Annotated in this window: 48 protein-coding genes, 1 pseudogene and 1 riboswitch (1 of these 50 running past the window's edge); of the genes and pseudogenes, 28 read left to right on the plus strand and 21 right to left on the minus strand. The window is 70.7% G+C overall.

Translation table 11 applies throughout. The features are described from left to right. The 7 genes from G3I60_RS27760 to glgX all read right to left on the minus strand — a co-directional run. A partial coding sequence (locus G3I60_RS27760) for a DEAD/DEAH box helicase (RefSeq protein ID WP_343241968.1) occupies positions 1–1,469 on the minus strand: 1,469 nt, incomplete at its 3' end. Positions 1,470–1,555: 86 nt separating this feature from the next. Then, the gene (locus tag G3I60_RS27765; RefSeq protein ID WP_138354888.1) at positions 1,556–1,759 is read right to left on the minus strand and encodes a cold-shock protein; all 204 of its coding nucleotides are present in this window, start codon (positions 1,757–1,759) and stop codon (positions 1,556–1,558) included. Positions 1,760–2,068: 309 nt separating this feature from the next. Further along, positions 2,069–4,348 carry a M4 family metallopeptidase gene (locus G3I60_RS27770; protein WP_343241969.1) on the minus strand — a complete coding sequence of 760 codons (2,280 nt, stop codon included), beginning with the start codon at positions 4,346–4,348 and terminating at the stop codon, positions 2,069–2,071. A gap of 328 nt (positions 4,349–4,676) precedes the next feature. Beyond that, positions 4,677–6,557, minus strand: coding sequence for an ABC transporter ATP-binding protein (locus tag G3I60_RS27775; RefSeq protein WP_164296618.1), 1,881 nt, complete (start codon positions 6,555–6,557; stop codon positions 4,677–4,679). After that, on the minus strand, positions 6,554–8,347 hold the full coding sequence (locus G3I60_RS27780; RefSeq protein WP_164607846.1) for an ABC transporter ATP-binding protein: 1,794 nt from the start codon (positions 8,345–8,347) through the stop codon (positions 6,554–6,556). Before G3I60_RS27780 ends, G3I60_RS27775 begins: the two co-directional genes overlap by 4 nt. Positions 8,348–8,380: 33 nt before the next feature. Next, positions 8,381–9,544 carry an MFS transporter gene (locus G3I60_RS27785; RefSeq protein ID WP_164296675.1) on the minus strand — a complete coding sequence of 388 codons (1,164 nt, stop codon included), beginning with the start codon at positions 9,542–9,544 and terminating at the stop codon, positions 8,381–8,383. Positions 9,545–9,738: 194 nt separating this feature from the next. Next, positions 9,739–12,063 (minus strand): glycogen debranching protein GlgX, encoded by a 2,325-nt coding sequence (glgX, locus tag G3I60_RS27790; RefSeq protein ID WP_164607887.1) that lies wholly within the window; start codon positions 12,061–12,063, stop codon positions 9,739–9,741. Between the two features lie 295 nt (positions 12,064–12,358). On the opposite strand from glgX, the gene G3I60_RS27795 reads away from it, so the two are divergent. From G3I60_RS27795 to G3I60_RS27810, 4 genes are all read left to right on the plus strand, one after another. Further along, positions 12,359–13,627 carry an Ig-like domain-containing protein gene (locus G3I60_RS27795; protein WP_164607848.1) on the plus strand — a complete coding sequence of 423 codons (1,269 nt, stop codon included), beginning with the start codon at positions 12,359–12,361 and terminating at the stop codon, positions 13,625–13,627. A 423-nt stretch (positions 13,628–14,050) separates the two neighbouring features. After that, positions 14,051–15,220: an Ig-like domain-containing protein gene (locus G3I60_RS27800; RefSeq protein WP_164607889.1), complete on the plus strand. Its 1,170-nt coding sequence runs from the start codon at positions 14,051–14,053 to the stop codon at positions 15,218–15,220. 79 nt (positions 15,221–15,299) lie between these two features. Continuing rightward, positions 15,300–16,067: an enoyl-CoA hydratase/isomerase family protein gene (locus G3I60_RS27805; protein WP_164607850.1), complete on the plus strand. Its 768-nt coding sequence runs from the start codon at positions 15,300–15,302 to the stop codon at positions 16,065–16,067. A gap of 319 nt (positions 16,068–16,386) precedes the next feature. Continuing rightward, positions 16,387–16,881, plus strand: coding sequence for an ATP-binding protein (locus tag G3I60_RS27810; protein WP_138354894.1), 495 nt, complete (start codon positions 16,387–16,389; stop codon positions 16,879–16,881). 305 nt (positions 16,882–17,186) lie between these two features. Here the strand turns inward: G3I60_RS27810 and G3I60_RS27815 are convergent, their stop codons facing one another. Both G3I60_RS27815 and G3I60_RS27820 read right to left on the minus strand, forming a co-directional pair. Then, positions 17,187–17,666 (minus strand): thioesterase family protein, encoded by a 480-nt coding sequence (locus tag G3I60_RS27815; RefSeq protein ID WP_138354895.1) that lies wholly within the window; start codon positions 17,664–17,666, stop codon positions 17,187–17,189. Positions 17,667–17,669: 3 nt separating this feature from the next. Next, positions 17,670–18,314, minus strand: coding sequence for a TetR/AcrR family transcriptional regulator (locus tag G3I60_RS27820; RefSeq protein ID WP_164607853.1), 645 nt, complete (start codon positions 18,312–18,314; stop codon positions 17,670–17,672). A 106-nt stretch (positions 18,315–18,420) separates the two neighbouring features. Between G3I60_RS27820 and G3I60_RS27825 the strand changes: the two genes are divergently transcribed. Continuing rightward, entirely contained in the window at positions 18,421–18,633 is a 213-nt protein-coding gene (locus tag G3I60_RS27825) for an EF-hand domain-containing protein (protein ID WP_138354897.1), read from the plus strand. A gap of 74 nt (positions 18,634–18,707) precedes the next feature. Here the strand turns inward: G3I60_RS27825 and G3I60_RS27830 are convergent, their stop codons facing one another. From G3I60_RS27830 to aroF, 4 genes are read right to left on the minus strand one after another with little or no spacing between them, the layout of a single operon-like run. Next, positions 18,708–19,967 carry an ATP-grasp domain-containing protein gene (locus G3I60_RS27830; protein ID WP_164296628.1) on the minus strand — a complete coding sequence of 420 codons (1,260 nt, stop codon included), beginning with the start codon at positions 19,965–19,967 and terminating at the stop codon, positions 18,708–18,710. Positions 19,968–20,020: 53 nt separating this feature from the next. Then, complete coding sequence (locus G3I60_RS27835) at positions 20,021–21,520, minus strand: isochorismate synthase MenF (RefSeq protein ID WP_164607856.1); 1,500 nt, start codon at positions 21,518–21,520, stop codon at positions 20,021–20,023. A 2-nt stretch (positions 21,521–21,522) separates the two neighbouring features. Next, a complete protein-coding gene (locus tag G3I60_RS27840) occupies positions 21,523–22,620 on the minus strand; it encodes an AMP-binding protein (RefSeq protein WP_138354900.1) in 1,098 nt (365 codons plus the stop codon). A 25-nt stretch (positions 22,621–22,645) separates the two neighbouring features. After that, positions 22,646–23,701: a 3-deoxy-7-phosphoheptulonate synthase gene (aroF, locus tag G3I60_RS27845; RefSeq protein WP_164296632.1), complete on the minus strand. Its 1,056-nt coding sequence runs from the start codon at positions 23,699–23,701 to the stop codon at positions 22,646–22,648. A gap of 271 nt (positions 23,702–23,972) precedes the next feature. Between aroF and G3I60_RS27850 the strand changes: the two genes are divergently transcribed. The 5 genes from G3I60_RS27850 (at position 23,973) to G3I60_RS27870 (ending at position 28,942) form a co-directional block, all read left to right on the plus strand. Next, positions 23,973–24,638, plus strand: a complete 666-nt coding sequence (locus G3I60_RS27850; protein WP_275405982.1) for a cyclase family protein — start codon at positions 23,973–23,975, stop codon at positions 24,636–24,638. A gap of 35 nt (positions 24,639–24,673) precedes the next feature. Then, positions 24,674–25,141, plus strand: coding sequence for a hypothetical protein (locus G3I60_RS27855; RefSeq protein WP_164296634.1), 468 nt, complete (start codon positions 24,674–24,676; stop codon positions 25,139–25,141). Between the two features lies 1 nt (position 25,142). Beyond that, a complete protein-coding gene (locus G3I60_RS27860) occupies positions 25,143–26,489 on the plus strand; it encodes an aldehyde dehydrogenase family protein (protein ID WP_164607858.1) in 1,347 nt (448 codons plus the stop codon). A 60-nt stretch (positions 26,490–26,549) separates the two neighbouring features. Then, on the plus strand, positions 26,550–27,641 hold the full coding sequence (locus G3I60_RS27865; protein WP_138354904.1) for a hypothetical protein: 1,092 nt from the start codon (positions 26,550–26,552) through the stop codon (positions 27,639–27,641). A gap of 95 nt (positions 27,642–27,736) precedes the next feature. After that, positions 27,737–28,942: a multidrug effflux MFS transporter gene (locus G3I60_RS27870; RefSeq protein WP_343241970.1), complete on the plus strand. Its 1,206-nt coding sequence runs from the start codon at positions 27,737–27,739 to the stop codon at positions 28,940–28,942. A 35-nt stretch (positions 28,943–28,977) separates the two neighbouring features. On the opposite strand, the pseudogene G3I60_RS45735 reads toward G3I60_RS27870, so the two are convergent. The 5 genes and pseudogenes from G3I60_RS45735 to gcvT form a co-directional block, all read right to left on the minus strand. After that, positions 28,978–29,154 (minus strand): annotated as a pseudogene (locus tag G3I60_RS45735) (VapC toxin family PIN domain ribonuclease); the annotation flags it as partial. A 47-nt stretch (positions 29,155–29,201) separates the two neighbouring features. Further along, a complete protein-coding gene (locus G3I60_RS27880) occupies positions 29,202–30,569 on the minus strand; it encodes an L-serine ammonia-lyase (RefSeq protein ID WP_164296640.1) in 1,368 nt (455 codons plus the stop codon). Between the two features lie 137 nt (positions 30,570–30,706). Further along, positions 30,707–31,975 carry a serine hydroxymethyltransferase gene (gene glyA, locus G3I60_RS27885; protein WP_164296643.1) on the minus strand — a complete coding sequence of 423 codons (1,269 nt, stop codon included), beginning with the start codon at positions 31,973–31,975 and terminating at the stop codon, positions 30,707–30,709. A 68-nt stretch (positions 31,976–32,043) separates the two neighbouring features. Then, entirely contained in the window at positions 32,044–32,421 is a 378-nt protein-coding gene (gene gcvH / locus G3I60_RS27890; RefSeq protein WP_138354913.1) for a glycine cleavage system protein GcvH, read from the minus strand. A gap of 53 nt (positions 32,422–32,474) precedes the next feature. After that, positions 32,475–33,605, minus strand: coding sequence for a glycine cleavage system aminomethyltransferase GcvT (gene gcvT / locus G3I60_RS27895; RefSeq protein ID WP_164296646.1), 1,131 nt, complete (start codon positions 33,603–33,605; stop codon positions 32,475–32,477). A 187-nt stretch (positions 33,606–33,792) separates the two neighbouring features. Beyond that, positions 33,793–33,888: riboswitch (glycine riboswitch) on the minus strand. 170 nt (positions 33,889–34,058) lie between these two features. Here gcvT and G3I60_RS27900 point away from each other — a divergent pair. The 3 genes from G3I60_RS27900 to G3I60_RS27910 all read left to right on the plus strand — a co-directional run bounded on the left by G3I60_RS27900 (position 34,059) and on the right by G3I60_RS27910 (position 36,506). Beyond that, positions 34,059–34,721 (plus strand): AAA family ATPase, encoded by a 663-nt coding sequence (locus G3I60_RS27900; RefSeq protein WP_203674011.1) that lies wholly within the window; start codon positions 34,059–34,061, stop codon positions 34,719–34,721. A gap of 88 nt (positions 34,722–34,809) precedes the next feature. Next, a complete protein-coding gene (locus G3I60_RS27905; RefSeq protein WP_187145030.1) occupies positions 34,810–35,586 on the plus strand; it encodes an enhanced serine sensitivity protein SseB in 777 nt (258 codons plus the stop codon). A gap of 158 nt (positions 35,587–35,744) precedes the next feature. After that, entirely contained in the window at positions 35,745–36,506 is a 762-nt protein-coding gene (locus G3I60_RS27910; RefSeq protein ID WP_138354947.1) for an enhanced serine sensitivity protein SseB C-terminal domain-containing protein, read from the plus strand. A gap of 18 nt (positions 36,507–36,524) precedes the next feature. On the opposite strand, the gene G3I60_RS27915 is transcribed toward G3I60_RS27910, so the two are convergent. Further along, positions 36,525–38,054, minus strand: a complete 1,530-nt coding sequence (locus tag G3I60_RS27915; RefSeq protein ID WP_164296648.1) for a DUF885 family protein — start codon at positions 38,052–38,054, stop codon at positions 36,525–36,527. Between the two features lie 9 nt (positions 38,055–38,063). Next, the gene (locus G3I60_RS27920) at positions 38,064–38,279 is read right to left on the minus strand and encodes a hypothetical protein (protein WP_138354917.1); all 216 of its coding nucleotides are present in this window, start codon (positions 38,277–38,279) and stop codon (positions 38,064–38,066) included. 79 nt (positions 38,280–38,358) lie between these two features. Here G3I60_RS27920 and G3I60_RS27925 point away from each other — a divergent pair, with 79 nt between their 5' ends. The 7 genes from G3I60_RS27925 to G3I60_RS27955 all read left to right on the plus strand — a co-directional run bounded on the left by G3I60_RS27925 (position 38,359) and on the right by G3I60_RS27955 (position 46,725). Next, complete coding sequence (locus tag G3I60_RS27925) at positions 38,359–39,357, plus strand: ABC transporter permease (protein WP_138354918.1); 999 nt, start codon at positions 38,359–38,361, stop codon at positions 39,355–39,357. Positions 39,358–39,421: 64 nt separating this feature from the next. Further along, on the plus strand, positions 39,422–41,176 hold the full coding sequence (locus G3I60_RS27930) for an ABC transporter substrate-binding protein (RefSeq protein ID WP_138354919.1): 1,755 nt from the start codon (positions 39,422–39,424) through the stop codon (positions 41,174–41,176). A 76-nt stretch (positions 41,177–41,252) separates the two neighbouring features. Beyond that, the gene (locus G3I60_RS27935) at positions 41,253–42,263 is read left to right on the plus strand and encodes an ABC transporter permease (protein ID WP_138354920.1); all 1,011 of its coding nucleotides are present in this window, start codon (positions 41,253–41,255) and stop codon (positions 42,261–42,263) included. A gap of 101 nt (positions 42,264–42,364) precedes the next feature. Then, complete coding sequence (locus tag G3I60_RS27940) at positions 42,365–43,408, plus strand: ABC transporter ATP-binding protein (RefSeq protein WP_164296683.1); 1,044 nt, start codon at positions 42,365–42,367, stop codon at positions 43,406–43,408. Between the two features lie 11 nt (positions 43,409–43,419). Continuing rightward, the gene (locus G3I60_RS27945; RefSeq protein WP_343241677.1) at positions 43,420–44,523 is read left to right on the plus strand and encodes a dipeptide ABC transporter ATP-binding protein; all 1,104 of its coding nucleotides are present in this window, start codon (positions 43,420–43,422) and stop codon (positions 44,521–44,523) included. 92 nt (positions 44,524–44,615) lie between these two features. Then, positions 44,616–46,034 (plus strand): M1 family metallopeptidase, encoded by a 1,419-nt coding sequence (locus G3I60_RS27950; RefSeq protein WP_138354921.1) that lies wholly within the window; start codon positions 44,616–44,618, stop codon positions 46,032–46,034. Positions 46,035–46,047: 13 nt separating this feature from the next. After that, positions 46,048–46,725, plus strand: a complete 678-nt coding sequence (locus tag G3I60_RS27955; protein WP_138354922.1) for a trimeric intracellular cation channel family protein — start codon at positions 46,048–46,050, stop codon at positions 46,723–46,725. A gap of 21 nt (positions 46,726–46,746) precedes the next feature. On the opposite strand, the gene G3I60_RS27960 is transcribed toward G3I60_RS27955, so the two are convergent. Then, on the minus strand, positions 46,747–47,490 hold the full coding sequence (locus G3I60_RS27960; protein WP_164296650.1) for an SDR family NAD(P)-dependent oxidoreductase: 744 nt from the start codon (positions 47,488–47,490) through the stop codon (positions 46,747–46,749). Positions 47,491–47,638: 148 nt separating this feature from the next. Here G3I60_RS27960 and G3I60_RS27965 point away from each other — a divergent pair, with 148 nt between their 5' ends. The 8 genes from G3I60_RS27965 to G3I60_RS28000 all read left to right on the plus strand — a co-directional run. Next, positions 47,639–48,502, plus strand: coding sequence for a thioesterase family protein (locus G3I60_RS27965; protein ID WP_138354924.1), 864 nt, complete (start codon positions 47,639–47,641; stop codon positions 48,500–48,502). 56 nt (positions 48,503–48,558) lie between these two features. Then, positions 48,559–49,725, plus strand: a complete 1,167-nt coding sequence (locus G3I60_RS27970) for a cysteine desulfurase family protein (protein WP_138354925.1) — start codon at positions 48,559–48,561, stop codon at positions 49,723–49,725. 355 nt (positions 49,726–50,080) lie between these two features. Then, complete coding sequence (gene mnmA / locus G3I60_RS27975) at positions 50,081–51,247, plus strand: tRNA 2-thiouridine(34) synthase MnmA (RefSeq protein WP_138354926.1); 1,167 nt, start codon at positions 50,081–50,083, stop codon at positions 51,245–51,247. A 32-nt stretch (positions 51,248–51,279) separates the two neighbouring features. Beyond that, positions 51,280–51,810 carry a TIGR00730 family Rossman fold protein gene (locus G3I60_RS27980; RefSeq protein ID WP_138354927.1) on the plus strand — a complete coding sequence of 177 codons (531 nt, stop codon included), beginning with the start codon at positions 51,280–51,282 and terminating at the stop codon, positions 51,808–51,810. Beyond that, on the plus strand, positions 51,807–52,496 hold the full coding sequence (locus G3I60_RS27985) for an SDR family oxidoreductase (protein WP_138354928.1): 690 nt from the start codon (positions 51,807–51,809) through the stop codon (positions 52,494–52,496). The genes G3I60_RS27980 and G3I60_RS27985 overlap by 4 nt, the downstream gene beginning before the upstream one ends. A 246-nt stretch (positions 52,497–52,742) precedes the next feature. Further along, on the plus strand, positions 52,743–53,753 hold the full coding sequence (locus G3I60_RS27990) for a methionine synthase (protein ID WP_138354929.1): 1,011 nt from the start codon (positions 52,743–52,745) through the stop codon (positions 53,751–53,753). Between the two features lie 17 nt (positions 53,754–53,770). Beyond that, the gene (gene ligA, locus G3I60_RS27995) at positions 53,771–55,933 is read left to right on the plus strand and encodes an NAD-dependent DNA ligase LigA (protein ID WP_164296653.1); all 2,163 of its coding nucleotides are present in this window, start codon (positions 53,771–53,773) and stop codon (positions 55,931–55,933) included. Between the two features lie 219 nt (positions 55,934–56,152). Then, positions 56,153–57,671, plus strand: partial view of a bifunctional diguanylate cyclase/phosphodiesterase gene (locus tag G3I60_RS28000; protein WP_138354931.1) — the 5' portion only. It continues 620 nt past the right edge of the window; the window shows 1,519 of its 2,139 coding nt (coding positions 1–1,519); its start codon is at positions 56,153–56,155; its stop codon lies off the right edge, out of view.

The raw sequence follows: 57,671 nt of genomic DNA on the forward strand, positions 1-57,671 counted from the left end.
CCACCACGGGTGCTGCCCGCGCTGCGCGGCGTGCCAGTCGGAGCGGCGGTGGTGCCCGCGCCGGCAGCGGCCGCGCCGGCGGGGCGACGGCCACGGCCGCGCGTCCCGGAGACCTTGTTCGTCTTCGGCTTGGCGGCTTCCTGGGCGGCGGCGTGCACCGGGTCGTGAATGGTGACGGCACTGCCGGACGGCTTGCGGGCACCGGTGACGCGCACCAGCTCGGGGTCGCCGGGGCGGACCCGCGCGGTGTGCGGCTTGATACCGGCCAGCGCCATCAGGCGGGCGTTCTCCCGGCGCTGCGCGGGCAGCACCAGGGTGATGACGGTGCCGGACTCGCCGGCCCGCGCGGTACGGCCGCCACGGTGCAGGTAGTCCTTGTGGTCGCCGGGCGGGTCCACGTTCACGACCATGTCGAGCCCGTCGATGTGGATACCGCGGGCGGCGACGTTGGTGGCGACCAGCGCGGTGGCCTTGCCGGTACGGAACTGGTCCAGGGCACGGTTGCGCTGCGGCTGGGACTTCCCGCCGTGCAGGGCGACGGCGGTGACGCCGGCGGCCAGCAGGTGCTTGGTGAGCCGGTCTGCGCCGCGCTTGGTGTCGACGAACATGATCACGCCACCCTCGCGGGCGGCGATCTCGGCGGTCACGGCGCGCTTGGTGTCGTCGTCCACGTGCAGCACGTGGTGCTCCATGGTCGTCACGGTCGCGGCCGACGGGTCGACCGAGTGCGTGACCGGGCTGTGCAGGAAGCGCTTGACCAGCCGGTCGACGTTCTTGTCCAGGGTGGCGGAGAAGAGCATCCGCTGGCCGTTCGGCTTCACCTGGTCGAGCAGCTTGGTGACCTGGGGCAGGAAGCCCATGTCGGCCATCTGGTCGGCCTCGTCCAGGACGGTGATCTCGACCCGGTCGAGCATGCAGGCCCGGCGGTCGATCAGGTCGGCGAGCCGGCCCGGGGTGGCGACGAGGATCTCGGCGCCGTTGCGCAGCGCGGCGATCTGGCGCGTGATGGACGCACCGCCGACCACCGTCGTCTGGCGCAGCCCGAGCACCTGGGCGTAGGGCGCGAGCGCCTCGGTGACCTGGGTCGCGAGCTCACGCGTCGGCACCAGGACGAGCGCCAGCGGGTGCTTGGCCTCGGCCCGCTGCCCGGCGGTGCGGGTCAGCATCGGGAGCCCGAAGGCGAGGGTCTTGCCGGAGCCGGTACGGCCACGGCCCAGCACGTCCCGGCCGGCGAGCGCGTCGGGCATCGTCGCGGCCTGGATCGGGAACGGCTCGGTGACGCCGTTGGCGTTCAGCGCGGTGACCAGCGCGGGAGAGATGGAGAGTTCTGAGAACAACTTCAAGGGGGAACCTTCCTCGTGACGGAGACGAGGGAGGTCCCTCGGCGCCAGGGGCCGTCCGGCGGATCGCGGACTGCCTCTTCGACGCCTGCGGACCGGCGTCCTGCGGCGCTCATCGGAGCGCCGCACTTGTTTTGTTTCCGCTGCGCGCGAGAGGCCCGCACCGTGCGGTGCGGGCCTCTCGCTACTGGGCGCGATGAGCGCTCAGGGGTGCCTCAGAGAGGGCGGATGTTCTCGGCCTGCGGGCCCTTCTGGCCCTGCGTGACGTCGAACTCGACCTTCTGGCCCTCGAGCAGCTCACGGAAGCCCTGGGTGGCGATGTTCGAGTAGTGGGCGAAGACGTCAGCGCCGCCGCCGTCCTGCTCGATGAAGCCGAAGCCCTTTTCGGAGTTGAACCACTTCACGGTTCCGGTAGCCATGTCTGTCTCCCTAATGGGTGCAGTTAATACAGCACCCGCACTTTACGGATGCCGCGTCGCCGCGATGATCTCCCCACACCGGACATGACGCCGGTAAAACAAATGTGCGCCTGGCCGCAAGGACCGGGCGCACATGGAGTTCATGGGTACCACAACTGCAACGCAGCCCACTGTACCAGAAACGTCGCGGACGATCATCCCGAAAGCGGTCGCGCCGCATGACCTGTGTCACACAGCGCGACCGCCGGGTTCGGGCCGATCAGCCGGTCGAGCGTGCCCTCAGAGGATCCTCAGGGCGTCCGTTCCGGATCAGAAGGTGAGCTTCCAGCTGTTGATGTAGCCGCTGTCGACGCTGTACACGTCCTGCACCTTGAGCCGCCACGTGCCGTTCGCGACCTCGCTGGAGGCGTTGACCGTGTAGGTGGCGACCACGTTGGCCGCGGAGTCCGACCCGCTGGAGTTCTTCAGCCGGTAGGTGCTGCCGTCGGGGGCGACCAGGTCGATGACCAGGTCACCGCGGTAGGTGTGGACGATGTTGACGCCCACCTGCAGGGTGCTCGGGGCGTTGCCGGTACGTCCGGTCACCGCGATGTTGGAGTAGACCGCCGCGCCGTGGTCCGGGATCGAGACGTCGGTGGTGTTCTCGAAGACGTTGCCGCCACCACCGGTGGGGCTGATCGTCCAGTTGAACGTGGCCGAGCCGGTGGCGTTGGTGGAGTCCTTCGCCGTGACCGTCACGCTGTTGTTGCCGACCGTGGTCGGCGTACCGGAGATCAGGCCGCTGGAGGCGTTGATCGACAGGCCGGCCGGCAGGCCGGTGGCCGTGTAGGTCAGCGCGCCGCCGTTGGTGCTGCTGGCCTGGATCTGCAGGCTCGCGGCGGTGTTCACGACGGTGTTCTGGTCGGCCGGCTTGGTGACGGTGACGCCACTGGTCGGAACCCGTGCGCCGACGCCGATGGCGGCCCAGGTGTTGGCGACCGTGTTCCACGTCGCGCTGCCGGATCCGTACAGGTCAGCGGTGGCCTGCAGGCTCTGGGTGCGGGCGGCCGCGTAGTTGGTGGTCGAGGTGAAGCGCTCGCTCAGCGCCTTGTACCAGATCTTCGAGGCGGCGTCCCGGCCGATGCCGGGAACCGGCAGGTTGTCGGCGGTCGGGCTGTTGTACGTGACGCCGTTGATCACCTTCGTGCCGCTGCCCTCGGACAGCAGGTAGAAGAAGTGGTTCGCCGGACCGGACGAGTAGTGCACGTCCAGGTTGCCGATGCCGGAGTACCAGTTGTCGGGCGACGTCCCGTCGCGCGAGGGCTTGTCCTGGTAGCGCAGCGGGGTGCCGTCGCCGTTGATGTCGATCTTCTCGCCGATGAGGTAGTCACCGACGTCGCTGGCGTTGTTGGCGTAGAACTCGACCGAGCTGCCGAAGATGTCGGACGTCGCCTCGTTGAGGCCGCCGGACTCACCGCTGTAGTTCAGGCCGGCGGTGTTGGAGGTGACGCCGTGGCTCATCTCGTGGCCCGCGACGTCGATCGCCGTCAGCGGCTTGTTGTTGCCGCTGCCGTCCCCGTACGTCATGCAGAAGCAGCCGTCGTCCCAGAAGGCGTTGACGTAGGCGTTGCCGTAGTGAGTGCGGGAGTACGCGCCGACGCCGTCGTTGCGGATGCCGGTGCGGCCCATCACGTTCTTGTAGAAGTCCCAGGTCAGCTGGGCGCCGTAGGCCGCGTCGACGCCCGCTGTCTCGGCGTTGGACGGAAGGCCGTTGCCCCAGGTGTCCGAGGACTTCGAGAAGAGCGTGCCGGTCCCGGAGGAGCCGTGGTTGAGGTTGTACGTCTTGTGGCCGCCACGGGTGCCGTCGGTCATCGTGTACGTCGAGCCGGACTGCGTGGTGCCGATGGTGACCTGGCCGCTGTACTCGCTGTTGCCGACGCCGGTCTCGATGCCCTGGTACTCGAAGAGCCGGGAACCGGTCTTGGCGTCGGTGATGACGTGCAGCTGGTTCGGGGTGCCGTCGTCCTGCAGTCCGCCGACGACGGACTCCCAGGCCAGGGTCGGCACGCCGGTGGCAGCCCAGACGACCTTGCGCGGGGAGCCGGCCAGTGCCGGGCTCTTCGCGCCGTCCGCCTTGGCCCGGCTGATCGCGAAGGACTTCGCGGAGTCGGCGCTCGCGGTGGCCGTGGTGCTCGCCACCGCTATCTCGGCGTTGGTCGCCCGGTTGACGCTCGTGGTGGCGCCGGCCGGCGTACTCGCGATGACCAGGTCGCCGCCCAGGACGGGCAGGCCGTCGTAAGTGCGCTGGTACCGGGTGTGCACGGTGCCGTCGGCGTCCCGCAGAACGCTGGTCGGGATGAGCCGCTCCTTGGCGCCGAGCCGCAGTTCGCCCGCGGTGCGGGCGACGTTGGCGTTGGCGTCGGCCATCAGCGTCGCGCGCTGGGAGGCCGAGAGGGCGGCCGGCATACCGCCGGCGCGGGGCTGGGCGTGGGAAGCGCTCTGTGCGTCGGTGCCGGCCGCGGCGGTGCCCGAGGGCAGCGCTACGGCTAGCAGTGCGGCGGTGGCGGCGAGTGCGCCTGCCGCGACTGCCTTGCGGGGGGATCGTCTCACTACGGAACTCCTTCTGCGGCGGCCGCGGGGTCGGGCCGTGAACAGACGGGCAGGTGGGGTTGTGTGCTGCCCGGGTAGAGCGACGTGCGGGTGGGACGTGCGTGACCGCTGCGGCTGCACAGACCCGTGGTGCTGTTGGGGGAGTGCTGTACGGCGGCTGCGGGAAGAGTGCCACTGTTTACCGGTACATGTCATTGGGGTGGCGAAAACTTGGCCGATTTCCGTCCGTTGACCGATGAGCGGCGCCCGTTATACGGACGCCGCTGCGTCGAATCGCGGGCCGGTCCGGCCGCGGCCAGGTCAGCGGGCCCGTACCGGACCGCCCCGGTCAGACCAGGCTGTCCCGCCAGGCCTCGTGCAGATCCGCGAACCGGCCATGGTCCGCGATCAGTTCGGCGGGGGCCCCGTCCTCGACGATCCGGCCGCCCTCCATGACCAGCACCCGGTCGGCGATCTCCACCGTCGAGAGCCGGTGCGCGATGATCACCGCGGTCCGGCCGCGCAGCACCGTGTCCATCGCGTGCTGCACCGCTCGTTCACCCGGCACGTCCAGCGAGGACGTCGCCTCGTCCAGGATGAGGACGGCGGGATCGGCGAGCAGTGCCCGCGCGAACGCCACCAACTGCCGCTGGCCGGCGGAGATCCGGCCGCCGCGCTTGCGGACGTCCGTGTCGTAGCCGTCCGGCAGCGCGGAGATGAAGTCATGTGCTCCGATCGCTTTCGCGGCCCGCTCGACCTCCTCGCGTCCGGCATCGGGTCTGCCGATCGCGATGTTCTCAGCGACCGTCCCGGAGAACAAGAAGGCCTCCTGGGTCACCATCACGACTCCACGTCGCAGCTCCGGCAGCGCGAGTTCCCGCAGCGGGACGCCGTCCAGCGTGATCCGGCCGTCCGTCGGGTCGTAGAAGCGGGCCAGCAGCTTGGCGAGGGTGGACTTGCCGGCGCCGGTCGCCCCGACCACCGCCACCGTCTGCCCGGCCGGAATCCGCAGATCGAAGACCGGGAGGATCTCGCCGCCGGTGCGGTACGCGAAGCGCACGCCGTCGAAGAGCACCTCGCGGCCCGGCAGCTCGCCGCCGCGGCCGGGCAGCTCGCGGGGTTCCTCGGGTTCGGGCACCGAGGGGCGCTGCGCCAGCAGGCCGGCGATCTTCTCCAGCGACGCGGCGGCCGACTGGTACGAGTTGAGGAACATCCCGAGCCGGTCGATGGGGTCGTACAGCCGCCGCAGGTACAGCACGAACGCCGCCAGCACCCCCAGCGCCAGACCGCCGCCCGCCACCCGGTACGCGCCCCACACCACGATTCCGGAGATCGCCGCGTTGGCCATCAGCCGGGATCCGACGACATAGCGCGCCATCTCCAGGATCGCGTCCCCGTTGATCCGCTCATGGGTGCCGTTGAGCACGGCGAAGTCCGCCTCGTTCGGCTTCTCGCGGCGGAACGCCTGGACCGGCCGGATGCCGTTCATCGTCTCGGTGAACTTCACGATCACCGCGGCGATGGCCGTGGACCGCTTGCGGTAGACGACCATCGAGCGCTTCTGGAAGGACCGGATCATCAGATACAGCGGGGCGCAGGAGAACAGCGCCGCCAGTCCCAGCTTCCAGTCCAGCCAGAGCAGGATCACCGAGATGTAGACCGACGACAGGACGACGCCGAGCAGCTCCTCCATGCCCTCGGTCAGCAGCTCGCGCAGCGATTCGACGTCCGAGGTGGCGCGCGCGATCAGCCGGCCCGAGGTGTAGCGCTCGTGGAAATCCAGGCTGAGCGCCTGCGCGTGCCGGAAGATCCGGCCGCGCAGATCGATCAGCACATCCTGGCTCACCCGGGCCGCGACCCGGATGAACGCCCGTTGCAGCAGCCCGGAGGCCAGCGCGCAGCCCAGGTAGACGCAGGCGAGCAGGATCAGCGGGCCGTGCCGGCCGTCGCGCAGCGCCGGGATCGCCCGGTCGATGGCGTACGCCACCAGCAGCGGCCCGGCCTGCACGGCGGCCTGCTGCACCAGCAGCAGCACCGTCGCCACCCAGACCCGGCGGGTGTGCGGCGTCAGCAGCGACTTCAGCAGGGTGAGCTGCGCGCCCTTGGGGGAGGGGAGCACATCCTTCGTGAACGGGTCGTCCGGGGCCGGCGGCCGGATCGGGTCGTCCACGGCGCCGGCCGGCTCCTCCCCGGAACCGGCCTGCCCGGTCTGTTCGGCCACGGAGGTCATCGGGCCACGCTCCTCTCGCTGTCGCCGGACATCAGATGGCGGTACTCCGCGCTGTCGGTCAGCAGTTCGTGATGGGTGCCGACGGCGGTGATGCGGCCCTCGGACATCAGGGCGACGCGGTCGGCGAGCATGACCGTGGACGGCCGGTGCGCCACGACGAGCGCGGTGGTCTCCGCCAGGACCTCGCGCAGCGCGGCCTCGACGAGCGCCTCGGTGTGCACGTCCAGCGCGGACAGCGGGTCGTCCAGCACCAGGAAGGCCGGACTGCCGACGACGGCACGGGCCAGCGCGAGCCGCTGCCGCTGGCCGCCCGACAGGCTCAGCCCCTGCTCGCCGACCTGGGTGTCCAGACCGTGCGGCAGCCGGGCGACGAAGTCGCACTGGGCCGTCTCCAGCGCCCGCAGGACGGCGGCCTCGTCGGCGCCGCCCGGCCCCGCGCCCATCGCCACGTTCTCCCGCACGGTCGCGGAGAACAGCGTCGGCTCCTCGAAGGCGACAGCGACCAGTTCGCGCAGCCGCTCCCGGGACAGCAAGGCGATGTCGGCGCCGTCGAGCGTGATCCGGCCACCGGTGGCGTCGTGCAGCCGGGGGATCAGCGCGGTGAGCGTGGTCTTGCCGCAGCCGGTGGCGCCGACCAGCGCCATCGTCTCGCCGGGGCGGATGTGCAGATCGATGCCGTGCAGCAGGTCGGGGGTGTTCTCCGGCGCGTCCGGGTAACGGAAGCGGACGGCCTCGAACCGCACCCCGTCCAGGGCCCCGGCGGGCTCGGCGTCGAAACCGGCGGCGTCGGCCTCCGCGGCGTCGATCGCCTCGAAGAACCGGTCGGCCGCCGTCGCCGACTCGTTGCTGATCGCCAGCAGGAAGCCGAGCGACTCCACCGGCCAGCGCAGCGCGAGCGCGGTGGTCAGGAACGCGACGAGGGTGCCGGCCGAGAGCTCGCCGTCGGACACCTGCACGATCCCGAGGATCAGCGCCGCGCCGATGGCGACCTCGGGCAGCGTCATGATCAGCGCCCAGATGTCCGCCAGCAACGTCGCCTTGTGCAGTTCGGTACTTCGCAGCCCGTGCGCCTTCGCCCGGAACGCCTCGGTCTGGCTGCGGTGCCGGCCGAACGCCTTGATGATCCGCACGCCGAGCACCGACTCCTCGACCACCGTGGCCAGGTCGCCGGCCTGGTCCTGCGCGGAGCGGGCGGCCAGCGAGTACCGGGCCTCGAACACCGAGCAGAGGATCACCAGCGGGACGATCGGCAGCAGCAGCACCAGCCCGAGCGTCCAGGCCTGGGAGAACAGGATCGCGAAGCCCAGCACGATCGCGGCGCCGTTCACCACCAGGAACACCAGCGGGAACGCCAGGAACATCCGCAGGATCTGCAGGTCCATCGTGGCGCGCGACAGCAACTGCCCGGAGGCCCAGCGGTCGTGGAAGGCGACGGGCAGCCGCTGCAGATGCCCGTACAGGGCGGAGCGCATCGACGCCTCGACGCTCGCCAGCGGCCGCGCCACCAGCCAGCGCCGCAGCCCGAACAGCCCGGCCTCCAGCAGGCCGAGGAGCAGCAGCACGCCGCCGCCGAGCCACACCCCGGACGGGTCGTGGTCCGCGACCGGGCCGTCCACCATCCATTTCAGGACGAGCGGGATCAGCAGCGCCATGCTCGACGCGAGGACGGCCGCCACCGCGGAGCCGGCCAACCGGCCGCGGATGGGGCGTACATACGGCCACAGCCGCAGTAGGGAGCGAACGGCGGATCGGGGTCCGGGGGGCGCGGGGTCAGAAGTCGCTTCAGGCATCGATTCGACGATACGGGCGACCACCGACAGCGCTCATCCGGTTTTTCCGGCCGGTTGTGCCACCCGACGCAGATTGCGGATCGCCGGCACCGACAACAGCGACACACAGACCACCAGGGACACCACGCTGCCCGCCAGCAGCACATGGCGCGCGCCGAACGCGGACGACGCCGGCCCGGACAGCGCCTGGCCCACCGGCAGCATCGCGACCGACCCGGCGACCTCGTAAGCGTGGATCCGGTTCAGGATCTCGCCGGGCACCTGGGTCTGCACGCTGGTCGCCCAGTTCACGCCCCAGTACGCCCAGGCGGAACCGGCGACGAAGATGCAGCCGCAGATGGCCGGTACCGGCAGGTGCAGACCGACGGACGCCGGGTACAGCGCGCTGCCGAAGAGGGCGGTGGCTCCCGCCCGCAGCGGGAAGTGCGACCGGAACCGCATCGCGAGCAGCGCACCGAGCGCGGTGCCCGCGCCCAGGCAGGAGTTGACCAGGCCGTACGCCTTCGGGCCGTGCGCCGGCAGGATCTCACCGGCCGTGAGCGGCGTCACCGGGCCCATCACCGTCACCATGAAGACCATCCAGATCACGATGACCGTCCACATCCAGGTGCGGCCCCGGAACTCCCGCCACCCCTCGACGAGATCGGCCCGGAAGGTACTGGTCTTCGGCCCGGTGGTCTCATGGGCGACCGGCGGCAGCCGGAGCAGGAACACACAGACCGCGCTCACCCCGAAGGTGACCGCGTCCACCGCGATCACGCCGCCCGCCGACGCGAACGCCACCAGCAGCCCGGCGACCGCGGGACCGGCCAGCGCCATCATCGACTCGGCGGTCCGCACCACCCCGTTGGCACCCTGCACATCGGTGGCGACCCGCGGCACCGTACTGGCCACGCCGGGCTGGAACATCGCCGCGGCGACCCCGTTGACGGCGGTGATCGCGCACACCTGCCACAGCACCACGTGGTCGGCGAAGAACAGACCGGCCAGCAGCGCCATCATGCCGAGCCGTACGAGGTCGGCGCCGATCATCAGCAGCCGGGCGTTGAACCGGTCCGCGATCACGCCGCCGAATATCACCAGCCCGGCGAAGCACCCCATGTACGACGCCATCACCAGCCCGATGGCGCCGGCCCCGTACCCGTACTGCAGCAGCCCGGCGGCCATCGCCACCGGCAGCATGGAGTCGCCGAGCATGGCGACCGAGCGCGCGGTGAAGTACAGCCGGAAGTTGGCCGACCACAGCCCCGGGCCCTTCGCGGGCGCTGTGACGGACCCCGCCGCCGGACCGGTCGGCGGATCGATGAGGAGGGGGTTCTCGCAGGGCTGTGGCGCGGAGGAGGTCACAGGGATCGAGTGTGGACTGGACCAATTCTCCGTGTCCAGGGGTTTCAGTGGCTGGACGTCCGTGGGGCCGGAGTGGTGGTGGCCGGGAGGGCGCGCAGCAGCAGGAGGGAGCGCCCCGGCACCGTCACCGAGCCGCCCGCCGGGTATCCGGTGCCCGGTGGCCGGGACTGGTCCTCGGCGGTGGTGTCGAGGAGGAGTTCGTAGGAGTCGGCCCAGGGGTGGCCGGGGAGGGCGAAGCGGGCGGGGCGGTGCGAGGCGTGGGCGATGATCAGGAAGCTGTCGTCGGTGATGGGGACGCCCTGGGCGTCGCGCTGCGGGATGTCGTCGCCGGAGAGGTACATGCCGATGGTGTGCGACGAGGCGAACCAGTCGTCGTCGGTCATCTCCTGGCCCCCGGCGGTGAACCAGGTGAGGTCGGGCAGCCCGCCGGGGGTCTGGGAGCGGCCGGAGAAGAAGGCGCGGCGGCGCAGCACCGGGTGGGCGCGGCGCAGTGCGATGACACGCGCGGCCAGCGTGCTGAGCCCCCGCCAGTCGGGGTCGTCCAGCAGCGACCAGTCGATCCAGCTGATCTCGTTGTCCTGGCAGTACGCGTTGTTGTTGCCGCCCTGGGTGCGGCCCATCTCGTCACCGGCCACCAGCATGGGGACGCCGGTGGACAGCAGCAGCGTCGAGAGCAGGTTGCGCAGCTGGCGGCGGCGCAGGGTGTTGATCCCGGGGTCGGTGGTCGCGCCCTCGGCGCCGCAGTTCCAGGAGCGGTTGTCGTGGGTGCCGTCGTTGTTGTTCTCGCCGTTGGCCTCGTTGTGCTTGGACTCGTAGGAGACCAGGTCGCGCAGGGTGAAGCCGTCGTGCGCGGTGATGAAGTTGACCGAGGCGTACGGCCGCCGGCCGCCCCAGGCGTACAGGTCGCTGGAGCCGGAGAGCCGGTAGCCGAGGTCGCGTACGTCGTGCTGGGCGCCGCGCCAGAAGTCGCGCACCGCGTCCCGGTAGCGGTCGTTCCACTCCGTCCACAGCGGGGGGAACGCGCCGACCTGGTAGCCGCCCATCCCGACGTCCCACGGCTCGGCGATCAGCTTCACCCGCCGCAGGACCGGGTCCTGGGCGATGACGGCGAGGAACGGCGAGAGCATGTCGACGTCGTGCATCGAGCGGGCGAGCGCCGCGGCGAGGTCGAAGCGGAAGCCGTCGACGCCCATCTCCGTCACCCAGTAGCGCAGCGAGTCGGTGATGAGCCGCAGGACGTGCGGCTGCACGACGTGCAGGGTGTTGCCGCAGCCGGTGTAGTCGGCGTAGCGGCGCGGGTCGTCCTGCAGCCGGTAGTAGCCGCGGTTGTCGATCCCGCGCAGCGAGAGCGTCGGGCCCAGCTCACCGCCCTCGGCGGTGTGGTTGTAGACGACGTCCAGGATGACCTCGATACCGGCGGCGTGCAGGGCGCGCACCATCCGCTTGAACTCGCCGACCTGCTCGCCGCGGGTGCCGCCGGCCGCGTAGCCGGAGTGCGGCGCGAAGTAGCCGATGGAGTTGTAGCCCCAGTAGTTCTTCAGCCCGGCCCGCTCCAGGTGCTCCTCATGGGCGAACTGGTGGACGGGCAGCAGCTCGACGGCGGTGACGCCCAGCCGGGTGAGGTGCTCGATCGCGGCCGGGTGCGCCAGGCCCGCGTAGGTGCCGCGCAGCTCCTCCGGTATGCCGGGATGGCGCTTGGTGAAGCCCTTGACGTGCAGTTCGTAGATGACGGAGTCGGACCACGGCGTCTTGGGACGGTGGTCGTCGGACCAGTCGTCGTCATCGTGGACGACGACGCCCTTGGGCACGAGCGGGGCCGAGTCCCGGTTGTCGCGGACGGTGTCGGCGATCTGCCGCTCCGGCCAGTCACGGACGTGCGCGTAGACCTCGGAGGGCAGCGTGAAGTCGCCGTCCACCGCGCGGGCGTACGGGTCCAGCAGCAGCTTGGCGGGATTCCAGCGGGCGCCGGTCCACGGGTCCCAGCGGCCGCTGACCCGGTAGCCGTAGCGCTGGCCGGGCAGCACGCCGGGCACGAAGCCGTGCCAGATCTCGTGCGTCAGCTCGGTGAGCGGCGCCCGGGTCTCGGTGCCGTCCGCCTCGAAGAGGCACAGCTCCACGGATTCGGCGCCGCCCGCCCACAGCGCGAAGTTGGTGCCCGGCCGGCCGTCGGGGCCGGTGCGGAAGCGCGCGCCGAGCGGTTCGGAACTGCCGGGCCAGACCGTACGGGGCGCGCTCCCGGGCCCGGGGCCGCCTGCGGCCCCGGGGTCCGGGGTCGTCCCCGGAGCCTGCTCCTGAGCGGGCCCGGGGACGGCCGGCGGAGGGCTCGTCCGCAGGCCGTTCGGCCGGGGGACCGCCTCAACGGCCTCCATGGCCTCGTGCTCGCGTGTCTCTGACACGTGCTCGCCTCCCGCGGCTCGACAGGATCCAGCCGTACGCGACCGCGGCCACGGTACGGCGGAACCCCACGCGTCCCACTAAAGCCCTGGCCGGGCGCGGCCCTTCCCGGCGTCCCGTGCCGGGTCGGTGCCGTCTCCTCCTACCATTCCTTCCCCTCCGGACGCGTGCAGTCACCCGTGTGATCGGTGTCGTCCCTGTTGCCCTGCTGTTCCTGTACACATGGGCGGTGACACGTTTCCCCGGGGGTGCCGCTCTCGTTGACCCTGCGTGACGAATGTGGTGAGGCGCGCCCTGCGCGCCGGGGCGGGACTGGTAGGAGCGGTAGTACTCGGCGGGCTCCTCGCCGGATGCGGGGCGGGAGGCGGTGGCGACGTCGGCAGCAGGAGCGACGCCGCCGCCCCGAGGGACGTCGTCCCGCAGGTGTCGGAAGCGGTCATCAGCATCACGCCGGACGACGCGGCGCACGATGTGCTGCCCGACGGGCAGCTGCGGGTCGGAGTGGAGAAGGGCGAGTTGACGCAGGTCAAGGTGGCCGACGCCGAGGGCGTACCGGTCACCGGCACCCTCGCCGCGGACCACAGCGGCTGGCTGCCCACGGGCAAGCTGGCGCTCTCCACCCAGTACACGGTGGACGCCTACGCGGTGGACGGCCAGGGCCGCCGGGCCGCCAAGCACGCCGTGTTCACGACGCTGGTGCCCAAGCACAAGTTCATCGGCTTCTACACACCCGAGGCCGGATCCACCGTCGGTACCGGCATGATCATCACCATCAACTTCAACCGGCCGGTCACCGACCGTGCGGCGGTCGAGCGGGCGATCACCGTCCACGCGAAGCCCGCGGTGGACGTGGCCCCGCACTGGTTCGGCAGCCGGCGCCTCGACCTGCGCCCCAGGAAGCACTGGCGGGCCGGCACCGAGGTGACGATGTCGCTGCGGCTGAAGGACGTCGAGGGCGCCGACGGCATGTACGGCACCCAGTCCAAGGACGTCCGGTTCACCATCGGCCGCGACCAGACCAGCACCGTCGACGCGGACGCGCACACCATGACCGTGCGGCGCGAGGGCCAGTTGTTCAAGACGCTGCCGATCTCGGCCGGCAGCCCGGGGCACCCCACGTACCAGGGCACGATGGTGATCGCCGAGAAGTTCGCCCTCACCCGGATGAATGGCCAGACGGTCGGTTTCGGTGGGGAGTACGACATTCCGGATGTTCCGCACGCCATGCGCCTCACCCGCTCCGGGACGTTCCTGCACGGCAACTACTGGGCCGCGCCCGGGACCTTCGGCGTCACCAACACCAGCCACGGCTGTGTCGGGCTCGCCGATGTGAAGGGCGGCCGCTCGACGACGCCGGCGGGCTGGCTCTTCGAGCACTCGCTCGTCGGCGACACCGTCGAGGTGATCAACTCCCACGACCGCACGGTCGCGGCGGACAACGGCATGGGCGGCTGGAACCTCAGCTGGCAGGAGTGGCGCGCGGGTTCCGCCGCGTCCCTCGACTCCGCCGCGTCCCCGGAATCCGGCTCCAACCCCTGACGCGGCGCTCCCCGCGGTCCCTTCCGGGCCCGGTCCGCCCCCGGTCGACCACCGGGTGGGGGCCGGGCCCGGAGTCCGTTCCGGAAGCGGTTCCGGGGCCGGATCCTGCCTCGTGGCGCGTTCACAGCCGACTGGGACGGAATGGTGACATTCCCGTGTCACCGGGCCTACCTTGCGTGTGATTATCTGTCGTTTGCGTGAGCGGTATTACGCGCAGAAGCCCCAGCGGCTCTGCAGCGGCCACGCACAGGGGGGTCAGGGTCGGATCGGCCGGGCAGAATCGCTACCAGGGGTGCCGTAGCTGGGCATTCCGGACGCGTGGGCGGGCGGCCGTGTGAGGGGAGCAGAAAGTTGAAGCCGATACAGGCGGCGCCGGGCGCCAGGCAGACGTTGCTGGCACTGGCGCTGGGGGCGCTGCTGTTGATGACCACCGCATGCGGTGGCGGCGGCACGAACACCGGCAGCACCGGCGGTGCCGGTGGTAACAAGCCGGCCGGTGCGCAGGCCGGCACGAGCGCCGACACCAAGGCCTCGGCGGCGGTGGTCACCATCACGCCGAAGGACGGCGCGAACAACGTGGCCACCAGTGGCGCGTTGAAGGTGACGGCCGCGAGCGGCAAGCTCACCTCGGTCATCGTCAAGGACGACAAGGGCACGTCGGTCAAGGGCGAGACAGCCGCGGACGGTGCCAGCTGGGCGCCGGACGAGCACCTGGGCACCTCCACCAAGTACACGGTGGACGCGATCGCCAAGGACGCCGACGGCCGTGAGTCCGCCAAGCACGCGGTGTTCACCACGATCACGCCGAAGGATTCCTTCGTCGGCTTCTACACGCCGGAGGACGGCCAGACCGTCGGCGTCGGCATGGAGGTCTCGCTCAACTTCAACCGGGCGATCACCAACAAGAAGGCCGTCGAGGCGGCCGTCCAGGTCACCGCTTCTCCGTCCGTCCCCGTCAAGGGCCACTGGTACGGCAACCAGCGTCTGGACCTGCGCCCCGAGCAGTACTGGGCAGCGGGCACCAAGGTGACGCTGAGCCTGCATCTGGACGGCGTCGAAGGCGCCCCCGGCGTCTACGGCAAGCAGTCCAAGGACGTGAAGTTCACCATCGGCCGCAGCCAGGTCAGCGTGGTCGACGCCGCGAAGCACACCATGACGGTCAGCCGTAACGGCTCGGTGATCCGCACCATTCCGATCAGCTCGGGCGCCCCGGCGCACACCACGTACAACGGCAAGATGGTGATGACCGAGAAGTACGACGTGACCCGGATGAACGGCGACACGGTCGGCTTCGGCGGCGAGTACGACATCAAGGACGTACCGCACGCCATCCGCCTGACCAACTCGGGCACCTTCATCCACGGCAACTACTGGGCGGCCAAGTCGATCTTCGGCAACTCCAACACCAGCCACGGCTGTGTGGGGCTGTCCGACACCCGCGGTGCCGGTGACCCGTCCACCCCGGCCGCCTGGTTCTACAACCAGTCGATCGTGGGCGACGTCGTCCAGGTGATCAACTCCAAGGACAAGACGGTGCAGTGGTACAACGGCCTCAACGGCTGGAACCTCTCCTGGAGCGAGTGGACCAGCTGACCCGCTGACCAGTCGATGTGACCTCCGTCGCCGGGCGGGCCTGTTCTTCGGGCCCGCCCGGCGAAGTAGTCTCCGGACCATGACTGTGAGCCTCGAAGTCGCCGAAGGCGTCGGCACGATCCGCATCGACCGCCCGCCGATGAACGCACTGGACATCGCCACCCAGGACCGGCTGAAGGTGGTCGCGGAGGAGGCGGGGCGGCGCGACGACGTACGCGCCGTGATCGTCTGGGGCGGGGAGAAGGTGTTCGCCGCCGGCGCGGACATCAAGGAGATGCAGGCCATGTCCTACGAGGGCATGGTCGACCGCTCGCGCGCCCTCCAGGAGTCGTTCACGGCGGTCGCCCGCATCCCCAAGCCGGTGGTCGCCGCGGTCACCGGCTACGCGCTGGGCGGCGGCTGCGAACTGGCGCTCTGCGCCGACATCCGCGTCGCGGCGGAGAACGCCAAGCTGGGCCAGCCGGAGATCCTGCTCGGTCTGATCCCGGGCGCCGGCGGCACCCAGCGGCTGAGCCGCCTGGTGGGTCCCTCCCGGGCCAAGGACCTGATCTTCACCGGCCGGATGGTGAAGGCCGAGGAGGCGCTGGCCATCGGCCTGGTCGACAAGGTCGTGCCCGCCGAGCAGGTCTACGCCGAGGCGCGCGCCTGGGCGGAACGCCTCGCCCGCGGCCCGGCGTACGCGCTGCGCGCGGCCAAGGAAGCGATCGACGGCGGTCTGGAGACCGACCTGGAGACCGGGCTGACCATCGAACGCACCCTGTTCGCCGGTCTGTTCGCGACGGCCGACCGCGAGACGGGCATGCGCAGCTTCGTCGAGGACGGACCGGGCAAGGCGAAGTTCCGTTAGTCCTGTCGTGCCGACGGGGCGGCCGAGGGTCCGCCGTGGACCCTCGGCCGGCCCATCACCCCTCTTTCGAGGGCCTGTTGACGTTGGGCCGACCGGGTGGGCCGACCTTAACGCAGTCTTAAGTGAACCTTAAAGAATCCCTGCCCTCAGTAGCCTGTAGCTGATCGTCAACGACTCATCACTGCAGGTCATCACGGCTTCTCGAGGGCGATCATTGCCCATGGCATATGCCTGAACACGCTTATGGAACCCCTCATTCCGGTCGGCCAATTCCCCCGGATCCACCCCGAACCGCCTCCTGTGCGGCCATGATGAACGCATGGCGGGCCGGGGAGCATCCGAGCAACCGCAGCGGGTGAGCATCGCCGCTGCGGCGTGGCCGTCGGCGGCCGCCGACGAGGCCGCTGCCAAAGCCCTCGATCTGGTCGGGGATCCGTCGGTGGAAGAGGTCCGGCTGACCTCGCGCCCCGAATCCGCCTCGACCGCGCGCCGGCTCTCCGTCTCGGTGCTGCGCCGGTGGTCGCTTCCGCAGCTCTCCGACACCGTCGAGTTACTGGTCTCGGAACTCGTCGGCAACGCCGTCCGGCACACCGGCGCCCGCACCTTCGGGATCCGGATGCTGCACCGCCGCGGCTGGATCCGCGTCGAGGTCCGTGATCCCTCGCGGGCGCTGCCCTGTCTGCTGCCGGTCCGCGAGCTCGACATCAGCGGCCGCGGCCTCTTCCTCGTCGACAAGCTCTCCGACCGCTGGGGCGTCGACCTCCAGCCACGCGGCAAGACGACGTGGTTCGAACTGCGCGTCCTGGACCGCTGAGCGCCCGTTCTCCGCCACAACGCGAAGAAGCCCTCCGGTGTCGCAGTGCGACACAGGGAGGGCCTCTTCGTACCGCCGCGGAGCAAGGGGGGGTGTGGTCCGCGGCGCCTTGGGAACGGCTCAGCCCGGGTCAGTGGGGGCCGTTGGCACCGACTCTGACACAGGGGGTACGGAGCAGGCAAACCCGCATATCGGACATTAGCCAATATTCTTCATCAATCCCTTGCGTATAAGGGAGTGAACTGCGCCACTTGCCTTGTAAATCGCGGATAAGCGGTGTATCGATCTTGCATTCGAACGATTCGCTATGCAGTGGAGCGTATGGGCCGCGCGCCCATCAAGGGAGCCGCCGCCGCGCGCAGCTCGTCGCTCAGCGGGCTGGGGCGCAGGGTGGCCGGGTCCAGCTTGACCTGGGCGCGGCGTCCCGACGCGTGCACCACCTGGTGGTCGGCGGACAGCACGTGGAAGCCGTAGACGATGCTGGTGCGGCCCAGGTGCTCGATCCAGATGTGCACGGCCCCGTCGCCCGCGCCCAGGATCGGCGCCAGGTACTCGATGCGGAACTCGCGCACCGCGAGGAAGGTGTCGTCGTACTCGGTGCGGTCGGCGGTGTACGACCAGCCCCGGTCGACCCAGTAGGCGGTGATCGCGCGCTCGACGAACAGGGCGTAGCGGGCGTTGTGGACCATTCCCAGGGCGTCGAGATCGTCGAAGTGGATCTGGACGGGGAAGATCTGTGCGGCCGGTGCCTCTTGGGTGGCCGGTGGCTGGGCGGTGGTCGTCATGTCTCAGCTCTCCGGGAGGATCGAAGGGTCGGTGCAGCAGGATCTGAGCCGTTCCAGGACGGCCCGGTGCGCCTGGGCGAGGACGGTGGCCCGGTCCATGAGCCGGGAGCGGGTGACGACGGCCTCGCCGAGCGCGTCGATCTCGAACGTCAGCTGCGCGGCGTCCACGTCCGCCCGCAGCTCGCCGAGGGCGATCGCCTCCTCGACGAGGTCCTGGATGTGCCGCACCCAGTCGACGATCGACTGCGCGACGCGGTCGCGCACCGCGCCCGGCCGGTCGTCGAACTCCGTCTGCACCGCGGCGAAGAAGCAGCCGCCGGGCAGTACGTCCTCGGCGTAGAAGGCCAGCCGTGCCTCGTGCAGCGCGAGCAGCCGCCCCACGCCGGCCGGCGCGTCCTGCGCCGGCCGCATCACGAGCGCGCCCCACTGCTTGCGGGCCCGGTCGATCACGTCGAGCTGGAGCTGCTCCTTGTCCCGCCAGTGTGTGAACAGTCCGGACTTGCTCACCCCGAGCGCTCCGGACAGCCGTGCCAGCGAGAGTCCGTCCAGTCCGTCCACCGAGGCGAGCGCCACGGCCGTGTCCAGCACGGCCTGCCGCGTGCGCTCTCCGCGTACGCGTCTGCCGTCGGGTCGCTCGCTGTCTGCCATGGCCTCACCGTAACAGAAAGACGACCGACCGGTCGCACTTATTGTTGGGCCCGGAAACCCCGATAATCTGAGCCCGACCATCAGGCACAGAGAAGGGGCGGGTCACGTGGCGGACATCGAGGCAGCGAAGAGGGCATTCGACCGGTATGACCTCGACAAGGACGGTCAGATCACCGCGGCCGAGTACAAGAAGGTCATGGCCGAGCTCGGGGACTTCCACACCACCGAGTCGGTCGCCCAGGCCGTGATCAACGCCGACGACACCGACGGTGACGGGCAGCTCTCGTGGGACGAGTTCTGGGCCAAGCTGCAGGGCTGACGCACAGAAGTGGGGCCCGGCACCATGACCGGTGCCGGGCCCCACTCGTTCCTGCCGCGAGGGCGGGTCGTCGCTCAGACGATGTCGTAGAAGCCTTCGCCGTCCATGTACCGCGCCGACAGGATGTTGTGCATGACGACGCTCTCGGTCTCGTGCACGAGGTACACGCGCATCGGGTACGTCCAGTCGTCGATCGAGCGGTGGATCTCGTCGCCGGGGTGCACGTTCAGCGTGATGTCATGGAAGCTCTCCAGCCCGCGGAGCTCGGCCATCTTCGGATAGCCGACGAGCTTGCCGGCCGCCGGCGAGACCATGTTGACGATCCCGGCGTGCCGGGCGAGTTCATAACCGGCCTCCCAGCGCTCCAGGAAGCGCTCGGGGTCGACGTACGCGTCCACGGTCCAGTCCAGCTGGCTCTCGCCGATCGCGCCCTTGGCCGGCACATGCACGTCCGCACCGCAGATCCGGGCGGCGCTCTCGACCAGCCGCGGGCCCTGCGGCGTCAGCTTGAGCTCGGTGTGCGCGGGACCGTTGCGCACCCCCAGGGCGTCCAGGACCAGGCAGTTGTACTCGACCAGCGCGTCCTGCTCCACGCCATGACGGGGCATCAGCTGGGCGCCGGCCGCCATGTCGTGCACCCCGTTGGCGCCGAGGTGGTGCATCTTCCAGATGTCCGTGACGTGGTGCTTCCCGTCCAGGCTCACGGTGTTCACGATGTACTCGCTGCCGACCAGGTACTCCTGCGCCAGCACCGCGTGGTTGTGCAGCTCCAGCGCGCTCTCGGAGCCGAGCAGCGCCTCGAACGCGGCGCGCACCTGGTCCGCGTCGTCGCAGAAGAAGATGCCGTCGCTTCCCGCGCTCTTCAACGGCTTCAGCACGACCCGGCCTTCGGCCTCGCTGTGCCAGGCGAGCAGCGTGTCGAGGTCGGTGGCCAGGATCTGGCCGGTGCCCGGCACCCCGGCCTCCTTGACCGTCTCCATCATGCGGAACTTGTCCCGGCGGGACGGGCTCAGCGCCGTGCCGTTCGTCCGCAGGCCGAGCGCCTCGCTGAGCACGTCCGCGACCTCGACCCCGCTCTCGATGCCCGCCAGCAGACTGACCGGCGCGTGCGCGGCGAGGGCCGCGACCGTCGCGGCGACATCCCCCGCGTGCACGATGTTGGCGGTGAAGTCCGAGGCCCGGAAGCTCTTCTCGTACACCATCGGAATCGCCGGGGTGCTCTGGACGTGGACGCATTCATAGCCGCGCGCCTGGAAGAGCGGGGCAAGGGATCGTGCGCTCGAATACGCGTCGACGATGACGACCACGCGGGGAGCGGCGGGCTTGACGGTCATTCTTACCTCACCAATGGGCGATCCGGCAGGACGGACGGGGCGACGCGGGCTGGTCACTCGATTCCCAGGGCGGACATCATCGGGCGCAGCTTCGCGCAGGACTCCGCGTACTCCGCCTCGGGATCGGAGTCGGCCACGATGCCGCAGCCGGCGTACAGCGAGGCGGATGGGCCGTCGACCAGGGCGGACCGGATGGTGACCGCGAACTGGCCCTGCCCGGAGCCGTCGGCCCAGCCGACCACTCCCGCGTACCAGCTCCGGTCCAGCCCCTCGTTGTCGGAGAGCCAGCTCAGCGACTCCTTGCGGGGGTGGCCGCCGAGGGCCGGTGTCGGGTGGAGACGGTCGACGAAGTCCAGGATTCCCGCGGTGGAGTCCGCCGCCAGCTCGCCGCGGACCTTGGTGGACAGATGCTGGACGTTGGCGAGCTTGACCACGCTCGGCTCCGCGTCGGAGGCGACATTGACGCACGAGTCCCGCAGCGCGTCGCGGAGCATCTGCACCACGACGTCGTGCTCGTGCTGGATCTTGGCGCTGCCGGCCAGTTCGAGGGCGAGAGCCGCGTCCTGTTCCGGGGTGAGCCCGCGGGGCGCCGTACCGGCCAGTCCCAGCGCGTGCACCGCCCGGCGGTCGACCCGTACGAGGTATTCGGGGGTCGCGCCGAGGAAGGTGTACTCCTCGTGGTCCACCGCGAAGACGGTGGTGCCGGGATAGGCGCTGCGCAGCCGGTTCACCGCGGTCGGCACGTCGAACGGGCTGGAAGCGGTGACCCGCAGCTCGCGCGCCAGCACCACCTTCTCGAAGTCGCCGTCCCGGATCCGGCCGGTCGCGCGGCGGACCAGGCCCTTCCAGTGGTCGGCGTCGGGCAACTCGGCGCTGGTGTGCGTCCGTTCGTCCGCGTACGCCAGTTTCCGGGCTTCGGCGGCGGCTTCGGGCGGAAGGCAGAGGTCGGCGAGGTGGAGCAGGCCGTTGGCCACCTGCTCGGCGTCGCTGTCGTGCAACAGCACCGCGTTCAGGCGCAGTTCGGCCGGGCCGGGCCGGTCGGCGGCGGCCTGGTCGGGCACCGTGCCACGGATCTGCAGGGCGGGCACCCACATCAGGGCGTCCGGAAGGCGTCCCTTCTCCGGGGCGTTCTCGGGGCTGAAGGCGAAACCGCCGATGGCCAGCGGGCCTTCGCCCGCGGGCAGTTCGGCGACCGCCGTTCCGCCGGTGACGAGGTCCCGGGTCAGCGCCTGCCATCCGTCGCGGACGGACGCGACACGGTTCTCGCCCCGTCCCCGCAGATCGCGCGCCGATCCGATCGCGACGACGGATCCGCGGTCCCATGCCGACTGCCACAGGAACGAACGCGGCGTACCGCGACGGGCACGGCTCCAGATGGCGACGGGGTCGGCGAGGGTGAGCGGTTTGGCCCAGCTGACGAGGACCAGACGCTGGCTGCGGCGGGCCTGGTCGAGGGCGCGCCGGCAGGTGGCGAGGAGGCTGTCCCGGTCGGCGCGGTCGAGCAACGCGACGGGTCGTTCACGGGTGACCACTGGTGCGGCAGCGGAGGTCATGCCTAGTACACCCCTTCGACAGCGGTCTGGCCGCCGGCCACGGTGAGCGGCCTGATGTCGGCCAGCCCGTCCTGGGGGTACTTCGCGGTGGGTGCGATGCGCAGTACGGAGTCGCGCTCCAGCGTCCAGGGCAGCAGCAGGTCCCGGGAGACGAGGCTGATCTTCGCCTGCCCGCGCTCGCCGTGGGCCACGGAGGTGCCGGTGTTCTCGGGGTCCACCACCTTGACCCGGCTGAACGGGTGGAAGGGGATGAAGACACAGCGTTCGTCGTCCCGTTCGCCGTCCCGCGGGCGCTGCGGGGCGATGCCCATCATGGTGTTGCCGTACAGGCCGACCACGGCGGCATCGGGGAAGAGCTCGTCCTCGAAGACCCGGAGCGTCTCGGGACTCACGCTGGTGCCGGCCCAGATGATGCCGCGCACCTTCCGCTGCACCAGATCCAGCAGCTTCTCGTCGGCGGCCAGCGCTTCGAGCACCGGCGGGGTGGCGAAGAGGACGGAGACGGGCTGGGTGGAGAGGATGTCCTGGGCCTGCGCCAGGATGTGCTTCACATAGCGGGCGGCCTCATCGGTCCTGCCCTGCTTGACGCTGTTCTTGACCCAGCGCGGGTCGAAGTCGATGTAGTGGCAGAACGTGCCGCGCATTTGCGCCAGCAGCCCGATGGAACGGCCGACGATGTGCGGTCCGGTGGGGCCGAGATGCAGCCAGTGGCCCTCGCCCTCGCCCGGGACCTTGTGATCGGCGAGCACCTCGCTCACCCAGTGGACACCGTTGCGGCGCGACCGCGATTCCACGATGCGTTTGGGCCGTCCCGTGGTGCCCCCGCTGTCGAAGACCTGGAAGTCCCAGCCCTCCCTGCCGATCCCGGCGGGGACCAGCGCGTCGACCGGGACGTCCTTCCACTCGTCGCTGACGTCCGGGAAGAGGTCGAGGTCGTCCCAGGTGTGGACGTCGGTGAGCGGATTGAAGTCCAGCTCGGCCGCGCGCTTCACCCAGTACGGCGAGCCGGTGGCGGGGGAGAAGTGCCACTGCATCGCGGCGTGGATGAAGTCCTCAGGCGCGAGATCGGCGGTTAACGGGTCGACGATGTGCTCGGACATGCGGTGTCTCCAAGGAAGGTGGGGATCAGACCCGGGCGAGGGAGTGGGTGAGGGCCGGCGACAGGGTGCGCCCCACGGCCTCCACGACCGGCTTGAGCCGGCCCATGAGGGTGCCGAACTGCTCACCGCTGAGGGCCTGGGCGCCGTCGCACATCGCGTTCGAGGCGTCCGTGTGGACATCGACGATCAGTCCGTCGGCGCCGCACGCGGCCGCCGCCAGGGACATCGGCGCGACGAGGTGCGGCTTGCCCGTGCTGTGGCTCGGGTCGACGATCACCGGCAGATGGGTGAGCCGCTTGGCCTCGGCCACCGCACTGAGGTCCAGGGTGAACCGGGTGCCGCGCTCGAAGCTGCGGATACCGCGCTCGCACAGGACGACGTCGCTGTTCCCCATGTGCAGCACGTACTCGGCCGCGAGCAGCCACTCCTCGATGGTGGCGGACATCCCGCGCTTGAGGAGGACGGGCCGGCCGGAGGCTCCCGCCTCGCGCAGCAGCTCGAAGTTCTGCATGTTGCGCGCACCGATCTGGAGCATGTCGCTCTCCTCGGCGACGGATTCCACGTCTCCCGGGGTCACGACCTCGGTGACGACCGGCAGTCCGGTCCGCTTCCGCTGCTCGGCGAGGAGGGTCAGCCCCGCGAGTCCCAGCCCCTGGAAGCTGTACGGGGAGGTCCGGGGCTTGAACGCGCCGCCGCGCAGCATGACGGCGCCGCTCGCGACGACCGAGTCCACCACGGCGTTCATCTGTGCCGGGCTCTCGACAGCGCAGGGACCGGCGATGACGGCGAATCCGGTGCCGCCGAACACCGCTCCGCCGGCGGAGCCGAGCGTCACCTGGGTGTCCTCGGGACGGAACACCCGGCTGGTCAACCGCTGCGATCCGGACACCACGACCACCCGGTCGACGCCGGGCGCCTTCTCCAGAACCGTTGCCAGATCAGGCCCGTCGGTTCCTTCTGTGATGAGCACTGTGACTCCCGCCACAGTGCTGGATATCGGAATCAGGCCACTGCCCCGAAGTAATTCATTTACGGATTCAACTTGTTCGCGGGCAGCCTGCGGACTCATTACCACAATCATGGGAGTGCCTTCCAAGGGACTGTCGGGAGTGCTCCGATGGAGCTCAGGGGGAGTGCCACCCAGTCGTGGTCGTGGCATCGCTTTTCACTGAGACTCGTCCCCCCGGAAAGATCTTCTTCCGGACAGTAACCCAGAAGTGAAGGGATTGCCAAGCGTATTCTTCCTGTGCTGTCATCGCCGTGCCGTCCTCAGGCAGGGCGGATGCCGTTGGCCGAAAGATGTTTCGTTGGCCGAAACCGAACAACATGAACAGCGGGGGTACGACATGAAGATGGTCGATATCAGCCAGGGTTGGTACGAGGGAATGCCTTCCTATAACGCCTCGTGGTATCCGAAGTTTGGTATACGCAAGGCGATGACCCCGGAGACCGATCCGGCCGGCGGCGGCCGGACCTTCTCGGATCTGCAGATTTTCCCGCACAACGGAACCCATGTGGAATCCGGATTCCACTTCTACGAGGACGGCGCGAAAATCGACGAGGTCCCGCTGGAGACCTTCGTCGGCCGGGTGGTCATCGCGGACCTTTCCGGCCACCGTGACCTCGACCCCGTCACCGGCGACGAGCTGGAGAAGGCGGTCCGCGACGTATGGCAGGCCGGCGACCGTCTGCTGATCCGTACCGACCACCCGAACCGGTACCTGGGGCGCGAGGACTACTGGGACAAGCCGCCCTATCTCACCCTGTCCTCGGCGGACTGGATGGTCGACAACGAGGTCCGGCTCGTCGGCATGGACTGCATCACGGAGCGGCCGGACGACCGCAGCGGGCAGGTGCACCGGCGGCTGCTGGCCGCCAACATCCCGATCCTGGAGAACATCCAGAACCTCGACCAGATCGACAACCAGGTCGCCCAGCTGATGGCGCTTCCCATCAAGATTTCCGGCGTGGAAGCCGCCCCGGCCCGCGCCGTGGTGTTCGACGGATGGCCGGTCTGACCCCCTCGGCGGAACACTCACACAAGGGGGTCCACATGGCTGGAAATCAGACAGCCGTTTCTCTGAAAGAAGCCGGGAACCAAACAGCCGCCGCCATAGACGAAGGCGTCGAAGCGGCGCTGGATCTGCTCGGGGATCCATTACCGGACACCGGCAGAGGCGACCGTGTCGTCATCAAGCCAAACACGATCCAGCGAAAACCGGGTTTTCGGACAGGCTCGTGTCTGCGGCCGGAACTGCTGCCGGCGCGGGCTATACGCGCGTCCGCGCGCGGTGCTGAAGTTCGCATTGCCGGGCGCACCCGGGTGCACCAGGAACTGCCGCGCGAAAGCCAGTTCCACAAGTGCGCTCCGGTGGCCGGTTCCGCCGGCCCGCCGTTACGCATTGTGCAGGTTTGCAGGGCAAGATCGTTGCGGGCGCTGAACGCCGTTCCCGATATCGTCACCGAGGGTGATTTCTTCTCGCGTCCCCTTTCCCGGCCGGTACCCGAGGAGTTGGTCTGACGTGTTGTCCATACCCGTGCTCCGCGACGGGGAGGAGCGGAGCTCCCGCGACACGCGTGTGCTGCACGGCGTGAACGGCGCTCCCCTTGCCACCGTCCATGAAGCACCCGCCCTGGTGACCAGGCTCACCGTCAAACGCATGCGCGAAGCACCGCGGATGACGTCGGACGAGCGCCTCGCGGTGCTCACCGACGCGGGCCGCCGGTTCGCCGGGGCCACCCTGGGCGGACAGACCCCGGAGGAGTACTGCCGTATCCAGGCACTCGTCTCCGGTGTGCCCATCAGCGTGGCCCGCCAGACCCTCGGCCGGATGCAGAACGACTGCGGGCTGCTCGGCGACGTCGTCGCGCGGCAGTCCCCGGTCGGCGCCGGCCGCACCGCCCGCTGGGTGCGCCGCGGTTCCGTCTTCGGTGTCGTGGCCCCCAGCAACCACCCGGCCACCCACGGAGCCTGGCTCCAGGCCGTGGCGCTGGGGTACCGGGTCGTGGTGCGCCCTGGCACCCGTGACCCCGTCACCCCGCTGCGCCTGGTCCGGGCGTTGCTGGAGGCAGGTCTCGATCCCGGCTGGATCAGCCTGCTGCCCGGGTCGCACGCCGCCGCCGACGCTCTCGTGGACGCGGCCGATCTGGCCCTGGTTTACGGCAGCGAGGCCACGGTGGCCCGGCTGCGCGGCAACGACCGGGTGCTGGTCCGCGGTCCCGGCCGGAGCAAGATCCTCGTGGACGGTCCGGTCGACGAGGCGGTCCTGGACCATCTCGTCGCCGAGATCTCCGCGGACGGCGGGGTGCGGTGCACCAACACCACCGCGGTCCTCACCTCGGGCGACCACCGTGCCCTGGCCGAGGCGTTGGCCGAAAGACTGGCCTCGCTGCCGGCCCTTCCGGTCACCGACGAGGGGGCCGTCCTTCCCGTCCGTCCCCGCAAGGAGGCGGCGGGCCTGCGGGCGGCCCTCGACCGGGCGGCACAGGGCGCCGTCGATCTGACGGAGCGGTACTACGAGGCGGACGGCGGTCCGGTGACCGTCGTCGACGAGGACGCCGCGGCCCTGCGGCCCGCGGTGATGTGCGTGGACCGGTCCGACCACCCGGGGCTCGGCACGGAACTGCCGTTCCCCTGCGTCTGGGTGGCGCCCTGGCAGCCGTCGGAGGGCATCGGCCCGCTGGACGACTCCCTGGCCCTGACCCTCCTCACCGACAACGCGGCGCTCGTCGACGAAGCCCTGGACACCCCCGGCATCCGCACGGTCCTGCACGGCAGGGTCCCGGGCTGGTACCGGGATCCGTATCTGCCGCACGACGGGTACATCGGGCAGTTCCTCAAGGAGGCCCGTGGTTTCGCCGGGTCGTGAAACCAGCGGTGCCCCGACCGACCGCTCCCAGGTCATTCAGAAGATAGTGAGGTGATGGACATGTCTGCTGCCTGTCCCGACATCCCGATCGTCGTCCTTCCCGAGAACAACGTGGTGCGCGGCCGCACCAGCCCGGCCGCACCGGTCGGTACCGCCCTGACCACGGCCACCGACGCGTTGATGCGTCTGCACGGCGAACTGCTGAACCCGGCGGGAGCCGGCGACGCGGTCCGCAAGGCGATGGACGCGGCGGTCGAGGAGACCGACCGGCTCGCCGTCGAGGCCATGGTCGTCCCCATGGACGCCGCGGCGCTGAAGCCGATCGTTCCCAACCACGAGTACTTCGGGGTCCGCACGGCGCCGGTCGACGACGCCCGGCTCGTCTCGGAAGTGACGACGATCATCGCGCGGACGCTCCGCGATCTGCGCGACGCGCGGCTGGATCTGAACGATCAGGCCTACGAGGTCCACGCCATGGCCAAGATCCTGGAGGGCCTGGCGCCGCGCGACGCCGCGGCGCCCTCCGGCGGGACCCCCACGGGGGGCCGGAGCCCGTACGTTCCGGGCAACGACGAGCTGACGCGGTGGGTCATCACCCACCACTTCTACTTCGTGCTCAACCTCGCGGCGGCCGAGGCCGTCTCCCGGGCGGCCGCCGGGCTGGTGGACGGGGACCGCGACGCGGCCTTCGACGCCCTCCAGGAGGCGATCGCCTATGTCCGCGGCTTCACCGCGGCCATGATCCACTCCGGGGACATGTCGGCTCCGTGCTACGACGCGAAGGTCCGCCCGACCATGCAACCGCCGGCCGTGCCGGTGGCACTCACCGGCCGGACGCAGCCCGAGCACAAGGCGTTCCGCAAAGCCATGCGGAACCTCGTCAAGGTCTCCGCGCAACCCTTCGCCGAACTGGCGGCGACCGACCCCGAACTGGCGCTCGCCCGCGACGCGTTGCTCGAGGCCGATCTGCAGGACATCGAGCGGCACATCAGCGTGACGGCCGGTCTGGTCGGTGACGACCGCTCGATCGTCCAGGGCGAGGCGTCGGCCGAGAGCGCGGTCGGCGTACTGCGCACCATGCGGCACTCCCGGGCGGAGCTGTACCGCGACCTGATGAGGTTCGGTGACCCGGTGACCCTCATCGGTGCCTGAACGACGCAGAGTTGACCGGGCGGTCCGGCCGGGGTCGTCCTCACCGACGATCCCGGCCGGACCGCCCGCCCCCCGTCCCCCCGGAAGGGAACAGCGTGACGAAGACCGCACAAGTCCGTGCCGAGGCACCTCCGTTCACTCTCGTGGCGACCCTGGCCGGGCTGTCCGCGCTCGGCCCGCTGTCGATCGACATGTACCTCCCCGCGCTGCCCGAGCTCGGCAGGGACCTCGGCGGCGGCGCATCCCTGATCCAGCTCACCCTCACCGCCTGCCTCGTCGGGCTCGCGCTCGGCCAGGCGGTGGCAGGCCCCGCCAGCGACCTGCTGGGACGGCGCCGGCTGCTGCTCGGCGGCGTCATCGGCTACACCGTGGCGTCGCTGCTGTGCGTCATCGCGCCGAACGTCTGGTTCCTGATCGCGTTCCGGCTGCTCCAGGGCGCCTCGGGCGGCACCGCGATCGTGATCGCCCGCGCCGTGGTTCGGGACCGCAACGAAGGGGCCGCGGCGGCCCGCTTCTTCGCCAGCCTCGTCCAGGTCAGCGCGCTCGCGCCGATCGTGGCGCCCCTGGCCGGCGGGGCGCTGCTCCAGATCATGCCCTGGCGCGGGCTGTTCGCAGTCATCACCGGGCTCGGCGCGGTGCTGGTCGTCGTCGTGTACCGCGGCATGCCCGAGACGCTGGCCCCCGAGGACCGGCGCGGGGACGGGCCCAAGGCCGTGCTCGTGACGTTCGGCAAGCTGGCCGCCGACCGGGCCTTCGCCGGCTACATGCTCACCGGCGGGCTGGCCTTCGCCGCGATGTTCACGTACATCTCCGGATCGCCGTTCGTGATCCAGGAGGTCTACGACCTGCCCCAGCTGGCGTTCGCCGGCATCTTCGCGGCGAACGGCGCGGGCATCGTCATCGCCGGCCGCGTCGGCGCCGAGCCGCTGGACCGGCACGGCTCCCGCCGGCTGCTCGGCATCGGTCTGACCATCGCCGCCGTCGGCAGTCTGACCGTGGTGAGCTCCCTGGCGGCCGGGCTCTGGACGCTGCTGCCCGGCCTCTTCCTGGTGGTCGCGCCGATCGGGCTCATCCTGCCGAACTCGATGGCCCTCGCACTGTCCGGCCGCCCCCCGCGGATGGCGGGCACCGCCTCCGCCCTCATGGGCCTGGCCCAGTTCGCCCTCGGCGGCATCGCCGCCCCGATGGCCGGCCTCGGCGGTTCCGACACCTCGGTCCCGATGGCCCTGGTCATCGCCGGCTTGAGCCTCTCCGCCCTCGCCGCCTTCCGGCTGACCCCGCGGCCGCCGATGACGGCCTGAACCCCTGGCCCGGTGAGCCTCGCCGACCGTTGCTGGAGATCGTCCGGCAACAAGCGGAACGCGTGGTGCGGAGTCAAGGGCCGCATTGCGCGGAAATCACGGCGGTCCAGGGTGAGTACGGCATCGCTGCGGTACTCGGCGGCCAGAGCCACGTTCACCGCGTCCGCGAGGTCCAGGTCCAGGTCGGCGTAGCGCCGTTGGACGGCTTGTGCCGTGCGCTAACGCATGTACTTTTCGTCCGATACGGAGTGTGAGCGGGTCAGCACTCGATGACGTTGACCGCCAGGCCCCCGCGCGCCGTCTCCTTGTACTTGACCTTCATGTCGGCGCCGGTCTCCTTCATGGTCTTGATGACCTTGTCGAGAGACACGTGGTGCCGGCCGTCGCCGCGCATGGCCATCTTGGCGGCCGTGATGGCCTTCACCGCGGCCATGCCGTTGCGCTCGATGCACGGGATCTGGACGAGGCCGCCGACCGGGTCGCAGGTGAGGCCGAGGTTGTGCTCCATGCCGATCTCGGCCGCGTTCTCGACCTGCTCGGGGGAGCCGCCCAGCACCTCGGCGAGGGCGCCGGCCGCCATCGAGCAGGCGGAGCCGACCTCGCCCTGGCAGCCGACCTCGGCGCCGGAGATGGAGGCGTTCTCCTTGAAGAGCATGCCGATCGCGCCGGCGGCGAGCAGGAAGCGGACGACGCCCTCCTCGTCCGCGCCGGGCACGAAGTTCATGTAGTAGTGCAGAACGGCCGGGATGATGCCGGCCGCGCCGTTGGTGGGCGCGGTGACGACGCGGCCGCCCGCGGCGTTCTCCTCGTTCACGGCCATCGCGTAGAGGGTGACCCACTCCATCGCGAGAGCGGCCGGGTTGCCCTCGGCGCGCAGCTGGCGGGCCGAGTTGGCGGCGCGGCGGCGGACCTTGAGGCCGCCGGGGAGTATGCCCTCGCGGGACATGCCGCGCGAGACGCACGCCTGCATGACGCCCCAGATCTCCAGCAGCCCGGTACGGATCTCGGCCTCGCTGCGCCAGGCCTTCTCGTTCTCCAGCATCAGGGCGGCGATCGACAGGCCGGTGTCGCGGGAGAGCCGCAGCAGTTCGTCGCCGGTGCGGAAGGGGTGGCGCAGCACGGTGTCGTCGAGCTTGATCCGGTCCTGGCCGACCGCGTCCTCGTCGACGACGAAGCCGCCGCCGACCGAGTAGTACGTCTTCTCCAGGAGGGGCGCGCCGTCCGCGTCGTAGGCGAAGAGCGTCATGCCGTTGGCGTGGTACGGCAGCGAGCGGCGGCGGTGCAGGATCAGCTGGGACGAGGCGTCGAAGGGGATCTCGTGGGCGCCGAGCAGGTTGAGGCGGCCGCTGGTGCGGATCCGCTCCACCTCGGCGTCGGCGGTCTCGACGTCGACCGTGCGGGGCGAGTGGCCCTCCAGGCCCAGCAGGACCGCCTTCGGGGTGCCGTGGCCGTGGCCGGTGGCGCCCAGCGAGCCGAAGAGCTCGGCGCGGACGGCGGCGGTGTGGGCGAGCAGGCCCTCGTTCTTGAGCCGGTGGGCGAAGATCCCGGCGGCACGCATGGGTCCGACGGTGTGCGAGCTGGACGGGCCGATACCGATCGAGAACAGGTCGAAGACCGAGATGGCCACGAGAAACTCCTTGGTTGCGCAGACGCCGTTGTCTGCCGGGTGGTGCGCGGGACAGGTGGTGCGGGAGGCATGGTGCGGGGCACCGGCTCACCTTCCAGTGTGCGCGGTGCCCCGACCTGACGCGTACGACGGTCCGATTACAGTCCGGGGTACAGCGGGTGCTTCGCCGCCAGTGCGGAGACGCGGGCGGACAGGCTCTTGGCCAGGTCCTCGTCGAAGTCCGGCTTCAGGACCTCGGCGATGATGTCGGCGACCTCGGTGAAGTCCTCGGTGCCGAAGCCGCGGGTGGCCAGCGCCGGGGTGCCGATCCGCAGGCCCGAGGTGACCATCGGGGGACGCGGGTCGTTCGGGATGGCGTTGCGGTTGACCGTGATGCCGACCTGGTGGAGCCGGTCCTCGGCCTGCTGCCCGTCGAGCTCGCTGCTGCGCAGGTCGACCAGGACCAGGTGCACGTCGGTGCCGCCGGACAGCACCGAGACGCCGACCTCGGTCAGGTCCGGCTGGACCAGCCGGTCGGCGAGGATCTTGGCGCCTTCGAGGGTACGGACCTGGCGGTCCTTGAACTCGTCGGTGGCCGCGGCCTTGAAGGCCACCGCCTTGGCCGCGATCACGTGCTCCAGCGGGCCGCCCTGCTGGCCGGGGAAGACCGCGGAGTTGATCTTCTTGGCGTACTCGGCCTTGGAGAGGATCACGCCACCGCGCGGGCCGCCCAGGGTCTTGTGGGTCGTGGTGGTGACCACGTCCGCGTACGGCACGGGCGAGGGGTGCAGCCCGGCCGCGACGAGGCCCGCGAAGTGGGCCATGTCGACCATCAGGAGGGCGCCGACCTCGTCCGCGATCCGGCGGAACTCGGCGAAGTCGAGCTGGCGGGGGTAGGCCGACCAGCCCGCGATGATCAGCTGCGGACGGTGCTCCCTGGCGAGGCGCTCGACCTCCTCCATGTCCACGAGGCTGGTCTTCTCGTCGACGTGGTAGGCCGCGACCTTGTAGAGCTTGCCGGAGAAGTTGATCTTCATGCCGTGGGTGAGGTGCCCACCGTGCGCCAGATCCAGGCCGAGGATGGTGTCGCCCGGCTTGATCAGGGCGAACATCGCGGCGGCGTTGGCCTGGGCGCCGGAGTGCGGCTGCACGTTCGCGGCCTCGGCGCCGAACAGCGCCTTGACCCGCTCGATGGCGAGCGTCTCGATGACGTCGACGTGCTCGCAGCCGCCGTAGTAGCGGCGGCCGGGGTAGCCCTCGGCGTACTTGTTGGTGAGGACCGAGCCCTGGGCCTCCAGGACGGCGACCGGCGCGAAGTTCTCCGACGCGATCATTTCGAGGGTGGACTGCTGACGGTGCAGCTCGGCGTCGACGGCGGCGGCGACGTCCGGGTCGAACTCATGAAGGGAGCTGTGCAGGAGCGACATGGGATCTTCCTGGTCGAGGTCGGTTTCGAGCTCCGGACCCGGGGGCCCGGATCGAGGTCCGGGAGGGATCAGCCGCCGGTGAAGGCGGAGTACTCCTCGGCGGAGAGCAGGTCCGAGGGCTCCTCCGTCGTCTTCACCTTGAACAGCCAGCCGCCCTCGAAGGGGGCCGAGTTGACGAGGGAGGGATCGTCGACGACGTCCTGGTTGACGTCCGTGACCTCGCCGGTTACCGGGGAGTACAGGTCGCTGACCGACTTGGTCGACTCCAGTTCGCCGCAGGTCTCGCCGGCGGTGACGACGGCTCCGACCTCCGGGAGCTGGACGAAGACGACGTCGCCGAGCGCGTCGGCGGCGTGTGAGGTGATGCCCACGGCGGACACTCCGGCCTCAGAGGCGGAGAGCCACTCGTGCTCCTTGCTGTAGCGCAGCTGCTGGGGGTTGCTCATAACGGAATTCTCCCGGATGTGAAGGGGTGCTCGCGCAGGGGTGGGCGGGTCGGTCAGCGCTGGCGCTTGTAGAAGGGCAGCGCAACCACCTTGTGCGGCTCTTGAGCGCCACGGATGTCGACGGCCACGCCCTCGGTGCCGGGCGTGGCGTGGGCCGCGTCGACGTAGGCGATGGCGATCGGCTGTCCGAGGGTCGGGGAGGGCGCACCGGAGGTGACCTCGCCGATCACGGCGCCGCCGGCGGCGGTGACCGCGAACCCGGCGCGCGGGACCCGGCGGCCCTCGGCGACCAGGCCGACCAGCTTGCGCGGCGGCTGCTCGGCGGCCCGCTCGGCGGCGGCGGTGAGCGCGGTGCGCCCGACGAAGTCGCCCGGCTTGTCGAACTTCACGACACGGCCGAGCCCGGCGTCGAACGGCGTGGTGGCGGTGGTCAGCTCATGCCCGTAGAGCGGCATGCCGGCCTCCAGGCGCAGCGTGTCGCGGCAGGACAGGCCGCACGGGATGAGGCCGACGCCGGCACCCGTCTCGGTGATCGCCTTCCACAGCGCCTCGGCGTGCTCGGGCGCCACGAAGAGCTCGAAGCCGTCCTCGCCGGTGTAGCCGGTACGGGCGATCAGCGCGGGGACGCCGGCGACGGTGCCGGGCAGGCCCGCGTAGTACTTGAGCCCGTCCAGGTCGGCGTCGGTCAGGCCCTTCATGATGCCGGGGGACTCGGGGCCCTGGACGGCGATCAGCGCGTACGCGTCGCGGTCGTCGCGGACCGTGGCGTCGAACGCCGCGGCGCGCTCGGTGACGGCGTCCAGGACGACCTGGGCGTTGCCGGCGTTCGCGACGACCATGTACTCGTCCTCGCCGAGGCGGTAGACGATCAGGTCGTCCACGATCCCGCCGTCCTCGGCGCAGATCATCGTGTAGCGGGCCCGGCCGACCGCGAGGGCCGAGATGTGGCCGACGAGCGCGTAGTCCAGCGCTTCGCCCGCCTGGGGACCGGTGACGGTGATCTCGCCCATGTGCGAGAGGTCGAACAGCCCGGCGCGGGTGCGGACGGCGGTGTGCTCGTCGCGCTCGCTGGCGTAGCGCAGCGGCATGTCCCAGCCGGCGAAGTCGGTCATCGTCGCGCCGAGCGCACGATGCAGGGCGTCGAGCGCGGTACGGCGCGGGGCGTCGGTGGGCGGCTGGCTCATCAGTCGGGCTCCCGGTGCAGGCGTGGCGAGACTCTCATGGCAATGACAAAGAATGACGAAACCCCGAAGGAAGGGGCCTCCCCATCTGTCATCGGAACCTGAGAGGTTCACCGCGGCCTGGTGGGGCCCCGGCTTGCACCTTGGGTGGGTCGGACCGTGAACGGGCCCGACCGCTTTTCAGATGTGCCTCGTCCGCGCGGTGACTGTGCCTGAGAGATTCAAGGGAGGACTTGCTCCTTCGGCGCCCTGCTCATGATGGCAGGGACTCTCCCGCGCGGCCTCGAACGGCCAGTATGCAAGTTGTGGCGCTCATCATTGCATGCGGCGGAAGCCACCGGGCCTCTGGGGAAACCCTTTGCTTGCCATTACCCTCTCTTTACTGACAGTGGCCGGGTTCCACCGGGGCCCGGTCGAGGCCGAGGCCGGCAGGCCGGCCTGGGGGAGGCGGGGGCTGTGCAGGGGGACGAGCGGTGGGCCGGGACGACGCTGCGCTACCCGGCTGGGGACGTGCTGGTCGTGTCGGGACTGCCGGGCAGCGGCAAGAGCACGCTCATGCGGCGCGCGGTCGACGAACGGGACGGCGCAGGGGATCCCGGAGGAGCGGTCCGCCGGATCGACTCGCAGGACGTACGCCTGCACTGGGAGGCGCTGATGCCGGCCCTGCTCCCGTACGCGGCGTACCGCCCGCTGGTACGGCTCGACCACTACGCGAGGCTGCGCCGGGCGCTGCGCACCGGCGCCAGCCTCGTCGTCCACGACTGCGGCTCGCTGGCCTGGGTGCGGCGCTGGCTGGCCCGGGACGCCCGGCGCCGCGGCCGGGGGCTGCACCTGCTGGTGCTGGACGTCCCGGAGGACGCCGCCCGCGCCGGCCAGCTCGCGCGCGGGCGGATGGTGTCCGGGTACGCCATGGCCCGGCACCGCAGGGCCGCCCGGCGGCTGGTGGCGCTGGCCGGGCCCGGCGGACGGCCCGACGGCTGTGTCTCCGCGCTGCTTCTGGACCGGCCCGCGGCGGGTGCGGTGCGGCGGATAGTCTTCGGCGGCGGCCGGGCCGGATCCGAGGCGTCACCGGTCGCCGTTACCGCGGATCAGGGCAGTTGCCAACCGGGTAACCGCTAGGGTTCCGGCAGGGCGGCAGACGTCGGGAACGGCGGTCGCCGGCCGCACGCAGCAGACACTCAGGCCCTATCCCGCGAGGCACAGCGCAGTGAACACGCAGCTTCCGCCGCCCCCGGCCACCGCTGGAGGCGCCCCCGGCCCGGCCGACGCATGGCCGGCCAACGAACTCGAAGCCGTCCTCGCAGCGAGCGTCGGCACTCCGGGTGTGAACGCCCGGCTCCTCGAAGTGCTCGGCCGCTCCCAGCTGTGGGTGCCGCTGCCCAACGGCGGCGGGCCCGGCAGCCGGGACCTGGACCTGCCGTCCTTCGAGATCGACGGCACCCTGTACATACCGGTGTTCAGTTCCGAGCACCAGTTCCTGCGGGCCGCCCAGGGGATGGCCTGCACCGTCGCACCGGCCCGCGAGTTCGCCCGCGGGCTGCCCCCGGAGGTCGGCATCGCCGTCAATCCGGGCGGGACGGCCGGGATCCCGCTGCCGCCCCCCGCCGTCCAGGACCTCTGCCGGTCCGACCGCGACCCGCGGTCGGCGACCGGCGGCCGGGTCCGGCTGTGGGAGCCCGAGCCGGACGACGAGCCGGTCGACTTCCTCGCCGCCGCCGCGGGCGAGTTCGCGGTCACCCCGGTGGTGCTCTCCGCGCGGCGCGCGGTGGCCAGCGTCGAGGGCGCGCCCCCGCAGCTGTTCGTCGGCGTCGAGCTGGACCGCTGGCAGGACGAGGACCGAGCCGCCGCGATGGACGCGCTGGGCCGCGCACTCGGCGCCGTACCGCTGCCGCTGCCGGTGCAGCTGGTCTTGCTGGACATCGCCCAGGACCCCGTCGGCGACTGGATGCTGGAGCGGGTCCGGCCCTTCTTCGGACGGGACTGAGCCCGTGCGCTGTCTGCGGGGGCGCACAACCTGGTTTGATGGCGGGCGGTGCACAGGCGTGCGCCGGACCCGGTGACACCGGTGACGGAGAGAAGGGGCGGACCCACGTGATCGCGGGCGCGCAAGGCGGTGCGGCGGCAGCCGGCCACGTCGAGCAGATGCTTCGGCAGGTGGCGCCCGGACGATTCGACGCCTACGAGGATCTGCTCGTGTCGCTGGCCGGCGGCCAGGTCTGGATGCTGCTGTGGCACGGCTCACCCGGATCCCCGGACGCCCAGTACGGGAACATGGAGATCGACGGCTACGGCTACGCGCCGGCCGTCACCTCCCCCCAGGAGCTCGCCACCAGCGGCTGGAACCGGGCCCATGAGATCGTCCAGGGCCGCGACATCGCGACCGCCCTGTTCCCCGAGCGCTGGGGACTGTGGCTGAATCCGCACGCCCCCGGCGGCGGCGTCGGCATCCCCTGGCTCGACCTGCGCCGGATCGCCACCGGCCTCGAACGGCTGCCCGCCGGACCGCTGCAGATCGGCGAGCCCGCCCTGCAGATCCCGCAGTTCTACGCCCTGCTCTCGCAGCACGCCCACCGGACGCCGGCCGTACGGTCGCTGCGCCGCGCCTGGGTGCAGCCCGCGCTGGGCGAGCCGTATCTCGCCATCGGCCTGGACATGTACGACTCCTCGCCACAGGCGGTGGAAGCGGTACGCCTGATGATGCAGCAGTCGATCAGCGGAGTGCCGGACGGGCTGGCCGTCTCCACGGTCGCCATGGCGGACGAGTACGACCCCGTCGCCATGTGGATGCGGATGAACGGCCAGCCCTTCTTCGACCGTGAGGCGCACGCCGCCTCGGGCCCGGCCCCCGCGGCCGCCTGGGGCTGGCCGCAGCAGGGCTGGCCGCAGGGCCAGGCGCCCCGCTAGGGGCCGGTCGAGGGTCCGCTACGCGCCGCTGAGCGCCCCGCCGATGAGGCCGAGCGGCGGGCTGCCGAGGTCCAGCAGCGCGCCGTGGAAGCGTTCCAGCGAGAAACCGGACCCCCAGTCGCGGCGGGCCCGCTCGCGCAGCCGCATGATCTCCAGCTTGCCCCAGGTGTAGCGCCCGTAGGCGGCGTCGAAGGTGCCGCGGCGGGCCTCGGAGGCGGCGCCGGCGCGGGCCAGGTGGGCATCGCGCATGAAGAGCTCGGTGGCCTCGTCGACCGTCATCGCGCCGGTGTGCAGACCGATGGCGCAGGACAGCCGGGTGACGCGTACCAGCGCCTCCAGGGCCACCCCGATGGCGAACCGCGGGTCGCGGGCCCGGAAGCCCTCTTCGAGGCAGACCTCCTCGACGTAGTGCGCCCAGCCCTCGCAGAAGGACAGCGAGTGCAGGACCCGCCGGACGGGCGTGGGCGCGCGGCGCAGTGAGCGCCCGTGCGCGAAGTGGCCGGGGGCGACCTCGTGCACGGTGATCGAGGGGAGGCTGGTGCGGCTGAAGACGGTCAGCCACTCCTCACGTTCGGAATCCGGCCAGTCCGGCTCCGGCGGGGTGACGTGGTACCAGGAGGCGGCGTCGGGTTCGCCGGGCGCGGCCCAGGACATCATCGCCATCGCCCAGCGGCGGGAGGGCGGTGCGGGGCCGACCAGGCAGTCGCCGTCGAGATGCGGCACCAGCCGCTTGGCCCGGGTGAACTCGATGACCTCCTCGGTCAGCCGGGCGGCCTCCGGGATGACGCCGTCGGCCGCCGGGTGGTCGGCGAGGAGCTCCGCGATCAGTTCGTCGACGTCGCGGTCCGGGTCGAGCGCGCGGCAGGACTCGGTCAGCAGCTCCGTCAGCCGGTCCCGTTCGCGGGCCGCCTCGTCCGCCAGCGCCGTCAGGTCGACGGGCAGGCCCTCCTGACTGCCCATCAGGGCGGCCAGTGCGGCGCCGCCGAGCCGTGGGTCGGGATCGCCCGTCTTCGCCGCCCGGGCCACATGCGCCACCAGCCGCTCGTGCGCGGGGAGCGCCGCGGCGGCCTCGGGGCCCTGGTCAGGGTGGAGTCCCGCGGCCAGCCCGCGTACGGCGCCGAGGAGCGCGCCCGCGACCGGGGCGCTCACCCGGTCGAGCGAGCTGATCGCGGCGTCCACCGCCTCCGGCCACTGCGCCAGGTGCTTGAGCCGGGCGGCGGCGCGCTCCTGCCGGGGGGCGTACTCGCGGTCGTAGGAGGCCAGTTCCAGGTTGGACAGATGGGGGTACGGGTCGCGGCGGTGCAGCTCCAGGTCGCCGTACTGCACCTTCAGCGCGTTCTCGAAGACGGACAGGTGCGCGTCGTCATGGCGCTCGCGCGCGCCGTGCGGGGCCGGGCGCCCGCGCCGCGCGTGCGCGAGGGCGGACAGTCCGCGCCGGACGCCGGCGGGTGACAAATCCTGCACCCGCCCGTCGTACTCGTGCAGACCGGCCATTTCCCGGACAGTGGGGATCATCAGGTCGCACACCGCATGCAGCCGATCATTCATGTGCCGACGTTACATCCGGCGCGAGCCCCATAACGGACGATGATTCACCAGATCACAGTTGCGCATCCATTCGTTGTGAGGTCTGGCGGGTGATCGCGGACTGGATGAAGACTCTCGCCGCAAGGGGCTCGCGGCCCCGGCGAACACCTGCTCCGCCTGCACCAACAGCACCGCCTGCACCGCCTGTTTTCCCTGCAATTGAGCATGGCACAGCACCAGCAGCACGACTGATGAGTGAAGAGTAAAGCCGCTACAGCGGCGGGCGCGCGCCGGTTATCCGCCGGCGAGAGGGGTCAGTTTCACCATGACCGCACCGATCGAGACCACTGCTGCACAGGCCGGGGCGCAGCCCGAAGCCATTCTCAGTGGGGTCAAGAAGAGTCAGATCGAGGGACGTTCCCTCGGCCAGATCGCCTGGCTGCGCTTCCGGCGCGACAAGGTGGCCGTGGCCGGCGGCATCGTCGTGATCCTCCTGGTGCTGCTGGCCGTGCTGGCGAAGCCGATCGAGTCGATCTTCGGCCTGGACCCCAACGCGTTCCATCAGGACCTCGTGGACCCGGTGCTCCTCGCGCCCAAGGGCGCCTGGGGCGGCATGAGTTGGGAACACCCGCTCGGGGTCGATCCACAGTTCGGCCGCGATCTGCTGGCCCGGGTGATCGAGGGATCATGGGTGTCGCTGCTCGTGGCGACCGGCGCGACGATCCTGTCCAACGTCATCGGTACGGTGCTCGGCGTCATCGCCGGCTACTACGGCGGCTGGGTCGACAGCGTGATCAGCCGCATGATGGACACCTTCCTGGCCTTTCCGCTGCTGCTCTTCGCGATCTCCATTTCGGCTTCGCTGCAGGACGGCGCGTTCGGACTGGACGGACTTCCGCTCCGCATCTGCGTACTGATCTTCGTCATCGGATTCTTCAACTGGCCCTACATGGGTCGAATTGTGCGCGGGCAGACCCTCAGCCTGCGTGAACGTGAGTTCGTGGAAGCCGCCCGCAGCCTGGGTGCCCGCGGTCCGTTCATTCTTTTCCGTGAGCTGCTCCCCAACCTTGTGGCGCCGATCCTCGTGTATTCGACGCTGCTGATTCCGACCAACATCATTTTCGAGGCCGCACTGAGCTTCCTCGGGGTCGGAATCGCCCCGCCGCAATCGTCCTGGGGCGGCATGCTCACCAGCGCGATCGATCTCTACGAGGCCGATCCGCAATACATGATCGTGCCCGGCCTGGCGATCTTCGTCACGGTCCTGGCATTCAACCTGCTGGGCGACGGGCTGCGCGACGCCCTCGATCCCCGCAGCAAGTGACCCCGCGGCGCGACCTTCCGCGCGCGGCTGTGTATCTCCACCGAACGAGGGGGCTTTCCTCGGCATGAACAGCAGAAAAGCGACAGCGGTGCTGGCGCTTGCCACGGCTCTGGCCTTGGGAGCGTCCGCTTGCAGCAGCAGCGACAAGACCACCGACAAGGGAACGGGGACGAGCGCGGGTACCGACGCCGCCCTCACCCAGGTCGTCAACAAGAGTGACAAGGCCGGTGGGACGGTCTCGTACGAGCACTCCGACGTGCCCGACTCGCTCGACCCGGGGAACACGTACTACGGCTGGGTGCAGAACTTCTCCCGGCTGTACGGCCGCACGCTGGTCACCTTCAAGCCCGCCGCGGGCGCCGAGGGCCTGCAGATCGTCCCGGACCTCGCCACCGGTCTCGGCAAGGCCAGCGCCGACGCCAAGACCTGGACCTACACGATCCGCAAGGACGTGAAGTACGAGGACGGCACCCTCGTCACCTCCAAGGACGTCAAGTACGCGATCGAGCGCAGCAACTTCGCGCCCGAGGCGCTGTCCAACGGCCCGACGTACTTCAAGGCGTACCTGGTCGGCGGCGACGCGTACAAGGGTCCCTACAAGGACAAGAGCCCCGGCGGGCTCGCGTCCATCGAGACCCCGGACGACTCGACGATCGTCTTCCACCTGAGCAAGCCCTTCGCGGACTTCGACTACCTGGCGACGTTCTCGCAGACCGCACCCGTGCCGCAGGCCAAGGACACCGGCGCCCAGTACGTGAAGCACATCATGTCGACGGGCCCGTACAAGTTCGAGTCCTACGACGACGGCAAGAGCGCCGTCCTGGTGCGCAACCCGATGTGGTCGAAGGCGATCGACCCGCTGCGTCCCGCGCTCCCGGACAAGATCACGATGAAGTTCAAGGTGAACGGCGTCACGATCGACAAGGACCTGCTGGCCGGCACCATCACGGTCGACGCCGCCGGCGCGGGTGTGCAGCCCGCGAGCCAGCCGTCGGTGCTGAGCGCGGCGAACAAGAAGAACACGGACAACTCGTACGCGGGAGCCACGTCCTACGTGGCGCTGAACGTGAACGTGAAGCCGTTCGACAACCCGGACTGCCGTAAGGCGGTCCAGTGGGCGATCGACAAGACCTCGGTGCAGACCGCCGCGGGCGGCAATGTGAAGGGCGACGTCGCCACCACGCTGCTGCCGCCGTCGGTCAACGGCTACAGCAAGTTCGACCTGTACCCGACCCCGGGCAACAAGGGCGACACCACGAAGGCCAAGGCCGCGTTGACCGCCTGCGGCCAGCCCGGCGGCTTCACCACCAACCTGTCGGCGCGTTCCGACCGGGCCTCCGAGATGGCGGCGGCGACGGCGATCCAGAACTCGCTGAAGGCTGTCGGCATCACGGTCAACATCAAGAGCTTCCCGGCCGGTAAGTACTTCTCCAACTTCGCGGGTGTCCCGGACTACGTCCACTCGCACGGCCTCGGCATGATGATGATGGCCTGGGGCGCCGACTGGCCGACCGGCTACGGCTTCCTCGACCAGATCATCGACGGCAGCGCCATCAAGCCCTCGGGCGGCAACAACCTGATGGAGCTGAACGACCCGACGATCAACAAGGCCCTGTCGGACGCCATCGCGAACACGGACAGCGCCGCCCGCACCAAGGCGTGGGGCGACATCGACAAGCTGACCATGGAGAACGCGTCCGTGGTGCCGCTGCTGTACCGCAAGAACCTGCTCTACCGGCCGCCGTCCGCGACCAATGTCACGGTCACGCAGGCCTTCCTGGGCATGTACGACTACCTGCTGATCAGCTCCTCCAAGTAATCGGAAGGCAGGTGAAGGCATCGGTGTCCGCCAGGCCGGGTGACCCCCGGCCCGGCGGGCCCGGCGCCGCACGGCTGTGACTGCGTACATCATTCGACGCGTGATCGCCGCTTTGCTGCTGCTGCTGGTCGTCAGCGCGGTCACATTCGCGATCTTCTTCCTTCTGCCGCGCCTCGGCGGGCAAACCACCACCCAGTTGGCCACCCAGTACGTCGGCAAGGACGCCAACCCCGAGAGCATCGCGGCGGTCAAGAAGAACCTCGGCTTCGACCTGCCGCTCTACGAGCAGTACTGGCACTTCATCAAGGCCATCGCCGTCGGGGCGAACTACAAGTTCGGCCCGGACGCGTCGGTCTGCCACGCGCCTTGCTTCGGCTACTCCTTCAAGAGCCACATCGAGGTGTGGCCCGAGCTGAAGTCCCGTATTCCGGTCACGTTGTCACTGGCCATCGGTGCCGCCGTGATCTGGGTGATCTCCGGGGTGGCCATCGGTGTGCTGTCGGCCCTCAAGCGCGGCTCGTTCTTCGACCGGTTGTCGATGGGTGTCGCGCTGGCCGGCGTCTCGCTGCCGACCTTCTTCACCGGAATGCTCGCGCTCGGCTTCTTCCAGTACAACTGGCACATCTGGGACAACGTCCAGTTCGTGCCCATCTCCGACGATCCGTTCCAGTGGGCCTGGAACCTGGTCCTGCCCTGGTGCAGCCTGGCCTTCCTCTACTCCGCCCTCTACGCGCGGCTCACCCGCGCCGGGATGCTGGAGACGATGGGCGAGGACTACATCCGCACCGCGCGGGCCAAGGGGCTGCGGGAGAGCAGGGTCGTCGCCAAACACGGGCTGCGGGCCGCGCTCACCCCGATCGTCACGATCTTCGGCATGGACTTCGGTCTGCTGATCGGCGGCGCCGTCATCACCGAGAACGTCTTCTCCTTCAAGGGGATCGGCGCCTACGCCGTCGACGGGATCAGGGACAACGACCTGCCCATCGTGCTCGGCGTGACCATGGTCGCGGCCTTCTTCATCATCATGTGCAGTCTCCTGGTGGACCTGCTGTACGCCGCTATCGACCCCAGGGTGAGGTACTCGTGAGCACCGCCGGCAGCGATCCGCTGCGGAAGGACAGCGACCGCGACCCGTTGCGCAAGGAGGACGGGCCGGCTCCGAGCGCGGGCGCCACGGTCGGCGAGCCGGTGCTCACCGCCCGGCCGGACACCGCGGAGGCCTTCCTGGCGGTACGCGATCTGAAGATCCACTTCAATACCGACGACGGCCTCGTCCGGTCGGTCGACGGGATCAGCTTCGATCTCCAGCGCGGCCGGACGCTCGGCATCGTCGGGGAGTCCGGCTCCGGCAAGTCCGTGACCTCGCTGGGCATCATGGGCCTGCACCGCACCGCCAAGGCCAGGATCTCCGGCGAGGTGTGGCTGGACGGCGAGGAGCTGATCGGCGCAGACCCCGACCGGGTACGGCGGCTGCGCGGCATGAAGATGGCGATGATCTTCCAGGACCCGCTCTCGGCGATGCACCCCTACTACACGGTGGGCGCGCAGATCGTCGAGGCCTGCCGGGTGCACCAGGACGTCAGCAAGCAGGTCGCCCGCAAGCGGGCGATCGAGATGCTGGACCGGGTCGGCATCCCCGAGCCGCACCAGCGGGTCGCCGACTATCCGCACCAGTTCTCCGGCGGTATGCGCCAGCGCGCGATGATCGCGATGGCGCTGGTCAACAACCCGGAACTGCTGATCGCCGACGAGCCGACGACCGCCCTGGACGTCACCGTGCAGGCGCAGATCCTGGACCTGATCCGGGACCTGCAGAAGGAGTTCGGCTCCGCGGTCATCATGATCACGCACGACCTGGGCGTGGTGGCGGAGCTCGCCGACGACCTGCTGGTGATGTACGCCGGCCGGTGCGTCGAGCGCGGTACGGCCGAGAAGGTCTTCACCGAACCGCAGCACCCGTACACCTGGGGCCTGCTGGGCTCCATGCCGCGCATGGACCGCGAGCGGACCGAACGGCTCAACCCGGTCAAGGGCGCCCCGCCCAGCCTGATCAACGTGCCGTCCGGCTGCGCCTTCCACCCGCGCTGCCCGTACGCCGGGCTCAACGGCGGTTCCAGCGAGACGATCGTGCCGGAGCTGCGGGAGACCGCGGCCGGGCACTGGTCGGCCTGCCACCTCGGCGAGCAGGACCGGGACCGGATCTGGACCGAAGAGATTGCGCCCAAGCTGTGAAGGACCAGGCCGTGCCTCAAGAAGACGTGAAGATCCCCCAGCAGTCCACCGCGGGGGCGGAGCCCCTGCTCAGGGTCACCGGCCTGGTCAAGCACTTCCCGATCACCAAGGGAATGCTGCGCCGGCAGGTCGGCGCGGTGCAGGCGGTCGACGGGATCGACCTGCAGGTGGCGGCGGGCCAGACGCTCGGCGTGGTGGGGGAGTCGGGTTGCGGCAAGTCCACCATGGGCCGGCTGATCACCCGGCTGCTCGAACCCACCGGCGGGAAGATCGAGTTCCAGGGCCGTGACATCACCCATCTGAGCGTGGGGGAGATGCGACCGCTGCGCCGCGATGTGCAGATGATCTTCCAGGACCCCTACTCCTCGCTCAATCCGCGGCACACCATCGGCACCATCGTCGGAGCGCCGTTCAAGCTCCAGAAGGTGGCGACGGAGTCGGGCGTGAAGAAGGAGGTGCAGAACCTCCTGGAGCTGGTCGGCCTCAACCCCGAGCACTACAACCGCTATCCGCACGAGTTCTCCGGCGGGCAGCGGCAGCGCATCGGGATCGCGCGGGCGCTCGCCCTCAAGCCGAAGCTGGTCGTCGCGGACGAGCCGGTCTCGGCGCTGGACGTCTCCATCCAGGCGCAGGTGGTCAATCTGCTGGACGACCTGCAGAGCGAGCTCGGGCTGACGTACGTGATCATCGCGCACGACCTGTCCGTCATCCGGCACGTCTCGGACCGGATCGCGGTGATGTACCTCGGCAAGGTCGTCGAGGTGGCGGACCGCGAGGCGCTCTACGGGCAGCCGATGCATCCGTACACCAACGCGCTGCTGTCGGCGGTGCCGGTGCCGGACCCGAAGCGGCGTACCGCGCGGCAGCGGATCCTGCTGACCGGCGATGTGCCGTCGCCGATCAACCCGCCGTCCGGCTGCCGCTTCCACACCCGGTGCTGGAAGGCGACCGAGGTGTGCTCCACGCAGGAGCCGCCGCTGATCGCGCTCGCCACGGGACACGAGGTGGCGTGCCACCACCCGGAGAACGCTCCGGAGAAGGCCCAGGAGAAGAACGCCCAGGGGAAGGGCGCGGAGAACGGCCCGGCGATCGGTAATCAGCCAACTGACCTTTAGTGCATGACCACTTAGCGAAAAGTCATGGTCATGACGAGGGGGGAGGGTGCAGAGTCGGCGCGTCACTGTTCGCGTCCGAAGGGCAGACCCCCATGGCACCCTCCCGTCCGGCCCGACTCCTCGGCACCGCACTCGCTGTCATCAGCGTCTCGGCCTGTCTGATCTCCGGCGCCCCCGCGTCGGCAGCCGCCTCGCACAGCCCCAAGCCCGGCGCCCCCGGCATCGGGGACCCGTACTTCCCGCAACTCGGCAACGGCGGCTACGACGTCGCGCACTACGGGCTCGACGTCTCCTACGACCCGGCCAGTGACCGGCTCGACGGCCGGGCGGCCGTCACCGCCCGCGCCAACCAGAACCTCTCCTCCTTCGACCTCGACCTGCAGCAGCTCACCGTCACCTCGGTCAGCGTGGACGGCAAGCCGGCGCGCTTCACCCGCAGCGGCGACGAGATCGTCATCACCCCGCGGCACGCGCTGCGCAAGGGGCAGGAGTTCACCACCACCGTCGTCTACGGCGGAGTTCCGGAGCCGCTGAGCGGCCCCATCGTCTTCGGTTCCAACTACGGGTGGATGAAGACCACCGACGGTGTCTTCGTCGCCTGTGAGCCGAACGCCGCCTCGACCTGGTTCCCCGGCAGCGACCACCCGGCCGACAAGGCCACCTTCGACATCCGCATCAGCGCCCCCAAGGGCCTCAAGGGCGTCTCGAACGGCGTGCTGACCTCCCAGTACGACAAGGGCTCGCGCACCGTCTCCACCTGGCGTGAGTCCCGGCCGATGGCCACCTACCTCGCGACCGCCACCATCGGGAAGTTCGACGTCAAGACCGGAACCACGCCGGGCGGCATACCGATCTACGTCGCCACCGACCCGGTCCTCGCCAACGGCCCGGTGGACGTCTACGCGGTCACCGCCGAGGCCACCGACTACTGGTCCCAGGTCTTCGGCCGCTACCCCTTCGAGGAGACCGGCGCGATCGTCGACGACATGCCGGAGGCCGGGTTCTCGCTGGAGGTGCAGTCCAAGCCCGCCTACTCCGCGGTCCGTAGCGAGTCCACGATCGTCCATGAACTGGCCCACCAGTGGTTCGGCGACTCGGTGAGCGTCGAGCAGTGGAAGGACATCTGGCTCAACGAGGGCTTCGCGACCTATGCCCAGTGGCTGTGGACCGAGCACCGGGGCACCCGCTCCGCCCACGACGCGTTCCTCGCCGCGTACAACGGCCGCCCCGCCACGGCCGCCTTCTGGCAGATCGACGTCGCCGACCCGCAGCGCGACACGATGTTCGCCGACGCCGTCTACACCCGCGGTGCGATGACGCTCCAGATGCTCCGCGAGAAGATCGGCGACGCCGCCTTCTTCAAGCTGCTCAAGACCTGGACCTCGCAGCACCGCTACGGCAACGCGAACACGGCCCAGTTCACCGCGCTCGCCGAGAAGGTGTCCGGACAGCAGCTGGACGATCTGTTCGGTACCTGGCTCTCCACGAAGGGCAAGCCGGCCCTGTCGTAGGAGACCATATGGCGTGATCTCGGAACTCTTCTCCCCCTCCGTCCAGCACACGCTCGATATCGTCGGCATCTTCGTCTTCGCGATCTCGGGCGCGCTGGCCGCCGTCCGCAAGAACTACGACGTGTTCGGCATGGCCGTGCTCGCCGAGGTGACCGCGCTGGGCGGGGGGATCTTCCGGGACCTGATGATCGGGGCGGTGCCGCCCGCCGCCTTCAGCGACCTCGGCTACTTCAGCACCCCGCTCTTCGCCACGGTGCTGGTGTTCTTCCTGCACCCCGAGGTCGAGCGGATCAACACCACCGTGAACGTCTTCGACGCCGCCGGCCTCGGCCTCTTCTGCGTGGCCGGCACCGTCAAGGCGCACGACTACGGCCTCGGCCTGGTGCCGTCCGCCGCCCTGGGGCTCGCCACGGCGGCAGGCGGCGGCGTGCTGCGCGACCTGCTCGCCAACGAGGTGCCGTCGCTGCTCCGCTGGGACCGCGACCTGTACGCGGTCCCCGCCATGGTCGGCTCGATCATGGCGGCGCTGCTGATCAAGTTCGACGCGCTCACCGGGTTCACCAGCGGCGCCGCTGTCGTCAGCGCCTTCCTGCTGCGGCTGTGCGCCATGTACTTCGGCTGGCGCGCGCCCCGCGCCTGGCACCGCAGGAGCAGGGCGACGAGCGAGGAGGAGGCGCGGCAGGCGATGTAGGGCGCCCGCCCGGGCTCCGGGCTACCGTCCCAGCGCCGCACCGCCGTTGATGTGCAGGATCTGGCCGGTGACGTACGCCGCCTCGGGGGAGGCCAGATACCGGATGGCCGCCGCGATCTCGCTGGGCGCGCCGGGCCGGCCGGTCAGGGTCTGGGAGACCCGCGACGCGACGAAGTCGGGCGTCGCACGGTCGCCGAAGAACTCGGTGTCGCCGACGAATCCCGGCGCCACCGCGTTGGCCGTCACCCCGTCGGTGCCCAGCCGCTGCGCCAGCTCGAACGTGTAGGCGTGCAGGGCCGCCTTGGCGCCGCCGTAGGAGCCGGGGCCGCGCAGCGCGGCGATCGAGGACAGATGCACGATGCGCCCGCCGGGCCGCCGGAGCTGCGGCAGCAGCGCCTCGGTCAGCAGCACCGCGGTGAGCACGTTGGCCTCGAAGTTCCTCCGGTAGCCGGCCGCGATCCCCTCCAGCGTCCCGTCCGAGGACGAGGCGACGTTGCCGCCCGCGTTGGTGACGATCACGTCCACCGGGCCGTCGCCCTCGACGAACCGCGCCGCGTCCCGTACCTGTTCCGGGTCGCTGAGGTCGGCGGCGGTCCAGCTGACCAGCCCGTCGCCGTGCGTGGCGTTGAGCTTGTCCGCCGTCTCCCGCAGCAGCTCGGCGCGCCGGCCGATGATGACGACCCGGTCGCCGTCGGCCGCGAACGCCTCCGCGGTCGCGAGCCCGATGCCTGTGCCCCCGCCGGACACCACTACCCGTCGCCCCACTGTGTACTCCGTCAGGTATATGAACTCGAGTCAGGTCCTTGGTTGGAAACTAGGGAGCGGGCTCATCTGTGTCAAGGGTGTTCCGGTCGGTCGAATGAGGTCCAAGGAGCTGGACAAGACGGTGCTACTGGCGGGTAACATTCACGCCATGGCATATGCGGCAGCTCAGGCGACCATCGGGGACAGCGAATTCGACCGGGACACGGCGGTCGTCCCGCGACCCGGTGAACCCGGTGTCTACGACGCCGACCTCTCGGCGGGCTGGACCATCATCCAGGCCGTCAACGGCGGCTATCTGCTCGGCGTGATCGGCCGCGCCCTCCAGCAGGCGCTGCCGCACCCCGACCCCTTCACCGTCACCGCGCACTACCTCACCGCCTCCCAGCCAGGCCCCGCGACGATCCGCACCGAGACCGTCCGCGCCGGCCGCACCCTGTCCACCGGCCAGGCGTCGCTCTTCCAGACCGACGCGGAGGGCCGCGAGGTCGAGCGGATGCGGGTCATGGCGGCCTACGGCGACCTCGACGCACTGCCGGACGACGTGCGCACCGCCGCCGCCGTCCCGCCGATACCGCCCTACGAGGAGTGCTTCGGCGCCGACGCGGCGCCCGCGGGCGGCGGCGCCATCGCCGGCTCGACCGCCATCATCCAGCGCCTCGACCTGCGGCTCGACCCCGCCACCGCCGGCTGGGCGATCGGCGCCCCCTCCGGCAAGGGCGACATGCGCGGCTGGCTCGGCCTGGCCGACGGCCGTGACCACGACCCGCTCTCGCTGCTGCTCACGGTCGACGCCCTGCCGCCGACCGCCTTCGACCTCGGCATCAAGGGCTGGGTCCCGACCGTCGAGCTGACGGCGCACATCCGCTGCCGCCCCGCGCCCGGTCCGCTGCGCGTCTCCATCACCACCCGCAACCTGGCCGGCGGCTTCCTCGAGGAGGACGCCCAGGTCTGGGACAGCGCGGACCGCCTGGTCGCGCAGTCCCGTCAGCTCGCGCGGGCCCTTCTGTCCTGACCGTCGCCCGGGTCGGTCCCGACAGCCGGCCGGGCGACCGTAGAATCGGCGTCATCATGGCCTACCTCGACCACGCCGCCACCACGCCGATGCTGCCGGAAGCGGTGCGGACGATGACCGCGCACCTCACGGTCACCGGCAACGCCTCCTCGCTGCACGCACCCGGGCGGCGGGCCCGGAGAACCGTCGAGGAGTCCCGGGAATCGCTCGCCGAGGCACTCGGCGCCCGCCCCAGTGAGATCGTCTTCACCGGCGGCGGAACCGAGTCCGACAACCTCGCCGTCAAGGGCCTGTACTGGGCCCGCCGGGCCGAGGACCCGCGCCGGGTCCGGGTGCTGGCCAGCCCCGTCGAGCACCACGCCGTCCTGGACGCCGTCGACTGGCTCGTCGAGCACGAGGGCGCGCGCGTCGAGTGGCTGCCGGTCGACGCCTACGGCCGGGTGCACCCCGACGCGCTGCGCGAGGCCATCGAACGCGACCCCGGGACGGTCGCCCTCGCGACCGTGATGTGGGCCAACAACGAGGTCGGCACGATCATGCCGGTCCGCGAGCTGGCCGCGGTCGCCCGCGAGCACGGCGTCCCGCTGCACGCGGACGCGGTCCAGGCGTTCGGCCAGGTCGAGGTCGACTTCGCGGCCTCCGGACTCGACGCCATGACCGTGACCGGCCACAAGATCGGCGGCCCCTACGGCGTCGGCGCGCTCGTCCTGCGCCGCGAGCACACGCCCGTCCCGCTGCTGCACGGCGGCGGCCAGGAGCGCAGCCGCTCCGGCACCCTCGACGTCCCGGCCATCGCCGCCTTCGCGACGGCCGGCACGCTGGCCGCCGAGCGGCGTGAGCAGTTCGCCCGCGAGGTCGGCGCCCTGCGCGACGAGCTGGTGGCGAAGGTGCTCGCCGCCGTCCCGGAGGCCGTACTCAACGGCGACCCGGCCCCGGAGGGCCGGCTGCCGGCCAACGCGCACTTCACGTTCCCCGGCTGCGAGGGCGACTCACTGCTGCTCCTCCTCGACGCCCAGGGCATCGCCTGCTCCACCGGCTCCGCCTGCACGGCCGGCGTCGCGCAGCCCAGCCACGTCCTGATCGCGATGGGCCAGCCCGCCGACCGCGCCCGCGGCTCCCTCCGCTTCTCCCTCGGCCACACCACCACCCAGCCCGAGATCGACGCCCTGGCCGCGGCGATCGGCCCGGTGGTGGAACGCGCCCGCAAGGCCGGCCTCAGCTGACGTCCTGCGGACGGCTTCGGGAGGGGTGGCCGGGCTGATCCCGGCACGTTCAGCCGGCCCGGCGGAGCGGTTCCGGCTGGGCGCAGCCGCATCAGTCCCTGGGGCCAGTGACGTCAGCCTCTGCGGGCACCCCCCGGACGAAGTCCGGGGGAGGACACCGATCGGCTCGGGGACGGCCCCAGCCACAACCAGCCCGCCCGGCGTTTGAGGGCGCCCTCCGCAGGCGCAGGAGACCCGCCGGGCTTCGGGTCGGACCCAGCCACGAAAGCCCGCCCGGCGTCTGAGGGCGCCCTTCCGGCCCGCGCCGGTAATCCCGTCGAACCGCGCCGGAGGCGCAACGTACTCTGGAGGGGTTATGACTGACTCCCCCCGCGACGCTCGTCGCCTGCGCGTCCTGGCCGCCATGAGCGGCGGCGTCGACTCCGCGGTCGCCGCGGCCCGCGCCGCCGAGGCCGGCCACGACGTCACCGGTGTCCATCTGGCCCTCTCGGCGAACCCGAAGTCCTTCAGGACCGGCGCCCGCGGCTGCTGCACGGTCGAGGACTCCCGTGACGCCCGGCGCGCGGCCGACGTCATCGGCATCCCGTTCTACGTGTGGGACCTGGCGGACCGCTTCCGTGAGGACGTCGTCGACGACTTCGTCGCGGAGTACGCGGCCGGCCGCACGCCCAACCCGTGCCTGCGCTGCAACGAGAAGATCAAGTTCGCGGCGCTGCTGGACAAGGCGATCGCGCTGGGCTTCGACGCCGTCTGCACCGGCCATTACGCGACCGTCGTGATCAACGACGACGGCACCCGTGAGCTGCACCGCGCCTCGGACGCCGCGAAGGACCAGAGCTATGTGCTCGGCGTGCTCGACGAGCGCCAGCTCGCGCACGCGATGTTCCCGCTCGGGGACACCCTCACCACCAAGGACGAGATCCGCGCCGAGGCCGAGCGCCGCGACCTGGCCGTCGCGAAGAAGCCGGACAGCCACGACATCTGCTTCATCGCCGACGGCGACACCCAGGGCTTCCTCGCGAAGCACCTCGGCAGCGCAGAGGGCGAGATCCTGGACGAGGACGGCACCAGTCTCGGCACCCACAGCGGAGCGTTCGGCTTCACCATCGGGCAGCGCAAGGGGCTGCGCATCGGCACCCCCGCCGACGACGGCAAGCCGCGCTACGTGCTCGACATCTCGCCGGTGAACAACACCGTCACCGTCGGCCCGGTCGAGGCGCTGGACGTCACCGCGCTGACCGCCATCAAGCCCCGCTGGTGCGGCACTCCGCCCACCGGCCGCGCCACGTACACCGCGCAGCTGCGCGCCCACGGCGAGGACGTTCCCGTCACCGCCGAGCTGGTCGACGGCGAGCTGCTGGTGGAGTTCGACGGCGAGCCGGTGCGTGGCATCGCGCCGGGGCAGGCCGTGGTGCTCTACGACGGCACCCGCGTCGTGGGCTCCGCGACCATCGCCACCACGCAGCGGGCCCGCGCGGGCGTCGGTGCGGGTGCCGGTGCCGGCTCCGGTGGTCAGGCTTAGGACCCGCCGCGCCGCCTCGTAGGGTGGCGGGCATGAACATCTGTGTCTTCATGTCCGCCGCCGATCTCGACGAGCGCTACACCGTCCCGGCCCGCGAGTTCGCCGGGCTGATCGGCCGTGGCGGCCACACCCTCGTGTGGGGCGGCTCGGAGTCGGGCCTCATGAAGGTGGTGGCGGACGGCGTGCAGGAAGCGGGCGGCCGGCTGGTCGGCGTGTCCGTGGAGTTCCTGCACACCAAGGCGCGCAAGAACGCCGACGAGATGCTGATCACCGCGGACCTCGCGGAGCGCAAGGCGCAGCTGCTGCTGCGGTCGGACGCGATCGTCATCATGGTCGGCGGTACGGGCACCCTGGACGAGGCGACCGAGATCCTCGAGCTGAAGAAGCACGGCCTGCACACCAAGCCGGTCGTGCTGCTGAACGCGGCGGGGTTCTACGACGGCCTGAAACTGCAGTTCCAGCGGATGGATGCCGAAGGCTTCCTGCCGCTGCCCCTGAGCGACCTGGTCTTCTTCGCCGAGGACGGCGCCGAGGCCATGGCATACCTGGAGGAGAACGCGTGAGCACGCATCTGATCACCGGCGCCGGTTCCGGCATCGGCGCCGCTGTCGCCCGGCGGCTGCTGGACCGCGGCGACGAGGTGCTGCTCCTGGCGCGCGACGCCGGCCGGGCCAAGGAGCTGGCGTCGCGCTTCGCCGGCGCCCGCACCCTCGTCGGCGACTTGGCGGAACCGGCCCGGCTGTCGTGGGCCTTCGCCCACCAGCCGATGCCGGACCGGCTCGACTCGCTGCTGCACATCGCGGGCATCGTCGAGCTCGGCGGCATCGGCGAGCTCACCGCGAAGGTCTGGCAGCAGACCCTCGCCGTCAACCTGATCGCGCCGGCCGAGCTGACGCGGCTGCTCCTGCCGCAGCTGCGGATGTCGCAGGGCCACGTGGTCTTCGTGAACTCCGGGGCAGGGCTCAACGCGCATGCGAACTGGGGGGTGTACGCGGCGAGCAAGCACGGCCTGAAGGCGGTGGCGGACTCGCTGCGGCAGGAGGAGCACGGGAACGGGGTGCGGGTGACGAGCGTGTACCCGGGGCGGACGGCGACCCCGATGCAGGAGAAGGTGCACCATCAGGAGGGGGCGGAGTACGACGCTTCGCGCTGGATCGACCCGGAGTCGGTGGCGACGGCGATGCTGGCGGCCATCGATCTGCCGCGGGATGCGGAGATCAACGATCTGACGATCCGGCCGGGTCGCTGAGGCGGGTTGGTCGGTCGGGGGCCGGGCCCTCCGGGGTGGGGCTTCGAAATCGACTATTTACGAGCCTGGCGGCTCACAAATAGCTCGGCAGCATTTCGAAACCCCACCCCTGCGGGCCCGGCCCCCTCACGTTCGTGCCTCGGACGTGCCGGTCTCTTCGGGGTGCGGGCCCGGCCCCCTCACGTCACCGCACTGCTGCGGGTTGGGGTGGGAGTCCGCGACCTGTGGGTCTCGTACGCTTCGTGCGTGAGTACGGATGCGAAGTTCACGCTGCCCGCTGGTGCCGCTACCGGTGTCGGGTCGATGCCCGGAGGTGATGCGCGGGAGGCCGCGCGGACCGCTACCGGGGCGGTGGAGGCGCTGCCGTTCCTGCCGGAGCTGCCTGCGAGGGGGCCCGGGGCGGACATGATCGGGCGTTCGCTCGGGATGCTGGTCGATCTGTACGCCCGGGTGGAGCCCAGTGGATGGCGGTTCGGGGACCGGCCGGGGCGGGACAGCCGCCGGGCGGTGGCCTGGCTGGGGGAGGACCTGGATGCCCTGGAGGAGTTCACCCAGGGGTTCCAGGGTCCGCTGAAGGTGCAGGCCGTCGGGCCGTGGACGCTGTCCGCGTCGGTGGAGCGGCCCAACGGCGAGGCCGCGCTCGGCGACCCCGGCGCCGTCCGGGACCTGGCCGGGTCGCTCACCGAGGGGCTGCGGCTGCATCTGGCCGACCTGCGCCGGCGGGTGCCCGGTGCCGAGCTGGTGCTGCAGCTGGACGAGCCGTCGCTGACCGCCGTGCTGCGCGGGCACGTGCGGACGGCGAGCGGGTACCGGACGTACCGGGTGGTGGACCGGCAGGTGGCCGAGGACATGATCCGCGGCCTGGTCGAGGCCGTGGACGTGCCGGTGGTCGTCCACTCGTGCGCGCCGGACGTCCCGTTCCGGATGCTGCGGCGGGCCGGTGTCTCGGGCATCTCGTTCGATTTCGCGTTGCTGACGGAGAGTGACTGGGACGCGTTCGGTGAGGCGGTCGAGGGCGGTACGGCGCTGTTCGCCGGTGTCGTGCCGGGCACGGACACCGGATTGTCGGACCCTGCCGGTAGCGTGAGTGGTGTTCGGGCGCTGTGGCGCAGGCTGGGGCTGGATCCGGGGGCGTTGGGCACCTCCCTGGCGGTCACCCCTTCCTGCGGTCTGGCGGGGGCCTCGCCGGCCTATGCCCGTGCCGCGCTGGTGCACTGTGCCAAGGCGGCACGATCGCTCGTCGACAACCCTGAGTGAGGAAGGACAGGACCGCCGTGGAGATTCCTGCCGAAGTGCGCGAACAGCACGCTCAGTTGGCCGAGCAGGTCGAGGAGCACCGCTTCCGCTACTACGTCAACGACGCGCCGGTCGTCAGCGACGCCGAGTTCGACCGGCTGCTGCGGCAGCTGGAGGCGATCGAGGACGAGCACCCCGGCCTGCGCACTCCGGACTCGCCCACGCAGAAGGTCGCGGGGGCGTACCAGACGGATTTCACCTCGGTCGTGCACCGCGAGCGGCTGCTGTCGCTGGACAACGCGTTCGACGACGAGGAGCTGTCCGGCTGGGCGGACCGGGTCGCCGCCGAGCTCGAGGGCATCCCGTACCACTTCCTGTGCGAGTTGAAGGTGGACGGCCTCGCCGTCAACCTCACCTATGAGCACGGGCGGCTGACCCGCGCCGCGACCCGCGGCGACGGCCGCACCGGCGAGGACATCACGCCGAACGTCCGCACCATCTCCGACATCCCGGACCGGCTCTCCGGGAGCCGGATCCCGGAGCTCGTCGAGATCCGCGGCGAGGTGTACTTCCCCGGCGAGGAGTTCGAGGCGCTCAACGCCCGGCTGGTGGAGGCCGGCGACAAGCCGTTCGCCAATCCGCGCAACGCCGCGGCCGGCAGCCTGCGGCAGAAGGACCCGCGGGTCACGGCCTCCCGGCCGCTGCACATGGTGGTGCACGGCATCGGCGCCCGCGAGGGCTTCGACATCGACTGCCAGTCGCACGCCTACGAGCTGCTGCACGAATGGGGTCTGCCCACCGCGACGCACAACAAGGTCGTCGGCTCCCTCGACGAGGTGCGGGAGTTCATCGCCTACTTCGGCGAGCACCGGCACGACGCGGTGGAGCACGAGATCGACGGCGTCGTCGTCAAGGTGGACGAGATCCCGCTGCAGGGCCGGCTCGGGTCGACGTCCCGGGCGCCGCGCTGGGCGATTGCGTGGAAGTACGCGCCCGAGGAGGTCAACACCAAGCTCCTGGACATCCGGGTGGGCGTGGGCCGCACCGGCAGGGTCACTCCCTACGCGGTCGTCGAGCCGGTCACCGTCGCCGGCTCCGAGGTCGAGTTCGCGACCCTGCACAACCAGGAGGTCGTCAAGGCCAAGGGCGTCTTCATCGGCGACACCGTGGTGCTGCGCAAGGCCGGTGACGTCATCCCGGAGATCCTCGGCCCGGTGGTCGATCTGCGGGACGGCAGCGAGCGCGAGTTCGTGATGCCGACCGAGTGCCCGGACTGCGGTACGGCGCTGCAGCCGATGAAGGAGGGGGACATCGATCTGCGGTGCCCCAACGCCCGGTACTGCCCGGCGCAGTTGCGCGAGCGGATCTTCTACCTGGTGGGCCGCAAGTGCCTCGACATCGAGAACTTCGGGTACGTAGCGTCCACCGCGCTCACCCAGCCGCTGGAGCCCTCCGAGCCGCCGCTCAAGGACGAGGGCGATCTGTTCGACATGAACATCGAGCAGTTGCTGCCGATCCGGTCGTACGTGCTCGACCAGGACACCGGGCTGCCCAAGCGGGACGCCAAGACCGGCGACGAGAAGATCGTCACCTTCTTCGCCAACCAGCAGGGCGAGCCGAAGAAGAACGCGCTGGCCATGCTGGAGAACATCGCCGCGGCCAAGGACCGGCCGCTGGCGCGGATCATCACCGGGCTGTCGATCCGGCATGTCGGGCCCGTCGCCGCTGAGGCGCTGGCCAGGGAGTTCCGGGACCTCGACCGGATCAGGGACGCCGAGGAGGCCGAGCTGGCCGCGGTGGACGGGGTCGGCGGGACCATCGCCGCCTCGGTCAAGCAGTGGTTCGCCGAGGACTGGCATCTGGAGATCATCGAGAAGTGGCGTGCCGCCGGGGTGAAGTTCACCGAGGAGGGCTCGGACGAGGGTCCGCGGCCGCTCGAAGGACTCACCGCCGTCGTGACCGGCACGCTCACCGGCCACACTCGGGACGGGGCGAAGGAGGCGCTGACCTCGCTCGGGGCGAAGGTCACCGGATCGGTCTCCAAGAAGACGGACTTCGTGGTGGTGGGGGAGAACCCCGGCTCGAAGTACGACAAGGCCGTCCAGCTGAAGGTGCCCATCCTCGACGAGCCGGGCTTCGCGGTACTTCTGTCCGAGGGTCCGGAAGCCGCCCGGGAGGCCGCGGTGAACCCGGCCGAATAACCCGGCGCCAATCACCCGTTCGGCCTATATCCGAACGTTCCGGGTGCGGGGATCCCATTCGGGCAACCACGGTCGATCGGTGCCCGAGGCAGCCTTCTGCGGCCTACTGTTGAGAGGCGCGCCGGAAGGGCATGAACCTTCCAGCAGCCTTTGCGGGTATCCGCTGCGGGCACGGCGCGGTGGACCCGGGTGTCGCACCAGGCTGTGAGAGGGACAGGAATGGAACCGACGGAGGGCGCCGGACCGGCGCAGCGGCTGCGTTGGCCGGCCGCGCCGGTACTGCCCCCGGCGGTTTTACGCATCGCGGTGGTGGCGGTCGCGGGACTCGCACTGGCGGCCGGCGTCCTGGGCGCCGTCCATGAGGGCCGGGCGCTCTTCCCCGGCGGCACCGTCGGCTGGGCGTTCGCCGTCCTGACCGGCATCATCGTCGGCCATCTGGTGGCGATGGGCCGCGACCGCTGGTGGGGCGGCACCGGCTCCGGCGCGGCCCTCACCCTGGCGATGCTGCTGCTCTACGGCTGGGTGCCGTCGGTGCTGGTCAGCCTGGCCGTCGTGGTGCTGGTCGGCGCCGCCCGCCGGCACCGCTGGCGGCAGGCGCTGCTGCACGGCGCCGTGGACATACTCGGCGTCGGCACGGCCTCGCTGACCCTGGCCTGCTTCGGTGTGCACCCCTCGGTGGCCACGCCCTGGCACCCCGAGGACTGGGGTCTGGCGGCCGGTCCGGCGATCGTCGTCACCGCTCTGGCCTATCTGACCGCGACGCGTGCGCTGCTCTGGTACGCGGTCGCCCCGCGCGGCGGCGGTCTGCCGACGGTGGCCCGCACCGCGCTGATGCGCCAGGGGATGGTGGGCGTCGCCCTGCTGGGGCTCTCCCCGCTGATCCTGGTCGTCGGCTGCGACATGCCGGTCCTGCTGCCGCTGTTCGCCGTCCCGCTCATCGCCCTGGACTCGACGCTGTGGATCGCGCACGCCCGCGCCGAGGAGCAGCTGCGCGACCCGCTGACCGGGCTGCCCAACCGCCAGTGGCTGCTGGAACGCGCCTGGACCGCACTGGACGACGCGGAGCGCAACGGCGAACGCACCGCCCTGATCCTCATCGACCTCGACAAGTTCCGGTCGGTCAACGACACCCTCGGGCACCTGGCCGGCGACCGGCTGCTCCTCCAGGTCGCCGACCGGCTGCGGCTCGCGCTGCCCCGCGGCGCCGAGGCGGCCCGGCTGGGCGGCGACGAGTTCGCCGTCCTGCTGCCCTGCTGCGACTCCCCGACCCGCGCCCAGCGCATCGCCCGCGCCCTGGTGGCGGCCCTCGGCTCACCGCTGAGTCTCGACGGGCTGACCCTGGTGCTGGAGGCCAGCGCCGGTGTGGCGGTCTTCCCCGACCACGCGGTGGACGCCGAAGGGCTGCTGCGCCGCGCGGACGTGGCGATGTACCAGGCCAAGCGCGACCGCAGCGGCGTCGAGGTCTACGAGGCGACCCGGGACGGCAACACCCCGGACCGGCTGGGCCTGTTGGGCGATCTGCGCCGGGCGCTGGACTCGGGCGACGTCGAACTGCACTACCAGCCGAAGGTCTGCTTCGACGGGAAGATCGCCGGCCTGGAGGCGCTGGTGCGCTGGGAGCACCCGCAGCGCGGCCGGGTCAATCCCGAGGAGTTCATCGCCATGGCGGAGACCTCCGGGCTGATGCCCCAGCTGACCGAGTACGTGCTGGAGACGGCGCTGGGCCAGGTCGCCCGCT

This window comes from Streptomyces sp. SID13666 (genome assembly GCF_010548325.1).
GTDB classification, from domain to species: Bacteria; Actinomycetota; Actinomycetes; order Streptomycetales; family Streptomycetaceae; genus Actinacidiphila; species Actinacidiphila fildesensis.

What these genes read in the sequence shown, in the direction of transcription:
- G3I60_RS27800 (WP_164607889.1), top strand. Translation starts at nt 14,051, where the DNA reads ATGACCACCGCATGCGGTGGCGGCGGCACGAACACCGGCAGCACCGGC.
- G3I60_RS27830 (WP_164296628.1), bottom strand. Translation starts at nt 19,967, where the DNA reads ATGACCGTCAAGCCCGCCGCTCCCCGCGTGGTCGTCATCGTCGACGCG.
- G3I60_RS27840 (WP_138354900.1), bottom strand. Translation starts at nt 22,620, where the DNA reads ATGTCCGAGCACATCGTCGACCCGTTAACCGCCGATCTCGCGCCTGAG.
- G3I60_RS27910 (WP_138354947.1), top strand. Translation starts at nt 35,745, where the DNA reads ATGCTTCGGCAGGTGGCGCCCGGACGATTCGACGCCTACGAGGATCTG.
- G3I60_RS27965 (WP_138354924.1), top strand. Translation starts at nt 47,639, where the DNA reads ATGGCATATGCGGCAGCTCAGGCGACCATCGGGGACAGCGAATTCGAC.
- G3I60_RS27865 (WP_138354904.1), top strand. Translation starts at nt 26,550, where the DNA reads ATGTCTGCTGCCTGTCCCGACATCCCGATCGTCGTCCTTCCCGAGAAC.
- G3I60_RS27810 (WP_138354894.1), top strand. Translation starts at nt 16,387, where the DNA reads ATGGCGGGCCGGGGAGCATCCGAGCAACCGCAGCGGGTGAGCATCGCC.
- G3I60_RS27855 (WP_164296634.1), top strand. Translation starts at nt 24,674, where the DNA reads ATGGCTGGAAATCAGACAGCCGTTTCTCTGAAAGAAGCCGGGAACCAA.
- G3I60_RS27835 (WP_164607856.1), bottom strand. Translation starts at nt 21,520, where the DNA reads ATGACCTCCGCTGCCGCACCAGTGGTCACCCGTGAACGACCCGTCGCG.
- G3I60_RS27950 (WP_138354921.1), top strand. Translation starts at nt 44,616, where the DNA reads ATGGCACCCTCCCGTCCGGCCCGACTCCTCGGCACCGCACTCGCTGTC.
- G3I60_RS27805 (WP_164607850.1), top strand. Translation starts at nt 15,300, where the DNA reads ATGACTGTGAGCCTCGAAGTCGCCGAAGGCGTCGGCACGATCCGCATC.
- G3I60_RS27815 (WP_138354895.1), bottom strand. Translation starts at nt 17,666, where the DNA reads ATGACGACCACCGCCCAGCCACCGGCCACCCAAGAGGCACCGGCCGCA.
- gcvT (WP_164296646.1), bottom strand. Translation starts at nt 33,605, where the DNA reads ATGAGCCAGCCGCCCACCGACGCCCCGCGCCGTACCGCGCTCGACGCC.
- gcvH (WP_138354913.1), bottom strand. Translation starts at nt 32,421, where the DNA reads ATGAGCAACCCCCAGCAGCTGCGCTACAGCAAGGAGCACGAGTGGCTC.
- glgX (WP_164607887.1), bottom strand. Translation starts at nt 12,063, where the DNA reads ATGGAGGCCGTTGAGGCGGTCCCCCGGCCGAACGGCCTGCGGACGAGC.
- G3I60_RS27785 (WP_164296675.1), bottom strand. Translation starts at nt 9,544, where the DNA reads ATGCTCGGCGACTCCATGCTGCCGGTGGCGATGGCCGCCGGGCTGCTG.
- glyA (WP_164296643.1), bottom strand. Translation starts at nt 31,975, where the DNA reads ATGTCGCTCCTGCACAGCTCCCTTCATGAGTTCGACCCGGACGTCGCC.
- G3I60_RS27780 (WP_164607846.1), bottom strand. Translation starts at nt 8,347, where the DNA reads ATGCCTGAAGCGACTTCTGACCCCGCGCCCCCCGGACCCCGATCCGCC.
- G3I60_RS27850 (WP_275405982.1), top strand. Translation starts at nt 23,973, where the DNA reads ATGGTCGATATCAGCCAGGGTTGGTACGAGGGAATGCCTTCCTATAAC.
- aroF (WP_164296632.1), bottom strand. Translation starts at nt 23,701, where the DNA reads ATGATTGTGGTAATGAGTCCGCAGGCTGCCCGCGAACAAGTTGAATCC.
- G3I60_RS27915 (WP_164296648.1), bottom strand. Translation starts at nt 38,054, where the DNA reads ATGAATGATCGGCTGCATGCGGTGTGCGACCTGATGATCCCCACTGTC.
- G3I60_RS27765 (WP_138354888.1), bottom strand. Translation starts at nt 1,759, where the DNA reads ATGGCTACCGGAACCGTGAAGTGGTTCAACTCCGAAAAGGGCTTCGGC.
- G3I60_RS27930 (WP_138354919.1), top strand. Translation starts at nt 39,422, where the DNA reads ATGAACAGCAGAAAAGCGACAGCGGTGCTGGCGCTTGCCACGGCTCTG.
- G3I60_RS27925 (WP_138354918.1), top strand. Translation starts at nt 38,359, where the DNA reads ATGACCGCACCGATCGAGACCACTGCTGCACAGGCCGGGGCGCAGCCC.
- G3I60_RS27970 (WP_138354925.1), top strand. Translation starts at nt 48,559, where the DNA reads ATGGCCTACCTCGACCACGCCGCCACCACGCCGATGCTGCCGGAAGCG.
- G3I60_RS27980 (WP_138354927.1), top strand. Translation starts at nt 51,280, where the DNA reads ATGAACATCTGTGTCTTCATGTCCGCCGCCGATCTCGACGAGCGCTAC.
- mnmA (WP_138354926.1), top strand. Translation starts at nt 50,081, where the DNA reads ATGACTGACTCCCCCCGCGACGCTCGTCGCCTGCGCGTCCTGGCCGCC.
- G3I60_RS27775 (WP_164296618.1), bottom strand. Translation starts at nt 6,557, where the DNA reads ATGACCTCCGTGGCCGAACAGACCGGGCAGGCCGGTTCCGGGGAGGAG.
- G3I60_RS27820 (WP_164607853.1), bottom strand. Translation starts at nt 18,314, where the DNA reads ATGGCAGACAGCGAGCGACCCGACGGCAGACGCGTACGCGGAGAGCGC.